Raw genomic sequence first — 57,671 nt, 5'->3', positions numbered from 1 at the left:
CGGTGAACGGTGCACGAGCACCGCCCCCCCTTCGATGCCGGCACGCGCCGTGCGTGCCGCTGTGGTGCTTACAGCAGCGATTTCGCCTGCGTCAGTACCTTGTCGCAGATCTGCCTGGTCACCTGCTGCTTCAGGCCGCCGCCGCTCAGGTCGAGCTTGCCGCCGTTGCCGGCGTCGAGGATCCCGCTCGCGCCGCTCGTATAACCGCTGTCCGACGACGCATTGCCGCCGAGCTTGCTCAGCAGCGCGTCCTTCACCGACGACGCGCCACTGCCGGACGCGCCGCCGAGATAGTTGTTCTGGATGCAGAACTGCAGCAGGCCCGCGACGTTGCCGGTGCTGCCCGGCGTCAGCGACGCCCCGCCGCCGCCCGTCAGCGCGCCGCCGAGGCCGCCGAGGTTGCCGAACGCACCACCCGCGCTGCCGCCCGAATCGCCGCCGCCGACCTGTTTCAGGACATCGCCCAGCTGCGCATGGGCCACCGGAAACGGCGCGAGCAAACCGATCAGCGCGCCGGCAATGGTCGCGCGGTATAGACGTGCATTCATGTGAAGCCTCCCGGTTGTCACGGCGTGAGTACCGCGAATCGAATCCAAGCATACTCAATCCCCCCCTGCATGACAGCCTTCATGCCGGGTCCGAAACGTCAGGCATCGTGATATCGCGGCGATTTGACAATGCTTGACGGCGTGCCGGCCGGCACTGCAAGCTCGACATGCGGCCGAAGGCACGTACCGACGATCGCATTCCGTCTCGCCGGCGCGCATGAAGCGTCATGGAATCGTCGCCGCCGGCCGGCCTTCAACCTCGAACCTGAAGGATGCTCGCGTGGCGCTCGCCCATCGAATGCTGCTGCTCGCCGGCACAGCGGCTGCGCTGATCACCGGTTCAGGCACTGCCCGTGCGGCGCCCGCGGCGGCATGCCCGTCACCGTCGTTCGACCGCTATCCGGCACCGGCCGCGCGCGCGCCGCGCCAGCCGGCCGCATCGCCCCGATTGACCAGCAAGGAAGCACGCCTGTACCGCACCGTGATCCGCGACGCATTCACGCAACCGGCCAATTTTGCCGGTCACTATCGCGTCGCGATCTGGGGTTGCGGCACGGATTGCCGGAATTTCGCGATCGTCGACAAGTACTCGGGTGCGACATACACGATGCCGGGCGTCACCGCCATTTCGGGCGTGATGGGCAACGACGACGAGCGCGTCGACTTCCGTGCCGGCAGTACGCTGCTGATCATCGCCGGCTGCTTCAACGGCGATTGCGACGACAACCACGCGAAGGCCGCCCGGTTCTTCTATACGTGGACCGGCAAGCGCTTGCGCCCGATCGGCACCTGTCCGCTGCACGTCGAGCCGATTCAGTAGCCGGCGCGAATTGCGCTATCGTTCGTCCGGTACACCCTAGACGGCACGCCCGCCCGCGATGTCCATTCACCTCAGCTTCGACGACGGCCCCGGTCCGTCGACCCCTTCGCTGCTCGACGTCCTGCGCGACGCATCGTGCAAGGCGACCTTCTTCCTGCTCGGTAAACATCTGGCGGGCGCACTCGACGTCGCCGCGAGAATGGCGCGCGAAGGCCATCGCCTCGGCAATCACACCCATTCGCATGCCAGACCGGGCGCGCTGGCGGACGACGCGCTGATCGGCGAGATCGAGGCGACCGACGCACTGATCCGCGACGCCTATTGCCGGGCCGGTATTGCCGCGCCGGACGCGATCCCGTTGCGTCTGCCGTACGGGCTGATGCCGCGGGACGATCGCGCCGGCGTGCTGGCGCGCCTGCGGCGCGAACACACGGGCTGGACCGCGATACTGGACGACTGGCAGCGGCCGGCGCCGTCGCCGCAGGCGCTGTTCGACGCGATGTGCGCGCATGCCGACGCCCGCGCGACGCAGCGTCGCGACGTGCTGTTCTGCATGCACGACGGCTCGCGACATGGCGACGCGCGGCCCAACACGGTCGAAGCCGTCCGCCTGTTCCTGAATCGGCGAAGCTGAAGCAACGGCCGGTCAGTTTCCCGGCGCTGCACTGTCCAGCAACTGCCGCCAGCCGCCGAGAAAGCCGATGCCGGGCCCCGGCATCCACAAGCCGCGCTGTGCCGCCTCCAGATGGATCAGCGTCTGGTCCACGCAGAACAGCGTCATCAACGCATCGCGCTCGGCACGCATCCAGCCCGGTACACCGTCGCGCCGCGTCGCCGCATAGGCGTGCAAGCCGGCCTCCCAGCGCTGCGCATCGAACACGAAACGATCGTCCCTGCCCGCGTCGCGCGACAGCGCGAACAGTGCGAAGGCCGCCTCAAGCCACTGCGCGCCCTGCCCGGCATCGTCGAAATCCAGCACGCCGTTCACCGTGTGGCCGACATACAGCAGGTTGCCCGCGTGATAGTCGCCGTGCAGCCAATGCACCGGCCCCGCCAGCCAGTGCGCGGCGGCGTCGAGATGCGCGCCGATCCGCCGGATCACCGCATCGTAATCGCCGCTCAAACCGGCCGGCAGCGACGGCATCGCGTGCGCCGACACGCGCGCATGACGGGCCGACAACCACGCCAGCGGCGTCGATTCGCTCACGGGTATCGTGGCCAGTGCCGCATGCAGATGCGCGAGCGCGCGCATCGCATCGATCGCCCCCGCTTGCGCGTCATGCGGCAGGCCGGGATCGCCGTCGACAGGTTCGAACAGGTGCAGCCAGCTTCCATCGTCGATGAGCACGCCGGATTGCGCATCGACGGTCGGCCTCAGCCGCGGCAGCGCGGGTAATGCCGGCACCGTGCGCGTCTCGCCGAGATGACCGAGTATCGACGCCTCGCGACGCACCTGCTCGGCCGGCTTGCCGGGCCACGACACGCGCAGCACCGCGCGCCCCGCGTCATACTCGACGAGATACGTTTTGTTAGTATGGCCCGATGCCATCGCCTGCCCGCGTGCCGGCACGATGTTCCAGTACCGGCGCAGCCACGGTTCCAGCGTTTTCACGTCACTCCTACTCGTTGCATTGACCATGTCAGAGCGTCCTTCGGCCCGCATACGGGACCTCAATATCGAATGGCTGACGCGCGCCGCCGAATTCGACCATCTGTTCCAGACGCGCTGGCTCGGCGAGCGCTTCTTCCATCTGCCCGGCGACATGCTTGCGCTCCAGGAACTGATCTGGCGCGAACGCCCCGACTGTATCGTGCAGACCGGCATCGCGGCGGGCGGCGGTGTCGTGTTCTCCGCGTCGATGCTGGAACTGGCCGGCGGGCACGGCCGCGTCGTCGCGGTCGAACCGCGGCTGCGCGACGAGGTCAGGCAACGCCTGCAATCGCACCGGCTGGCCCATCGCATGGTGCTGATCGAAGGCGAATCGTGCGCGGCCGACACGCTCGCGGCGGTGCACGCGCAGCTCCGCGACGGCGCGCGCGTGATGGCGATCCTCGATCTCACGCATACCCATGCGCACGTGCTGCGCGAACTCGAATGCTATGCGCCGCTCGTGACGCCCGGCAGCTATGCGATCGTGATGGATACCATCATGGAGTATCTGCCCGCATCGATGTTCGACGGCAAGCCGTACGGCCGCGGCAACAACCCGGCCACGGCCGCGCGTGAATTTCTCGCCCGCGACGACCGTTTCGAGGCCGACCACGACATCGAGGACCGCGTGCTCATGACGCTGTCGCCAGGCGGTTTCCTGAAGCGAGTGCGCTGATCAGGCGAGCGGCTTGCGCGGAGCCGTCGCGCGCGGCGTAGCTGTCGCGAATCCGTGCCGCATGCTCGCGCAGCGGGCCCGGACGCAACAGGCGCTCGAGCGCAGCGGCAATCTCCGCGACGCCGGCACGCTGCAGATCGAGCACGCACGCCGCGCCGGCCCGCTCGACGAAGTGCGCCGAATGAAACTGGTCGTTGCAGAACGGCGACAGCAGCATCGGCACACCGCACGCGAGCGATTCCATCACCGAATTGGCGCCGCCATGGCTGACGAACGCATGCGTGCGCCGCAGCAGCGCCAGTTGCGGCGCATAGCGCACCGCGATCACGCGCTCGTCACCGGCCGGCAGCAGATCCGAATCGACCAGTTCGCCTACCGACAGCACCAGTTGCGCCGACGTCGCGCGCGTCGCGTCGATCACCTTCGAGAACAGGTCCGGATGGTAGTAAAGCTGGCTGCCGAGCGACATGTAGACGAGCGGGCGACCGGCGTCGATACGCGCCCACGGAAACGCCGTCTCGTCGCCGCGCGGCCCCGACGGCATCGCGGGGCCGACCAGCTCGACACCCGGCGGCGGCGCACCGACCAGCGCGTCGGTCGTGAACGCGAGCGTCAGGTGCGGCGACAGGACATCGCACCCGCGAAAACGCGCATCGAGCCCGTAGCGCGCAAACAGCCCGGCACGTTCCGGCGCGAGCCATCGCACCGTGCGCAGCAGTTCCGAATCGAGATCGTCCGGCAGCACCGGATTCAGCGAATTCGACATCGACACCCACGGCAGCCCTTCCAGCTCGGCGGCGATCGCGGCCGCGTAAAGCAGCGGATCGATCACGACCACATCGGGCCGCCAGTCGCGCAGCACCGCACGGATGCCGTCCACCTGCGACGGCGCCAGGTCGATCAGCAGCGTGCGGATCCAGTGCCGCAGCCAGTCGGCGTCGCGGATGTTCGCGGCGAAGCTCGCGCCGCGCGACAGGTCGTGGCGCTCGGGCGTCTCGCGCGGCCCGACGAACGCGAAGTCGCCGGCGCCGTCGAGCTGTTCGCTGATATCGGCCGGCGCGTAGAACGCGACGTCGCAGCCGGCCGCGCGCAGATGCTGGGCCGGGCCGATGCACGGATTGACGTGGCCCTTCTCGGGCACGACGCAGAACAGGATGCGTGTCATGAGCGGTTCAGGTTGGACGATGCGCGGCATCGCGGTAAAGGTGCTCGAGATGATCGAGGATCAGGGTCAGCGTCGCCCACAGCACGCGCTCGGTATCGGCCCGCAGTGCGGGCGCGGCAAGGCCGAGCGTACCGGCCAGCGCATGCGTGCGCTCGCGATCGAGCAGCGCGCCGAGGTCCATCGCCGGCGCGAGTCGTCCGCGCTTGGGGCCGTGCACCAGACGGTCCGGCAGGTTCAGGCGCGCACCGAGATCGCGCAGGCATTGCTTGTTCGGGTCCGGCGCGATGCTCGTCAGATGCGCGACGACCTCCGCATCGACGAACGGCGGATGCAGGTCAACCGCCGCCGCATCGAACAACGCGTGGCACAGCGGCAGGTAATTGGCCGACCGGTCGCGGCGCAACACCTGATCCGCGCCGTCGCCGGTAATTGCAACCTCGATGCCGTCCGCCGCCATGGCCTCGGCCAGCAACCGCTTCGCGACCGGATGCAGATTGAACATCGGCTCCTCGACCGCATGGGTCGTTCTCGGCAGCGCCGCGACGAAATCGGCTTCATTCGCCCGCACGATCTTCACGTTCGCCTGCATCTGCGTCGCGAGTTCAAGCGCCGCGTCGAGCTCGCAATAGTCGGGCATCTCGGTCGCGAGCACGTAGGCCGTCACGTGCGGCAGCGCGCCGAGTTCGCGCAACAACGCGAGCAGCAGCGCCGAATCGAGGCCGCCGCTCAGCGCCAGTGCAACGCGCTTGCCGCTGTCGAGCGCGCGTTGCAGCGACGCGCGCAGCACGGTGTCCAGATCGGCATGCCGCGGCCGCTCGGGCGACGGCTGCACCGTCAATCCTTGCGGCGAACGGATCAGCGCATGCCCCGGCGGCACCGCGAGCACGTCGCGCAGCACGGTGCGGCCGACGAGCCGCTCGCCGCTCAGGTAACCCGCGATGGCGGCCGTGTCCGGCGCACCGGCCGGCTGCGCCGACGCGTGCAGGACGGCGCGGATGCCGGATGCCGACACGCCGCTGCGCGGATGGTAGTGAAGACGATCGAACCCGAACGGGTCGCGCGTGCCGACGATCATGGATAACGAGCCTTCAGGAGGTCCACTTCAACGCGTTTCAGGATGCGATGCGGCGCCACCGGCGCGCTGCCGCCCTGGCAATGCAGGCACGCTTCGAGCGGCGCGTCGCGCTGCAGATAGGCGAGCATTGCGTCGAGCATGTCCGCATCGTCGCGCAACGGCAGGCCGTCGGCCTGGAAATCCTTCTCGCCCCGGTAAAGCGTATGGAAATGCGCGGGACGCGTGCACGTGTAGAACATGCCGTCGCGAATCATGTGGCAGCGCTCGCGAATCCAGCAATCGTGATAGAGACGCTGCGCTTCGTCGCGGTCCGTGCCGGGCTGGGCGCGATTCATCGTCGTGAACACGTCCTGCACCTTCCAGTTCAGGCGTACGCCGAAACGCGCGGCCTGGCGCTCGACGTGCGCGATCAGTTCGGGCGAAAGCGCCGGCCTCGGATAGCGCGAGATCGTCAGCGCATCGACCGCTTGCCAGAACGCGTCCGGCATCTCGCCGAGTTTCAGGCCGTTGGTCGTGACCGAAATCACGGGCGCGATACCCGTGCCGCGCACGCGTTCGACGATTTCGACGAGCGCCGGATGCAACAGCGGCTCGCCGCCGACCAGCTTGAACATGCGCGGGCTCAATACCTTCGCGGCCATGCGCAGATCGGCCTCGATCGAATCGGGGCTCGCGTGCCACGCCGGCAGGAGCGGCGACAGCGAGCAGCATTCCGCGCAGGTCAGGTTGCAGTGATCGACGATATGCGCTTCCAGCGAGCGCGTCCGGATGCGGCCGTTTTCGACCCGGTAATCGCGATCCAGCGGCGGCGGAAACACATGCTGGCGCTCGCCGGACGGCGGCGGATTCGGGATCTCGTTCGGATTCACACTCACGTCAGCTTCCTGCTTCCACGCAACGGGAAAAGAAATCGACCAGATGGCCGCGTGCGTCCACCATCGCGGATGCCATCGTCACCGCGCCGCTCAGGTGCGACGCGAAGCGCGACGGATCGTCCAGCCAGCCTTGCACGATCCACAGCTTGAGTGCGTGCTGCAGGCACGCCGCATCGACCGCCCAGGCGATACGCGCCGGATTCACCGGCCGCACCCGCTGGTAGGCACGCACGAACGCTTCCGCCCGTTGCGGCGCTTCCAGCGGCAGATGATTCAGGCAGCGTACCAGTTCGTATTCGCGCGGCGCGCCGATCGACGCTTCCCAGTCGAGGATCAGCGGCGGCAGCCGGCCCGTGAACAGATAGTTGAACTGGTTGTAGTCGTTGTGGATCGGGTGCTGCGGGTCGTCGGCGGGAAACGCGTCGAGGCTGCCGGGATAGTAGCGATCGAGCATGCGCAGCGCGAGATCGACGTAACGGCGCAAGTTCGCGGCGTTGTCGTTCGAGCGCGAGCGATTCAATGCATCCAGCAGGCTGCGGCGCACCGCATCCACGTCGATTGCAGCCAAGCGCGCGCGAATCGTATCAAGTGATGGCAGATGAAACTGTTCGAGGCCCAGGTGCAACGCGGCCAGACTGGCGCCGAGCGCATCCCATTCGGCCGGTGAAAACGTGTCGTAGGTCCTGAACTGCCCGGCCTCCCAGCGCGTCAGCAGCGCGTGCGAGTGTTGCCCCGTCCACAGCGGATCGCCGTCCGTCGTGCGCTTCAGCGTCTGTACATGGAACCGGGTATCGCCGTGAGTTTCGAGGTGCGCGAGGATGGCAGCCTCCTTTGCCGCGCGTGCATGGTGCTCGGACGCGTAAAGCTTGACGGCCATATCGCCGCCGTCGGCCGGCAGATGCCACACGCGTTCACTGACCCGGCGCGGCGCGGGACCGCGGCCGAGCGCGTAGGCCTCTCGAATCTCGTCGAAGGTGGCGGCGAGCGGCCCCATTCAGATATGCTCGGCCGGCCCGTGCCGATACGGATGACCGGTCAGGAACGTGTTGTGCCCGACGTAGCGCAGCTTGTACATCGCCGGCCGGAACAGCACCGAAGGATCGTTGTTCGCGATGCCCAGCAGCGGATACAGGTCCTGCCGCACGAAGAACGCGTTGTTGCCCATGTCGTCGCAGCAGACGAGTTCATAGCCCTTTTGCCTGCCGAGATGGACGAGCGATTCGAGGCTTGCGCCGTAATAGGTCGAGCCGTCCCATTCGTGATCCGGGTTGAAGCACATGACCCAGCGCTCGGGCGGCGTGTAGTACGGGTTGTACTCGATCACGACGATGCGCGGCTTGAACGCTTGCAGCCCACGCCAGACCCAGTAGTCGTTGCCGTCGATGTCGATCGATAGCAGGTCGAAGTCCTCAGGCGTGTCCGCATCGGCGAGCAGGTGGTCGACCGTGTCGGGCTGGACGCGGTCGTGATGCAGCCGGACGCGCTCTGCACCCGCGTAGTGAGCGGCAAGCTTGCCGAACCGGTATGCGCTGCCTTCCACCAGTACGCCGGCCCAATCTTCCTCACGCAGCAGCCGCGCGGTGTTGCTGTTGCGCAGGCCGTCGCTCGCGCCGATATCGACGCAGAAGCGATTGACTGGCGCGATTCGCTCCATCATGCGCGACAGGATGCCCTCCTCGGTGCCCTGCGCGTACAGGCTTGGCGCAAGGCCGGACAGGTCGAGCGGGAGAGAATGGTCCTGCATCGAGAAACGGGCTCCGGGTCGGAATGGGGAATGGCGACGTGCGTTTGGAGTGTAATTTACCCGAAGTCGATTGAGCAGAGGAAACCGGAATGGGCGACGCCAGCGGGCGTCGCAACCGGCGGAAACAAAAAGGGCCGCCAAGTACAACTCGGCGGCCCTCTTGGGTGCAACGGATCAGGTACGACTCAGGATACTTACTCCTGCCCCAGACTCGTCAGGAATTCCTCGTAATTCCCACCGGAGTCGAACAGCGTGCCATCCGTGCGCACTTCGATGATCCGGTTCGCCGGACATACCTTGTAAGTCTTCTATCCACGGGCTGCTCGAAGTTCAACCGCCAACTGTTCCAGTAATCCCGTAACTTGGGTCATTGGCGCAGCCATATACGAAACTCGGGTTACAGCGCTCAACAAGCGTATGCGCAACACGATTTGCGGCGATGCTCGCATCCAAATCGTTCGCTTCCCCCGTCCCGATCGGCTTGTTTCTTCCTACCCGGTAAAGGTTCAGGTCGTAGGCGACAATCGTAAGCGGCCGTTGTCCTGATGATTGAAGAATCGATTTGAAGATCGGCTTTCCAACGTAGAGCGCATACGTTGCCCCCAAGGCGACGGCATCCCGGTCGCGAACTTCCTGCGTCGGCGGCTCTTCGGTCGTCACGGACACGATCCTTGCATTGATGCCTTCCGCAGAGATCGCCGACGCAATCGACGCGTTGAATTTGTTGCACATATTGAGCAACTGATTCATCCTCCGACGACGGTTCTCATACTTGATTTCAACCGTATCCCAAACGTATTTCGATAGCGCGCCGTCAAGCTGGTAATTGCCGCACGACTCGACGTACACAACAACCGGTGCGAGTTTTTGCTCGCGCGGGATGTCCGCCATGTTCGAAGCACAGCCGGCAAGTGTCGCCGATGCTGCCATGAGAATCAGCGCAGAATTTTGTTTTATCGATTTCAAGGTTTTGTCCCCTTTTGTACTGCACTGAAAATCTGCACGCTAGACTTCTTGTCATCGCGGTCGGGAAAAATGGTCAGAATTGAGCCGTCACTTGAAACCCGAGCGTGACGCGCGCGGTCGGAAATCCAGACGGCTTGTAGACCGGCGTACCGGCGAACAGGTCGTAACCGTAGCCGCCGAAGCGCGTCGCGACGCTGCCCTTGATGCCGATTACGGCACCGGCCAACTGCGTACCGACCAACGCAACCGGTTGCGGCCCCCAAACGCGACCGTAATCCAGTCCTGCATAGATCGCCTGTCCGGTCTGTCCGATCGGCATCTGCAGTTCGTTGCGCCAGTAGAAGCCGCGCGCCGCCGCCAGCATCGTTTCGCCGTCGAAACCGCGAACTGTGTAGCGACTGCCGATCGTCAAGTCATCGATGTAGTACAGCGAGTTCCCGGTATATTGGCTGTGAATGCTCGTCAAGTATCGGAACGGCTGCTTCGCGATCGCGAACGGCACCGACAGGTTCGCGTCGAGTACCGCCATCTTGAAACGGTAAGTCGGACCACCACCGGCAGCAAGAATGTCGTCCTGCGCACCCAAGCCTCCGACGCCCTGCCGGTACGCCAGCGTGCCGTCGAACTGCGCCCCGTCGAAGTAGTGACGATCGGTCAGGCCGAATTCAACGAACGTGTTGTTGCGGCGCTGCTGCGAGATTTCCGTATCTTCGATGAAACTCTGACCGAAGCGACGCAGCAAACGGACGTAGCCGCCCAACACGTCGTTCTGACTGCGTGCAAGCACGCGCGCCAGTTTGAAATCAATCGTCTTGGAATTCCCGCTCGCCACGAACGTTTGATTCACGCCCGCGATTTGCTGGTAGTACGTGTTCGTGTAGGCCGATAACGTTGCGGTCCAGTAGCCCCACGGGATCGAATAAAAACCGTTCCAGCCGTGGGAACCAAGGCGCTTGTCACCGAGTTCAAGGTCTTGGCTCACGCCGACGTTGAAGATGTCGTTCAGGCCGAGCGGATTGTCGATGCCGATCGACAGATTGCCCTGTAGCTTGCCAGTCGCGCGTGTGCCCGAATTGTCGATCGAGGCGACGACCGTCCACGGTTTGCCGCGCTTCACATCGAGCACTACGTCGCTCGCCCCCGGCACGTCGGCCGGCACGATCTGCATCGACACGTCCTGGCTCGTCACGCGCTTCATCTGCTCGAGACCCTGTTCGAGGTCGCGCAGGTTCAACAGTTCACCGTCTCCGGTCGGGAACGCGGTCTTCCAGGTGCCGCGCAGCTTCTCGTCCGCAAGCCGCACATGCCGGATTACGCCGGGCACCAGCGCCAGCTTCAGCGTCCCCGTCGACAGGTCCTGTTCCGACAGTAGGACACGCGTCGTGATGTAGCCGCGCGCCAGGATCGCGCGCGACAGTCCCTTGACGATCGTATCTATGCCTTGCTTCCCGACGCACTGGCCGGAATAGTGAGCGAGCCATTCGCGCGCGAAGGCGAATCGATCCATCGGCAATGCGGATGCCCCTTGCGACTTTGCGGCGTCGGGCAATGAATCCGGTACATCGAGCGCGAAGCGGTCGATACGGAAACACGGTTGCTCGGTCGGCAACGACGGATACGTTTCGACTTGGGGTACTTCCGATCGAACAGCAGGGGCACTCACAGTGGCTTCCCGCTGCTGCGCGTCACGTTGCTGCTTCGCCTGTCGGTCTTGTTCGGCGTTTGCACGCGCGGCAGCGGCACGATCGGCCGGTGTAGGCGCTTGCTGTGCCTGTACCATGAGCGATACCAATGCCGTGAGAGGCAACACCGCTAATCGTTTCGTTGATTTTATCTTCACCTAACCCTCGATCCTGCTATCTCATCGGCAATCGTTTTCAACGAAAAAATATCAATACCCCTCAATTAACGCTCGCCTCTTATTTGCTTAAGGAAGTCAGGATCAATCCAGACCTCACCAACATCATTTGGATCAAGCTCAACGTCGCCCACAGAGAATGGGCGAAGTACGTCAAGAAATTTGGATAAAGAGGGGGCGATCTTTGTAAGAGCCTTCACTCCCGGCACTTCATGGTCAAAGAAATACACCACCCCAAATTCGCGTTCCTTGATCGACAAGCAAACATAATTCCCTCCAGACGCGTAAGCAAATGGTAGAAATTTCTTCGGCCCGGTTTGTTCAATGAGCGATTTGCAATAGATGATTTTATCAAAAGGAATAAATTGACTTACCCCCGCGTTGTTGCCCCCAGGAATATCAAATATATTCTCTTGGATGTAAGCACCATTCATTGTCCCAAGCAGGTCAATATATTCTTGAGGTAAACTCACCTTTATGGTTGCCTCAAGATTTTTGATTGCATCCGACGATGGCGCCGGCAATGCTTTGCGAGCCTCAATTTTCACGTCAATCTCCCGGCGGTTGAAGGACAGCGGACCCACCTGTGTGGCGCACCGCATTATGAAGGTCTTGCGGTATCAAAAGCATAGTCTGACCATTTTCGACGTGGTGCCAAACATAGCCTTCGGGAGTTTCCGATAGTCCGACCTTCTTATTGGCAAGAGCTTCATCAGTTCGATAGTTGCCAGTCAAGTTGCTGATGTCTGTTTTAGCCTTCGCGTAGGGCAAGAAATCAGGGAACCCCTGCGAATTAAATTTAATTCCTTGGGGATACTTCTGCTGAATCTCAGGCGACAGCTTGTCCATCGGAAACTGCTGATCGGCGTATTTGCTGTTAATTGGGTAGCGCCCGTTAACCAGGGGTAACCCATTGCGTCCAACGCCAGTAATGGCCGCCGCCACGCCGAAGCCGGCACCCGGTGATGCTCCGATTCCAAGCTCCGCAATCAGCTCCGACCCCTGCAACGACTTGAGCGCATCCATGCCAGCATAGCGCGTGTAGCTCTGAAGCGCTGCTGTACGGAGCGACATTAAATTCGTGTCGGACGACTTGAGATTCAGCAGCTCGTCCATCTCGGCGGCAGACAGGCTCCCGGTATTCCGAAGCTTCTGTTGCAGTTCGTTTTCGCGAGCACCGTATTCGACTTGCTGCTGCCGAAGATCGGTAAGCACGGCCTTACATGCATCGGCACTGGCGCAGTCCTTTACCTTGGCTTCGTTCGCTTCCCAGAGCTTGCCATACTGCTGCTTGACCTTCTGGTTACACACCGACGGATCGGCTGCCGTCGAACAACTGATTTTCGCCAACGAGCGTGCGGTCTGCTCAGGCTGCGTGAGGAAGTTGTTTTCGACTTCCGTTTGACCCGCCGTCGTTGCTGTCGCTGCGTTCAGTCCGCCGGCGGTGGCAACGCCCGCGACAATGCTGGAAATCAGGCTCCCCTTGGCCTGCTTCTCCGTCGCGGTTTCGTTCGGACTATCGGTGAACAGATTGCTCAACAGGCTCGACGTCGCTGCCCCTATCGCACCAGCGCCGCAATTCTGACTACTTGCAGCCGCGCCAGCACAGGCCACGATCGCATGCATTGCTGCGTGCAGCGGACTGCCTTCCGTGACCGCGCCCGTCTTGACAAGATCACCGATGTACGACGCGCCCTGTTGTTGCAAGTAGTTCACGACGCCAGCTTGAACAAACTGTCCGCTGCTACCCGTGACGTTGCCGCCTGCTGCTGCCGTCAACGCCGACAGTACCTGCCGGTAGGTCCCACCCGGCCCCCAATCTGCCATCAACTGATCGGCTTTCTGCTGCGCTGCTGCCCGTTGTTCGGGCGTCAGGTCGAGATTCTTCGATGCCGCTTTTGCTGCATCCGCTTCCTTTAGCCGATTATCGACAAACGTGCCAGCCTGATTGATGAACTGACTGGTGATATCAAACCCGGCCTGCACCTTGTCCTTGTCGAAAATAGGCGCGAGCGTGCCGCCCGTATTCGACGTATCGCGATTGACGCTCGCGACTGTCTCGTCGGCAGACTTGCCAGTCATCTGCTGTTGCTTGGCGTTGTCGGTGATCTTGAGCGAACCGCCACTGATCCCGCTACGCGTGGTTGAACTCGCATTGTCCGATGCGCTCAACGCAATCGGGGGAGTAGCGGAAAATCCGCCGCGATCCGGGAGGTTCGTGCCGGCAACCGGATTTACGTTATCGGCCGTTCCCTTTTGGTTCTTACCGATGCCGCCGCCGTAACCGCCAGAAATCCCGACCGACGACGCGTCGTAAGACGCATGATTCAGGATATCGCTCGTCGTCAGCGTCGCCGTCGTCAGGCTGTTCTTGCCGTCCTGTACAGCCTTGTCGTTACTCGCGATCACGCCACCTTTCAGGTCCGTATTGCCCTTTACATCGACCTGATAACCGCCGTCGCCAGCCTTAATGCCCGACTGTTCGGCGACGGACGCGTAGTCGCTGTTCATCTTCTGCTGACTGATGTTGCCCGATACACTCGACGGGCCGGCACACAACGGCGGCACGCACACGCTGACCGATACGCCTGCGCCTTGTTGCTTCGAATTGTAATGGTCGGTGTCCTGCAAGCTCTCGACGTTCAGGTTGCCGCCCACGTCCGCGACGACTTGCTTGCCGGACGCGACCGCACCTTTGATGTTCGTATCGCTGCCGGATTGAATCGTCAGCGTATCGCCTGCCGTGACGTGCGTATTCGTCCAAGCGGTTGAATTGCCATCGGTGTTTCCTCGATTGCCCGCGACGCCAGCCGTGAATGCAATTCCATTCTGCTTACCGCCCCCAATCGACACTCCGACGCCGAAGCTTCCGCCACTATTCTTCGATGACTGGCTGCTGGTACTTTCAGCCGCTTCCAGATTCACCTTGCCGTCTGCGGCAAGCTTAGCGTTGCCACCGGCCGAAATCGTACTACCGATTACGTCGATATTGCTATCGGCACCAGCGCCCGTTGCCTTTATCGATACGTTGCGGCCAGCCGACACCGCACTACCGACTGCCGTACTCGCTTGCGATTGCGACTGGTTGTCGCTCTTGCTCGCGCCGACGGAAATATTGATACCGACGGTCTTGCCGAGTGCCGACGGATCGCCGCCGCCCGTTGCATCATAGGCGTTCTTCGCAGCAAGGCCCGTCGTTGCGGCCGCCAGCGCGGTCAGACGTGGATCGCCCTTGGTTTTTCCAGCCGCTTCGACCATCTGCCTGCCGGTCTGTGCCAAGGCGATGACGGGGCTGGTCACGCCAACCGTCACGCCAGCCTGTCGGTATTGCTGCTGTTCCGCCTGACTCATCGTGTCGTAAGCCGAATCGATCTTGACAGTCTTGCCTTCGAGCGACACGTCATTACCTGCGTGCAACGTGCTACCGGTAGCGTGCAGGTTGCTTCCGGCGGTCACATTCAGATTGCCGTTCAAGGAACCGACCATGCTGCCGGTGTTCGTGACTTCCGTCGAATGCTGCTGATCCGTCATCGAGCGCGTGCCGATCGAAACCGACATGCCTCCGTTCGACATGAGGCCCGATTCCTTTTTCTCGAAGCTGTTCGCCGACTTCACCGTATCTTGCGAAGTCGTGATCCTGACGTCACGCGCCGCGTACAGATCGACATCGTTTGTGCCGACTACGTTGCTGCCCTGAACCGTGATGTCCTGGCCGGACTGAATCCTGACGGTATCGCCCGATACGGTGCTCGCGACACCGATGTTAGCTTGCGTGTCGTGCGATTCCTTGGTGGTCGAACCCGATACGAAACTGCCGCGCTTCGTCTGGACGTTCTTGTAGCTGTCGTGTTCCTCACGGCCTTCGTTGATCGTCACGTTACCGCTGCCGGCAATCGTCACACCGCCCGGCGTCACGCTGTTGGTACCCGACGTAACCGACGAGCCCGTCAACGTGACATTGCCTTTCGACGCATCAGCGATGTCGATGGCCGACAATGCTGCATTGCGACCAGCCGAGAAGGTGGTGCCGACTGCGGTTTCGTCGTAGGTATGGTCTACTTCCTTGCGCGCGCGCCCATCGGTCGCGACGTTATCGAGCTTCGCTGTGTCGGTGACCGTCGTTGCCGTGAGGTTGCCGCCAGCCAGTACCGACAAATCCTTGCCGGCCGATACATTCGCGCCCTTAAGCGTCGTATCGTTACCGCTTTGCATCCCCACGCTGCCGCCTGCGGTAATGCCGCTCGTTACGTTCTTCGTCGTGGATTCTTCCCAATGATGCTGATCACTCAGATACATCGATTGGTTCGTCGTAGACTGAACCGTATCGACGTTGATATCGCGGCCCGCCGTGACCAGCGCATCGCCGCCGGCCGACAGACTTGCACCGTGAAGCGTCAGGTCGCGACCAGCCTGCACGGAAAGGTCGCCCGTTGCTGCGATCGTGCCTTGCTGGCCGATCAAGCTTGTATTGGCCTTACTTGCGCCCGATGCACCGGTCGCACCCACCGCATCAACCAGCGTCGTGTTGACGATATCCCGGCCAGCGCTGACTGCAACCCGGTTGCCAGTGATCATCCCCGACGAGTTCACCACGTCGTTGCTGGCCGATACGACCGTCGTGCCGTTCGCGCTGCTGCTCGAAATCGTGCCGCCGCGATTCAGGATATCGGTCGCGGTGAGAATCGTCTTCGTGCCGCCCTTGATGACGCCCGTGTTGGTCGTGCTGCCCGTCGTGTGAATCTCAACGTCGTCCGCCGCAATCAGGGCACCGGTCGGTTGCAGATCGTTCGCATGCGTTTGCGCCATGTAGACGACCGGAGCCAACACGTGCGTCGTGCTGCCGTCGGGCAGCGTCACGGTCTGGTCAACGAGCCACACGATATCGCTCGTCAGCGCGTCCATTTGCGCAGCGGTCAGCGCCATGCCGGGCACCAATCCGAAGTTCTTCGCGTAGTTCGCACCGTTCGTCATCAGCGCACGATACTCATCTTCGGCGCTCGCGTAACCCGGCAAGAAAGTGCGCCCCGTCAGTTGCGTAATCTGATTGCGCACCATCTGCTGCTCATACATCCCGTCGCCCAAGCGCTTTTCGATGCTCGCCGGGTTCAGGTTCAACTGGCCGAGCATGTAGTCGCTCGAAATGAAATTCGTATAGCTCGTCAACCGCGGATCGGTGACGATCAGATACGGCTGGCCAGGTGCGTCGTGAATCGAATAAAGACCGCTCGTCGGTAACGTGATCGGCAATGCGCCGGACGCATTCGCCACCGATTGCTGCGCACCAACAGGCGTCGATGCCCCGCCTGCGGCACCGACCGGCGTCAACTTTCCACCGGACACGCCCTCATTGGCCGAATTATTTCCAAGCGTGCCGCCAGTTGCGCCCGTCGAAGAATTCTGCGCCGCGACGTTCTGGTTGTTGACATCCTTCGCGTCGATGATCACCGACTGGTTGGCGACAATCGTGCCCCCCGTGCCGCCGATGGCAACGGGTGTATAGACCTTCGAAGGCTGAACGATCGTTCCGCGATCCCGCGTCGTATCCTCGTTCCACGCGTACATCGATACGATACTGTCGGTCTGATACTGATACAGCGTCCGCCCGACGTTGTTCACGACCGTGCCACCGTAGCTGCCTGAACCTGCACTGCCGGACACATCCGAGTCGCCTATTTTGATCGACCCGCCCGCCGCAAGTGAGCTGTATTCGTTGTTGATCGTCCCGACGTTCTTCATCACGATGTTGTTGCCAGCCACGAGTTGCGCCTGTTGCGCCTGGCTCGTTACCTTGTCCTGCTGGACCGTGGTTGTCGTGTCGCGCCAGATTTCGACACGCTGATAGCCGTTGTGGCCATCGCTGCGCGTCGTGTATTCCGTATCCGGAACGTAGTTGACGTGCGGATCGTATGCATCCCAATAGTTGACCGTAACCGTACCGTCCGCGTTGGTCGTCAGCGTGTTGTAATAAATCGTCTGCTGCTTGCCGTTCACGTTCACGACCAATACCTTGTCAGTCGCGTTTGGTCCGGACGTTTCCGATACAACCTGCGAAGGACTATAGGTTGAAGTGAGCGGCGTCTTGTAACCGTTGACCCACATCGCCTGCGAACACCCGCCGTTCGGGTCTGCATTCATCGTCGCGCACACGATGTACTTCTGACGTTTGGTTTCGTGCTTGCTCGTCGTGCTCGTGGTTTCAGTAGTCACTACGGGAGCCGGACGTGTGTTCGTGAACGTACCAGCCGCGAGTTCGACGCTGCCTTGCGCTTCGATCGTGGACTGATCGTTCAAGACATTTTGCGTACGGTTCGCGAGAAACCCGTTCGCGTCGCGCTGACCGTTCGCGGCGATATTGATATCGCCCGCGCTGAAGATATTCGCGCCGCCCGTGTTCGACAACTGGTTGGACGCGAACAAATTCACCCGTTCGGCCGCCGCAATCACGGCCGCCGCACCGGTATTGTTGATCGTGTTCGCAGTGGTGCTGACTTCGCGGCCGATGATCGTCGCGGTGTTGTTCAGCGTCGCGCTGTTGGTCGCAACCGTATCGCCTTCGATGCGACCTGCGTTATCGATCGCGCCGCCGTTCGCGTTGACCGTCGTCTTACTGGAATTCAGATCGGCGCCTGCTTGGTTCTCCACGTTCGCAGCGTTCACGGTCAGCGCGCCGTTGGCATCCAGCACGCCTCGGTTCGTCAGTTTTCCCGACGTGGAAAACGTGAGGTCCCCATTTGCGTGCAACTTGTTCGCCGTGGTCTGCGTGTAATCGCTACCGAGTGCCACCGCACCGTTTCGGCCCGCCACAATCGAACCATCACCGCTCAACGTGCTCGCGGTTAGCGTCAGATCCTGATCGCTGCCGATCACGCCATTCTGGTTGGTAAGCGTGCCGGTCTGAATTGAGACACTGCCGCCGGTGCCAGTGTCGTTGCCGATTTTGCCGAACGCGTTGTCGATAGATGCAGTGTTGAGCGACAGCGCGCCATTTGCACGAATCGATCCAGCCTGATTCGCCAGTGCTGCGTTTACCGCGCTCAACTTGAGGTTGTTCGCGGCTGACAGCACGCCACTCGCATTCCTTACGTCGTTTGCAATATTCAGCGTCAAATCTCGCCCGGACAGCGTCTGACCACCTTGTGCGTTCGTGAGCGTTTGCGCGGTCAGCGTAACATCGCCGTTTCCGCCAATCGTGCCTGCCCCCGCTTTTCCGGAGGCGTTCGTGTTTGTGATCGATGTACCGCCATCGATCGTTGTCGCTCCGCTACCGATATTGACGATGCGCCCGTCGCTGTTGTCGACGCTGCTCCCCGACAGCGCGAGCGCCGCATTCGTACCGTTCGCTTCGATTTGCCCTGCGCTGTTGTTGATCGCGCCTTGTGCTCGCAGCGACAGATTCCCATTCGCCTGGACAAGACCGGCAGCATTCGTGATCGCGCTGTTCGACTGTACTGAAAGCGCCTGTCCCGCGAGCAGCGAGCCGCTGGAATTATCGATGCTGCCCGCTGATACCGAAACGTCTCCGTTGCCGCCGATGGTGCCGCCCGCCGTATTCGTCAGTGCGTTTACTGTCATGACTGACAGCGCGCCTGCACCCACGTTTTTAAGTGAGCCTCCATCATTCGCGAGACTGTCGGCCGTCACTGAAACGCCGTTGTTAGCTTCGAGCGTGCCAGTACGGTTATCGACACCGCCTTGAGCTTTCAGCGTCATGCTGTCCGCACCGACATAGCCGCCCGCACGGTTATCGAACGACTGCACGTCAAGCGCCGCGTGACGCTGCGCGGCCAGCGTACCTGCGCTATTCGATACGGCTGAGGCTTTCAGGCTCAATGCCCCGTTGGTCGCGATCGTGCCGCCTTGATTCGACAATGCACCGGTGAAAATCGACAGCGCACCGCTCCCGGCATGAGCAATTTTTCCGTGATCGTTGATCAGTGTCGCGGGCGTGAGGTTCAGGTCCGTGCTGTTGGTCTGAATCACGCCGTTGCTTGAGTTATCGAGCATGTTCGAGACGGCAACATTCATTGTGCCCGTCCCGGTTTGTGTAATCGTGCCGCCATGGTTCGACAAATTCGTCGCCACGAGCGACAACTGTGCCGCCTGTACCGAACCCGCATCATTATTCAGCGACGCGGCATCCACTGTCGCGGATTGTCCGGCGGTGATACTGCCCGAACCATTCGTCAACCGCGCACCTGCATCGATCACCGCGTTTTGCGCAGCTGACAACGCACCGCTGCCATTGTCGAGTGATTGCGTGCCGACGTTCAAATTCGTTTGTGCACTGACCGTGCCGTGGTTCACGACGCTGCCCGATTGAATCGCCACACTGCCGTTACCGCCAATCACACCGCCTTGTGCGCCAAGTGCGGTCGTACCGGCGTCATTCGTCAGTTGCCCCGTCGTCGTAATGGACAAACCATCCGAATTCAGCGACGTAACGCGACCCGCACTGTTGTCCAACGAGCTTCCCGAAATGTTCATTCCGGCCGCGCTCTGGATCGTACCTTGGTTGTTTGCGATCGCACCGCCGCGCACCTGTACCGAATTTTCCGAAACCAGCGTACCGCCCTGATTCGCGATCGCACCGTTCGATTGCACGTTCAACGAACCTTGCGCCGATATCTTGCCGCTTTGATTTGAAATGCTGTCCGCGGTCAACGTTGCGTTGCCTTGGCTCGACAGCGCGCCTTGATCGTTGATCAACGCACCCGCTGCCTTCGCATTGAGTGCCCCCTGCGCACTCGTCGTCGCGTTCGCAAGGTTCAGGTCGCCCGCGTTCGCGTTCAGCGACACATTGCCGTTCGCGGCCGTCTGGCTGCCTGCGAGATTGACGCCGCTGCCGGAAATCGACGCGCTCCCGCCCGCGACGTTCTGCCCGGTCGCCGTCAGTTGTCCCGTGCTCGACAGATTCAGGTCGCCGCCTTTTCCGACTGAGCCATCGTTATTTACGCCCGCACCGAGCGTTCCGGTCGAGTTGATGCTACCTGCGTCGACCGTCGTATTTTGCTGCGCAGCGAGCGTCCCGCTGTTCGACAACACACCGGCTGCTGAAACGTTTGCGCTCTGTTGCGCATACGTCGTTCCGGTGTTTTGAATACTGCTCGCCATTGCGGAAAGATTACCGCTTGCAGTCGCCTTGCCCGTTAGTACAAGCTGGCCGTTGGATTGCAGCGTCAGGTCGCCTGCTTGTGCCGCGATCGTCCCGGCGTTCGCGACACCGACACCAAACTCGTTCGATACGAGAAAGACCCTGTTCGCGTACATGCCGCCGAGTTGGCTCACGTCGATTGCGATCGCCGGTGCCGCACCATCGCCAGCGATCGGTGTCGCCGCGAGCGTGTCGTGGTTGACTTGGTTCGAACCTGCGACGACGTTCAGATTCTTGGCGTAAATCGCTGCGTTGGCCTGCACCGCGCGCGAAATCAAGTCAACCTGATCGACGTTCGATGCGTTCAGGCCAGCACCGCTCACGGAAATCAGGCCGCGCGATACGTTGAATCCACCGAGTGATCCGTCGGTGCCGTAGTAAGGCGTACCGGTGGTGAGGACGGCTCGCGACGTATTGATAAACCCGCCGCCGTCGACCTGAATACCCGCACTGTTTGACAAGATCACTTCGGCACGGTTGCCCGCCACCTCAACGTAACCTCTGAGTTGCGAAGGCGCATTGCTGTTGACCTGGTTGACGATGATCCGCGCGGACTGGCCGACACCGAAATTCGGGTTGCCGTTGATCATCCCCGCCTGCTGCGTGTTCGCGATCGTCGGCGAGTTGTTCAGTATCGCGCCTGGTTTTTGAACATCGAACTGGTTGTACGTGTTCACCGAGACGCCTGCGCCAGACGGCGCGGCGATATTCACTTGCGGAATGCCGCTCTGCGTCTGGATCACGTGTGTGCTCGTGCCAGGAGTCGGCGCGATTTGCGCGAAGCTGAATAACGGCACACCGAACAACAATGCGGCCGCCATCGCAATCGGCTGCCATACGATTCGCAACCCCGGCAAGCCCGATGGTGCGCGCGCTCCTTGTGAATTCCCTACTGCGCGCGCCGAACTGCCATTTTCCTGAACGACCATCATCGCGCCCCGTGCGCGATTGAACACAACCCGATAGCGTTTCTTGTTCATTCTTCGTTGACGCAAACTGCGTCCCTGCTTGCGATCTTGTTTGAATTCAGCGCCGATAGGACCAAACGCAATTCGTCGTCTAGTCTTGAACGCGCTTGCAACGGATAGTCAGCGCGACAACGTCTCTCATGCTGTCACGATTGCGAGCCAGCGCTCGCAATTGGTCCCCTCTTATCCACTGCGCGATCCTAGCAGAAGCAACCACCGCTGAATGTCAGGAATGATTAATGCGATGCACGGGGGCATCGATTACATCCGCTCTAAAAACTTGGGTATTCTGTAAAAACACGCTCGATTTAATATTTTTAATAATTCTTTCAGATTGTCAATTCGAGGCAAGATCCGAATTTATTGGGATAGGTGAGATGTTGTTTTGGACGCCGTGCCGGCGCCCTTTTTCTGACGTCGATGGCGCCCACCCTCTTTTTCCTCATTTTTGCAGTGGCAACTAAAAGCGCGATGCCAGCACTGTCGATTTCGAGCGAAGGCATCGCTCTCCTACCCTCGTCACACCCATCACGATTCGAATCATGAATATCCCAAGCTGATTGGTGGGTTGAGTACAACAAGGTCGGCTTCTACGTACCGCAACAACGGCGAGTGCCTCGCCCAAAATGGAAAAGCCCATACAGGCATGCCGCCAGTACGGGCTTCAGGCTTTACAAGACTTCCCTGAGATGCTGCTTTAGCGTTCGCTCGCCAAGAAGGGGCACCAGGAAGCCGGCCGTCCCAACGGGACAATTCCGCGGGACAAGCCGAGACGCATGAAAGGTGGTCTTGGGACAACCCGGCAGAATTACTCCTGCCCCTGACTCGTCAGGAATTCCTCGTAATTCCCGCCGAAGTCGAACAGCGTGCCGTCCGTACGCACTTCGATGATCCGGTTCGCCAGCCCGCTCACGAACTCGCGGTCGTGCGACACGAAGATCAGCGTGCCTTCGAACTGCTCGAGCGCGATCTGCAGCGACTCGATCGACTCCATGTCCATGTGGTTGGTCGGCTCGTCCATCAGCAGCACGTTGTGGCGGCCGAGCATCAGCTTGCCCCAGATCATGCGACCCTTCTCGCCGCCCGACAGCACCTTCACCGACTTCTTGATGTCGTCCGACGAGAACAGCAGGCGGCCCAGCGTGCCGCGCACCATCGTTTCGTCGTCGCCGTCCTTGCGGTACTGGTCGATCCAGTCCATCAGCGTGATGTCGTTCGGGAATTCCTCATACGTGTCCTGCGGCATGTAGCCGACATTCGCGTTCTCGGACCACTTCACCGTGCCGTGATCGAGTTCGAGCGCGCCGAGCAGCGAGCGCAGCAGCGTCGTCTTGCCCGCGCCGTTCTCGCCGATGATCGCGATGCGTTCGCCCGGCTGCACCGACAGGTTGAAGTTCTGGAAGATCGTGCGCTCGTACTTCTTCGTGATGTCTTCCGCGACCACCGCGACGTTATGCAGCTTCTTCTCGAACTCGAAGCGGATGAACGGGTTCTGGCGCGACGACGGCTTGAATTCCTCGATCTTGATCTTGTCGATCTGCTTCGCACGGCTCGTTGCCTGGCGGGCCTTCGACTTGTTCGCCGAGAAGCGGCGCACGAAGTCCTGCAGTTCGGCCACGCGCTCCTTCGCACGTGCGTTCGCCGCGGCCTGGCGCTCGCGCGCCTGTGCCGATGCGAGCATGTAGTCGTCGTAGTTGCCCGGCCAGACCTTCAGCGTGCCGAAGTCCATGTCGGCCATGTGCGTGCACACCGAGTTCAGGAAGTGACGATCGTGCGAGATGATGATCATCGTCGAGTTGTACTCGTTGAGCGTGTGCTCGAGCCAACGGATCGAGTTGATGTCGAGGTTGTTGGTCGGTTCGTCGAGCAGCAGCACGTCCGGCTTCGAGAACAGCGCCTGCGCGAGCAGCACGCGCAGCTTCCAGCCCGGCGCGACGTCGGCCATGGTGCCGTTGTGGAATTTCTCCTCGATGCCGATGCCCAGCAGCAGCGCACCCGCGCGCGCCTCGGCGTCGTAACCGCCGTATTCGGCGAACTTGCCTTCGAGTTCGGCCGCGTGCATGTAGTCGTCGTCGGTGGCTTCCGGGTTCGCGTAGATCGCGTCACGCTCGGTCATGGCGGCCCACATTTCGGTGTGGCCCATCATCACGACGTCGAGCACGCGCACGTCTTCGTACGCGAACTGGTCCTGGCGCAGCTTGCCCAGGCGGACGTTCGGCTCCAGCGCGACGTTGCCGGCGCTCGGCTCGAGGTCGCCGCCGAGGATCTTCATGAACGTCGACTTGCCACAGCCGTTCGCGCCGATCAGACCATAGCGGTTGCCCTCGCCGAATTTGACCGAGATATTCTCGAACAGGGGCTTTGGCCCGAATTGCATCGTGATGTTGGCAGTAGAAAGCACGGCAGGTCCCGTTAAGAGAGAAATCGACGGAAAACCGTGTATTTTAGCAGGAGTCGGAGAAACTGCCGACCATACTGCCCGGGCAGCGCATTCGAGGCCATCTGGCCCTCCGCCCGACGGCCCGCCAACACGGCGGCACGCGCCCCAACGCCGCCCGACCGGAATCCAGCATGCTTGCCAGCCAGCTTCGCGCACAACTCGTCGGCGCATGGCGCCTCGTGTCCTACGAAGTCCGCCCGCGCGACGGTAGCGCGACCGCCTATCCGCTCGGCCGCGACGCGCGCGGCTGGATTCTCTATACGCCGGACGGCTACATGTCCGCCCAAATGATGGCTACCGGCCGGCCGCCCTACGCGAACGGCGACCTGCACCACGGCACCGACGCCGAATACGCGGCCGCCGCCCGCGGCTACATCGCCTATTCCGGCCCCTTCCAAGTGACCGACGACGGCACGCTGACCCATGAAATGGACGTCAGCCTGTTCCCGAACTGGCTCGGCAACGTCCAGCAGCGCGCCGTCATGCTCGACGGCGACCGCCTTCAGCTCGGCACCGCCGCGCCGGTGCGGATCGACGGCCGCGAAGTGGACGCCGTGCTGCTGTGGGTGCGCGCGGGCCGTTGACGCGCGTCACTTGCCGGCCTTCGCGGCCGCCTTCTGCGCGGCCTTCGCCTTCATCTGCCCGAACAGCTCGGAGCACGGCACGTCGCGGTTGTTGCTCGGCGCGATCAGCGGGATCAGCGCCGCGAACGGGTTGATCAGCCCGAGCCCGACCATCGCGCCGGCGCGCAGCGCGAGCGCGGTCGCATCGACGCCGACCTTCGGGTCCTTGAACGTCCCCTTCGCATACAGCGGCGAGCGCAGCGAGAAGATCCGGAACCCCTTCGTATGCGGGTGGATCTTCAGGTCGAGCGATTCGTCGCGCAGGCTGATCGGGCCGTCGACGTTGATCAGCGCATCGTCGGTATCGAGCGCGAACACTTTCGGGTCGAGCATGCCGTTGGTCGCGACGAAATCGATCGCCGCGCAGTTGATCTTCACGTCGTTGTTGCCGAACAGCTTCTCGTAGACGACGTTGGCCACGTTCAGCCCCGCCGCTTCCATCAGCAGGCGACTGATGCGGCCGTCCGTCACGAGCGCCTTCACTTCGCCGTTCGACGTCGCGGCGAGCGCTGCCGGCGAGTTGCCGGTCGCCGACAGCGACGCGTCGCCGTTGATTTCGCCGAGCGCCGACTGCATGACCTTCTGCGTCGGGAACAGTTGCTTGAGCTTCAGGTGCCGCGCGGCCACCGTGAAACGGCCCTTCAGCGGCGTGCCGCTGCCGTCGAGATGCGCGGTCGTCGCGAGCGTGCCGCCCGCGACGCCGAACTGCAGCGGCTCGAGCGACAGCACGCCGTCCTGCATCAGGATGTGCGTATACAGGTTCGTGATCGGCAGGTTCGAACTCTTGACCAGCTTGCGGCCCGTGAACTTGACGTCCGCGTCGAGCGCCCGCCAGCGGTCGGTCCGGAACGTCTCGACCGGCAGCACGCGGCCCGGCGGCTGATGCGTCGTGTCGCCGCGCTTGGCCTTGCTCGCGGCCGTATCGGCACCGATCACCGGCGCGAGATCGGAGAACTGCAGCAGGTTCGACACGAGTTCGCCCGACAGCTTCGGTCGCGGCTCGCGCTGCGCATACGTGAGCGTGCCGCCGAGATCGCTGCCGCCGACGCGGCCGTTGAAGTTCTCGTAGCGGAACGTGCTCGCGTGCCGCTTGAAGTTGCCGATCAACCGCCCTTCGGTCGCGTAAGGCGGCGTATCGGGCAGCGTGATGCCGGTGAGCGGGTAAAGGTGCGACATCGACGTGCCCTGCAGCCACAGCCGCAGGTCGATCGCCGCGAGATGCATCGGATCGGTCAGCGTACCGACGATCGCGAGCCGCGTATCGCCGGCCTTCACGTCGGCCTGCAGCGGGAACGGCCGCGATGCGTCCTGGATCGCGAGCACGCCGCCGAGCTTGCCGGTCCCGTTGATCGGCACGTTCTTGTAGCGGCCGTCGACCTTCAGCCCGAACGCATAGGTCGGGCCGGACGGCTTCGCGGGCGCCGCGGCGCCGGATGCGCCGGATGCCACGGCAACCGTCGATGCGGAAGAAGCAGAAGAAGCGGACGCCGCCGAAGCGACGGAAGCCGCAGCCGACGCGCCCGTCGCCGATGCCGCACTCGCCGCCTGCGCGCCGGAAGCGCTCGATGCGGCTTCCGCATTGGCCTTCGCGCTCAACTGCGCGGCGCCATGCTTGCCGACACGCTGCGCGGACGCCGCGCGCGACGTCTGCTCCTGCTCCTTGAGCACGTCGCCGAGCGGGATCGGCTGGCCGAGCGTATCGATCGCGACGGTCAGGTCGGCCTTCGTGATCGCATCGCGATACGTGACGGTGCCCTTCGCGAAGCCGAAGCTGTCGAGCCGCACCTTCCACGGCGACGGCTGCGACGATTGCTTGAACTGGAAGGTCCACGTGTTGCGGCCGTCGGCAAGCCGCTCGAGGTCGACAGCCGGATTCACGACGTCGATCGACGGAATGACGATTTCATGCGCGAGCAGCGGCAGGATCGCGAGATCGAAGTGCGCGGCATCGAGCGTGACGAACTTGGGCGACTTCGCCCAGTCGGGGTTGCCGATCTCGAGCTGCGTGGCCGAAAAGCTCGGCCAGGGCACCCATGCGCGCCAGCCGGTCTCGCCGTCGGGGCGACGCCAGCCGACCTTGAGATCGCCGTTGATCGCGAACGGGCGGCCGAGTGCGGCGCTCACCTGTTCGTTGACCCACGGTTTCGCGCGGTTCCAGTCGAACGTGAAGAGAAAGACGCCGGCCGCCGCGATGAGCACCGCGACGATACCGACGACCCATGCAGCCGATTTGCCGATGGCTCGGGTTAGCGTCATGGCGGTTCCGTTGTTGTTCTGAAGTGTTGCCGCGCCATGCCGGACCGCTTGCGTGAACGAACGGCGCACGACACCCGCGGCTTTTCAATCGGTATTATGACGCACGCAGTACCGCCTCTTCGGCGCCATTAACGCTTTTTTTCATTTGTGACATGACAGCCCCCACCGGTCTCATCGATGCGCGGCACATCGCGCGGCGCGACGCCAGCAGCGGCAAGACGCTGCTGGCGCCGACCGATTTCAGCCTCGCCGCGGGATCGCGAATTGCTATCACGGGACCGTCCGGCTCCGGCAAGAGCGTGCTGCTGCGCGCGCTCGCGCTGCTCGATCCGCTCGACGGCGGGCAGATCCTGTGGCGCGGCCGCCGGATCCGGCGCGGCGCGATTCCGCGCTACCGGCGCAGCGTCGCGTACGTGCGCCAGCGCCCCGCGCAAATGGACGGCACCGTCGAATCGCAATTGCGCTATCCGTATTCGCTCGCGATCTATCGCGACGTCGCATTCGATCGCGCACGTGCCGAAGCGCTCGCCGCGCAGGCCGGCCGCGGCCCGGACTTTCTCGACAAGCGCGCGAGCGACCTGTCCGGCGGCGAAGCGCAGATCGCCGCGCTGCTGCGCGTGCTGCAGCTCGACCCCGACGTGCTGCTGCTCGACGAGCCGACGTCCGCACTCGATCCCGACTCGGCGCGCGCGATCGAGGCGCTGGTCGGCGCGTGGTTCGACGCGGCACCCGACACGCGCGCCTACATGTGGATCTCGCACGATCCGGCCCAGGCCGCCCGGATCGGCACGATGCGGCTCGTGATGCAGGCAGGCGTCATGCATGTCGCGAACCCGGCGGAGGCGGCGCAATGAGCCCGGCCCTGCAGGACCTGAGCCTCGTCGACGTCGGCATCGCCGCCGCGCTCGTCGCCGTCAACGGCGCGATTTCGGCGGCCTTGTCGCTCGGCCTCGGCCGCAAGCTCGCGCTCGCGGCGGTGCGCACCGTCGTGCAGCTGCTCGCGATCGGCTACGTGCTCGGCTGGGTGTTCGGCCATCCGCACTGGTACGTCGTGCTGCCGCTCACCGCGCTGATGACGCTGATCGCCGGTTTCGCCGGCGCCGGCCGCGGCAAGCGCACATATCGCGGCCAGCGCATCGACAGCATTGCGTCGATCTGGTTCAGCAGCTGGTTCGTCGCGGCGGTCGGGTTGTTCGTCGTGATCCGCATTCATCCATGGTATGCGCCGCAATACGCGATTCCGATCCTGGGGATGATTCTCGGCAATACGCTCACGGGCGTGTCGCTCGGCGTCGAGCGGATGATGGAAGAACTCACCGCGCGGCGCGATCGGGTCGAGACCGCACTCGCGCTCGGCGCGACGCGCTGGGAAGCCGCGCAGGATGCCGCGCGCCAGGCCGTACGCGCGGGCATGCTGCCGACGCTGAACCAGATGGCCGTCGTCGGCGTCGTCAGCCTGCCGGGGATGATGACGGGCCAGGTGCTGGCCGGCCAGTCGCCGCTGCAGGCCGTGCGCTACCAGATCGTGATCATGTTCCTGATCGCCGCCGCGTCCGCGCTCGGCACCGTCGGCGCGGTACTGATGACCTATCGCCGGCTGTTCTCGGCCGATCACCGCTTTCTCGCGTCGCGGCTCGAAGAGCGCGCGCACTGACCGGCCCGGGTACCGCGCGATGCGTTCGCGCGCCGGACGGTCAGCGCGCGACGCGGCGCTTGCCGATCGCCTGCCGCAACGCGGCCGCGACGTCCGCCTCGGGTGCGAGCCCGTCGACCGACGCAACGAGCCGCACCGCGCGCGGCGTCGTCACATAAGCCTGCGCGCCGACATAACCGCCGCTGCCGGCCGAACGCGTCGTCACGACGAGCGCCTGCGGTGCGCGTGCGCCGAGGTCGGCCGTGAACGCATCGGTGACCGTACCGTCGCGCGCATGCAGCGTGCCCGTCACGTAATCGTCGGTATCGAAGCCCGGGGCGGTGTGCGCGGTCGAGTACACGCGTACCGCGTAGCTGCCGGTCGAGCACGGTTCGAGTGCGCCGCTCGACACGACGGCTACCTGCTGCCGCGACGGCAGCCCGACCTTCTTCACGAAACTGCAGTCGTCGGCCGCGTGCGCATGCACGGCGACGAACGCAATGGCAGACAGCAGCACGCGCATTCGAGGTTTCATCGGAATCGTTACGGGGAGGAAAGGAAGCGGGTGAATGTCACGCGACAGCTGCAGGACGTCACGCACGGCCGCCGCACGGCAGCGGCACCGTCCCGCGAAGAAGATGACGGGAAAACATCGCGACGCCTGCACGCAGCGCTCATGCGCCGCCCCGCCCACGCCACCCGTCGAATCCGTTGCGCGCGCACCGGGCGAAACGCCGGCCCGCGCGCGCCGTTCAGCGCTTGATCGACACCGTCACCTTGGTGCCGTCGCTCATCGTCACGGATTTCGATCCGCCGTTGGTCGGAATCGACACCCACTTCACCTGGCTGACCGACACGACGTCCGGGCATTGCAGCGACTTGCCGCCGGCCGTCACGCTGCGCGTGCCCTTCGGCGCGGCCGCCTGGAAGCTCAGCTGCACGTTGGCGACGCCCTTCGCGTCGACCGACGGCGCGAGCCGTACCTGGGTCTGGCGCACCATCGCGCCGTTCGCGTCGCGCGGCAGGGTGTCGGCGTTCGGGCAGCCGTCCGGCATCGCGACCGCGCCGCTCGGCGGCACCGACTTCCAGTTGAAATCGTCCGTCTCGCCCGAGCGGATCTTGCGGGTCTCCTGCGTATTGCCGAAGGTCTTCGAATCGACCTTGACGGTGTATTCGAGCTGTCCGGTACCGCCGCCCTTCAGGCTGCCCTTGACCGGCGGCGCCGCGAATACGCTCGCGCTGACGCACGCCGCCGCGAACACGACCGACCACGATGCGGCGACTGACAAGCTGCGTTGGCTCATGCTGACCTCCTTGTAATGCGGCGGCACGCGCGTGCCGCGCGGTTTTCGATGCATGATGCGCTGCCAGTCTACCGCCAAGCTCGATGCAATGCGCCGCAAACGCATCGGGTGTTACCCCGCTTGCGTTCGCGGCGCCGCAACCTTATGCGCGCGACGGAATCAGAAACCGCTCAGCACGAGCTTGCCGATCGCGCGGCCGCCCTCGAGCAACTGGTGCGCGCGCCGCACGTTCGCCGCGTTGATCGTGCCGAGCTGTTCGCCGAGCGTCGTGCGCAGCGTGCCGCCGTCGACGAGCCGCGCGACTTCGCCGAGGATCCGGTGCTGCTCGATCATGTCCGGCGTCTCGAACATCGCGCGCGTGAACATGAACTCCCAGTGAAACGCGGCGCTCTTCGCCTTCAGCAGTTCGACCGGCACCGGCTTGTCGTTCTCGACGATCGTGCAAATGCCGCCCTGCGGCCGGATGACTTCCGCGGCGGCAGGGAAATGACGATCCGTGTCGTTGAAGATCAGCACGTAGTCGACGTTCGGATGGCCGGCCTCGCGCAACTGCGCCGGCAGGTCGCCGAAATGGTCGACCACCGCGTCGGCGCCGAGCGCGCGCACCCAGTCGGCCGACGCCGGCCGCGACGCGGTCGCGATCACGTGCAGCTTGCCGAGCGTCTTCGCGAGCTGGATCGCGATCGACCCCACGCCGCCCGCGCCGCCGATGATCAGCACCGACTTGCCGGCGTCCGCGCCCTGCGGCGACACGCGCAGCCGGTCGAACAGCGCTTCCCACGCGGTCAACGCGGTCAGCGGCAGCGCGGCCGACGCGGCGAAGTCGAGCGTGCGCGGCTTCAGCGCGGCGATCCGTTCGTCGACCGTATGGAATTCGCTGTTCGCGCCGGGCCGCGTGATGCTGCCCGCGTAGAACACCTCGTCGCCGGGGCGAAACAGCGTGACGTCGGCGCCGACCGCGACGACCGTGCCGGCCGCATCCCAGCCGAGCACGCGCGGCGTCTCCTCGACCTGCGGCTTCGGCGCGCGCACCTTGGTGTCCACCGGGTTCACGGAAATCGCCTCGACCTTCACGAGCAGGTCACGCGGGCCCGGCACGGGCTGCGGCAGTTCCACGTCAAGCAAGGCTTGCGGGTCGTCGATCGGCAGATAGCGGGTCAGTCCAACGGCTTTCATCTCGATACTCCTTTCAGGGAATCCGGGCGGGCCGCGGCGCGGCCCCATGAACATCATCGTAGGCAACCCGATCCTTCGAGAAAACCGCTATATTTCCTGAAACATTTTCAGGAATTTCAGAATAATGGCGTCCGATCCGATTCCGGCACCCGACAAGCCGCTCGACCTGCTCGACGTCGCGCTGTTCGTGCGCGCGGCGCTGCTCGCGAACGTCACGGCGGCCGGCCGCGAGTTCGGCGTGTCGGCCGCCGTTGCCAGCGCGCGCATCGCGCAGCTCGAACGCCAGCTCGGCGCACGGTTGCTGCACCGCACCACGCGCCGCATCAGCCTCACGCAGGACGGCGAAATCTTCATGGCGCGCGCCGACGCGCTGCTGTCGGCCGCCGACGCCGCGCGCGCCTCGGTCGGCCATGGCCGCAGCGAGCCGTACGGGCGGCTGAAGGTGTCGATGTCGTCGTCGTTCGGCCGCCAGCACGTCGCGCCGGTGATTCCCGCGTTCCTGCGCCGCTATCCGTCGGTATCGCTCGACCTGCGGCTGTCCGACGAGATCGTCGATCTCGTCGACGACGGCTACGACGTCGCGATCCGCCTCGGCGCGCTGAAGGACTCGACGCTCGTCGCGCGCAAGCTCGCTACCAACCGCCGCGTGCTGTGCTGCTCGCCCGCGTATCTCGCCGAGCGCGGCACGCCGCGCCATCCGGCCGACCTGACGCAGCACGAATGCGTGATCCTCGGCGACCAGCGCGACTGGTCGTTCGCGACACCGCAAGGCCCGCTGACCGTGCGGGTCGCCGGCCGGCTCGTCGCGAGCAACGGCGAGGCGATCCGCGAAGCGCTCGTCGACGGCTTCGGAATCGCGATCAAGTCGACCTGGGACGTCGGCCCGCTGCTCGCGAGCGGCACGCTCGTCACGGTGCTCGACGACTATCCGTTCGCGGACGAGGTGGCGATCTGGGCCGTCTATCCGAGCCGCGCGCACGTGCCGTTGAAAACGCTCGCGTTTATCGCGTTCCTCGCCGAGCATTTCGGCGATCCGCCGTACTGGGATCGAGCGGACGGGCGATAGGCATCGATGTCCGCGCGCGTGCCGCGGCGTTGCCGCTTCGATTCCGGCCCCCGGAACCGAAACGGCCGCGTCCGCCCCGCCCCCGCCAACCGGCTACAATGGCGCGTTCGCCACGCAAGGGCCCGACGCCGGACGGGGCCCGCATCGGCAGGCGGCCGCCCGTTGGCCGCACACGCATTTCATTTGCTTTCCAACCACTCGTCATGACCCACAATCTCGTCATCCAGAGTCTTGCGCCGCTGTCGGACACCCATCACAAACCGCTGCTCGCGCTGTCGCGCGGCACCCGCATCGTGCAGACCGACGATCACGCGCTGCGCATCGAAAACGCGAACCCGGCGCAGCGCCTCGACATCGACGCGTATTGCGGCACGCACGCGCTCGATTTCGGGTTCGTCGAGGCCGGCCGCACGCTCGGCGACTTCGGGCTCGCCGTGATGGACATGGACTCGACGCTGATCACGATCGAATGCATCGACGAGATCGCCGATTTCTGCGGGCTGAAGACGCAGGTCGCCGAGATCACCGAAGCGTCGATGCGCGGCGAGATCCGCGACTTCAACGAAAGCCTCACGCGCCGCGTCGCGCTGCTGGCCGGGCTCGACGCGCGGGCGCTCGAACGCGTGTACGAGGAACGGCTGCAACTGTCGCCGGGCGCCGAGACGATGCTGGCCGGCGTGAAGGCCGCCGGCATGAAGACGCTGCTCGTGTCGGGCGGCTTCACGTTCTTCACCGAGCGGCTGAAGGCACGTCTCGGCCTCGACTACGCGTACGCGAACACGCTCGAGATCGTCGACGGCAAGCTGACCGGCAAGGTGCTCGGCGAGATCGTCAACGCCGACGTGAAGGCGCGCCTGCTGCGCGACACGTGCGCGTCGCTCGGCCTCGAGCCGAGCCGCGCGATCGCGATGGGCGACGGGTCGAACGACCTGAAGATGATGGCCGAAGCGGGGCTCTCGGTCGCGTTTCACGCGAAGCCGGTCGTGCGCGACGCGGCGACGGTCGCGTTCGACCATGTCGGCCTCGACGGGCTGCTGCGGCTGTTCTGATCGCGCCGCCCCCCCATGAAAAACGCCGGCGCGATCGTGCAGCGCGCCGGCGTTTCGTTTTTCCGCGGGTCGTCGCGACCGGCGATCAGCCGAGTACGTCCTGCAGCGCGCGCTCGATGTCCGCGCGCAAGTCGGCTTCGTCCTCCAGACCGACGTAGAAACGCACCAGCGTGCCGCGATGCGGCCAGTCCGGGCGCATCGACGCGACGTCGTAAGGCATCGCGAGGCTGCATGCGCCGCCCCAGCTCCAGCCGATCGCGAACAGGTCGAGCGACTCGACGAAGCGATCGATCTGCTCCGCGCTATAGCGTTCGTCGAACACCACCGAGAACAGCCCGCCCGCGCCCGTGAAATCGCGCACGAACGACGCGTGCCCCGGGCAGTCGGCGATCTGCGGATGCAGCACCGCCGCGATCTCCCGCCGCGCCTTCAGCCATTGCGCGAGCGCGAGCGCGCTCTTGCTGTGCGCATCGAAGCGCACCTGCATGCTCGGCAGGCTGCGCAGCACGAGCGAACAATCGTCGACCGACACGCCGATCCCGCAGCGCATCCGCGCGAGCTTCAGTTGCGCGTGCAACGCCGCGTCCGCGGTGATCGTCGCGCCCATCAGCACATCGCTGCCGCCCGACTGGTACTTGGTCAGCGCCTGCACCGAAATGTCGACGCCGTGCTCGAACGGCTTGAACGCGAGCCCGGCCGAGAAGGTGTTGTCGATCGCGGTGACGATGCCGCGCGCCTTCGCGGCCGCGGTGATCGCCTGCACGTCGGGCACTTCCATCGTCACCGAGCCCGGCGCCTCGATCCAGATCAGCCGCGTGTTCGGCTGGATCAGGTCGGCGATGCCGGCGCCGATCAGCGGATCGTAGAAGCGCGCGGTGATGCCGAAATCCTTCGCGAGCCAGTTGCCGAAATCGGCGTTCGGGCCGTACACGTTGTGCGGAATCAGCACGTCGTCGCCCGCTTTCACGATCCCGAAGTAGACGTTCATGATCGCCGCGAGCCCCGACGGCTGCAGCAGCGCATGCGCGCCGCCCTCGATCTCGGCGAGCCGCTGCGCGAGCGCGAGCGACGTCGGCGTGGCATGCAGCCCGTAGCGCCACTGGTTGTCGTTGTGCCAGACGAGCGCGCGCATCGTCGCGAGATCGGGGAACACGACCGTCGACGCGCGCGCGACCGGCGGCACGAACGACCGGAAGCCTTCCGGAATGACGTCGTCGGGTTGAACGATGCGGGTTTGCAGCGCGCGCTTGGGGGTGGATGCAGTCATGTCGGGAAGCCGGGCACGAGGCCGTTCGGTTGCGGAATATGCCGCTAGATTAGCCAAAATCGGCGCGCTTGGCCCGGTACAATGCGCGCCGCGCCCGCCGAGCCAGCGCGCGCTCAGTCGTCGGTGCGCAGGTTCACGACGCCGCCCACCGTCTCGATTTCCCGCACGCGGCCGTCGCGCACCTGCAGCGCCGCGCGCTTGCCCGGTGCGAGACGCAGCACGACCGGCTGCGGGTCCGACTCGTCCGAGTTCATCCGGTCGGCCTTCAGGTCGCCCGTCGCGTCGAAGCGGCCGATCCACACGCCGGTGATGTTCGTGCCGTCGTTCGACTCCTCGATCTCGAGTGTGTCGCCGTCGCGATCGCCCGCCAGCAGCACGACCTCGCCGGTATCGGCGAACTGGTACTCGCCGTGCACGCCCTCCTCGTCCGTCTTCGGGCCGAGATGCACGACAATCGGCCGGTCGCCGAGCGTGCCTTCGTAGCGCGGCAGGCGGGCAAACTCGGGATTCGGCTTCAGCGGCCGCGCCGGTGCCGGTTCATCCTGCTGCACGCCCGGCGCGACGGCCTGCGCCGCGACCACGCGCGGCATCGCGAGGCCCGCGGCCAGCGCGCCTGCGACGACAAGCACCCGTTGCCATTCCGAATATCGACCCACCTTGTGTTGCTCCTTGCTTCAGATTCGCTCGAAAATCGCGGCGACGCGCCGCCCGTCGTACGAAACCACGGCCGGCGCGCGTATTTCGCGTCAGCCCTGCATCAGGCGCGCGACCGCATCACGGTGCGGAATCGGCGCGACCGCGCCGTAACCCGTCGTCGACAGCGCCGCCGCCGCGTTCGCGTAACGTGCGGCCGCGAACGGATCGTCGCCCGCGACGATCCGCGCGACGAAGGCGCCGCCGAAACAATCGCCCGCGCCCGTCGCATCGACGGCCTCGACGGTGAAGCCCGGCACGACGCGCCGCTCGCTCGGCGTCGCGACATACGCGCCTTCCTTGCCGAGTTTCAGCGCGACGACCTGCGGCCCGTGTTCGAGCATCGCATCGACGATCGCATCGCGATCGTTCGCGCCCGTCAGTGCGGTGACGTCGTCCCAGCTCGGCAGGCAGATGTCCGTCTGGCGCAGCGCCTCGCGCATCACCGCGCGGGCCCGCGGCAGCGGCCACAGCTTCAGGCGCAGGTTCGTGTCGAAGCTGACCTTCGCGCCGTGGCGGCGCGCATGGTCGATCGCCGCGAACGCCGCGTCGCACGCGGCCGTGCTGATCGCCAGGCTGATGCCCGACAGGTGCACGGCCTTCGCGGCCGCGAGCGCGTCGAGCGGCAGGTCGGCCGCCGCATAGCGGCTCGCCGCGGAACCCGCGCGCAGATAGTCGAACTGGTGACCGTCCGCGCCATGCGTGACGAAATACACGCCGGTCGGTGCCGTGCGGTCGATCCGCACGTACGTCGTGTCGACCTGTTCCGCCTGCCACATGCCGGCCAGCAGCCGGCCGAACGGATCGTCGCCGATCGCCGACACGAAGCCCGTCGACGCGCCCTGGCGCGCCGCCGCGATGCAGAAGTTCGACGTGTCGCCGCCGAAGCCCTGCAGGAATTCGGGACGGCCCGGCTGCGACTGGTTGAATTCGATCATCGCCTCACCGAGCGCGAGGATCTCCGGAAAGGCGGCGGCCATCGCTTACACCTCGCCCCACAGATCGTGACCGTCCGCGCCCGTGATCTTCACGGACACGAAATCGCCGACCTTGTAGCGCTTCGATGCCTTCGCCGCCGGTTCGACATAGACGACGCCGTCGATCTCCGGCGCGTCGGCCGCGGTGCGGCCGATGCCGCCTTCCTCGCTGACTTCGTCGATCAGCACCTTGAGCGTCTTGCCGACCTTGCGCTGGATGCGATTCGCCGACACTTCCTCGGCGACTTCCATGAAGCGCGCGCGGCGTGCCTCGCGGACGTCGTCCGGCAGCGCGCCGTCGAGTTCGTTCGCGGTCGCGCCTTCGACCGGCGAATACGCGAAACAGCCGACGCGGTCGAGTTCCGCCTCGCGGATGAAGTCCAGCAGCGTTTCGAACTGCTCTTCCGTCTCGCCGGGGAAGCCCGCGATGAACGTGCTGCGGATCGTCAGGTCCGGGCAGATCTCGCGCCACTTCTGCACGCGCTCGAGCACCTTCTCGGCGTTCGCCGGGCGCTTCATGCGCTTCAGCACCTCGGGGTGCGCGTGCTGGAACGGCACGTCGAGGTACGGCAGCACGTGGCCCTTGAACGGACCTTCGGCCATCAGCGGAATCACTTCGTCGACGCTCGGATACGGGTACACGTAGTGCAGGCGCACCCACGCGCCGTACTGCGCGGCGAGTTCGCCGAGCGCGGCGACCAGGTCGGTCATGCGCGTCTTGATCGGCTTGCCGTTCCAGAAGCCCGTGCGGTACTTCACGTCGACGCCGTAGGCGCTCGTGTCCTGCGAGATCACGAGCAGTTCCTTCACGCCCGACTTGAACAGGTTCTCGGCTTCCAGCATCACTTCGGCGACCGGACGCGACACGAGGTCGCCGCGCATCGACGGGATGATGCAGAACGTGCAGCGGTGGTTGCAGCCTTCGGAAATCTTCAGGTATGCGTAGTGACGCGGCGTGAGCTTGATGCCGGCGGCGGGCACGAGATCGGTGAACGGGTCGTGCGGCTTCGGCAGGTGCGAATGCACGGCCTGCATCACTTCGCCCACCGCGTGCGGGCCGGTGACGGCGAGCACCTTCGGATGGACTTCCTCGATCAGGTTCGAGCCGCTCGCGCTCGACTTCGCGCCGAGGCAGCCGGTGACGATCACCTTGCCGTTCTCGGTCAGCGCTTCGCCGATCGCGTCGAGGCTTTCCTGCACGGCTTCGTCGATGAAGCCGCAGGTGTTCACGACGACGAGGTCGGCGCCGTCGTAGGTGCCGGAGATTTCATAACCTTCGGCGCGCAATTGCGTGATGATCTGTTCGGAGTCGACGAGCGCCTTGGGGCACCCGAGGGATACGAACCCTACTTTGGGGGATTGGGACATCTGGAATGTGGGGGCGTGGCAGCAAAAGCGTGAGTTTACAGCGATTTAGGGGTGGCGAGGCAAAACAGGCGGTCGGCGACGGCGTCGACCGTCAAATCGGCGGCACGGCGCGTCAACGGCCTGTCATGCGAGGCGACTTGATGCGTCCCTTTTCATTCTGAAACAATCGCCTGCCCACCGTTGCTCGCCGGCAGACCTCGGCGCGATGCGCCATCGAAGACATCCGGGCCCGACAATCGCGTTCGGGTGACCTACACGTTCAACGGGTGCATCCCGGCGGCGATGCCCTCGCCACGCACCATCGCTCAACGCGCATCGGAAAATATGAAAAACTTCACGTTCGCCGCGCTGGACGCAGGTCAACCGACCGTCGAGCCGGCGCCCGATCTTCCGCGTTCATCCCGCCCACACGAAAGGACGTTTCATGTCAGTACGACGTTTGATATGCGCCGGGCTCTCGTTGTGCCTGTTGATTGCAGGCACCGCGATGGCCCAACCCGTCGAGGTCGCGGGCTTTACCCACGTGCGCTCCCTGGGCGGCATCGACGAATACCGCCTGGATGCCAACGGCCTCACCGTGCTGGCCCTGCCCGATCCCGCAGCGACGGTGGTCAGTTTCCAGGTGCTGTACCAGGTGGGTTCACGCAACGAGGCCGCCGGCACGACCGGCGACACCCACCTGCTCGAGCACCTGATGTTCAAGGGCAGCCAGCATTACAACAAGGCGCTCGGCAATTCGCTGAACAGCTACATGGAGCGCGTGGGCGCGACCTTCAACGCAACCACCTCGATGGACCGCACCAACTACTTCGGCACGCTCGGGCGTGACGCGCTGGAAGGCTACATCGCCATCGAGGCCGACCGCATGCGCAACCTCCTGCTGCGCCCGGAAGACCTGGCCAGCGAGATGACGGTGGTACGCAACGAGTACGAGCGGGGCGAGAACAGTCCTGTCACCGCGTTGTTCCAGCAGGTCATGGCCACGGCTTACCAGGCACACCCCTACCACCATCCCACCATCGGCTGGCGTAGCGACATCGAGCATGCGAGCGTGGACAAGCTGCGCCGCTTCTACGACACCTTCTACTGGCCGGACAATGCCGTCGTCATCCTGGTCGGCAATTTCCGGCCGGACCAGGCATTGGGCTGGATCAAGCAGTATTACGGCGGCATTCCGCGCGCGCCCCAGCCCATCCCGGTGGTCACGACCGAGGAACCTCCGCAGCAGGGGCCACGACGGCTGGTGCTCAAGCGCGCCGGCGCGACAGGCAATCTGATCATCGCCTTCAAGGCGCCGCGCGCGCTCGACCCCGATGCGGCGGCCCTGACCGTCCTGGGCCTGGTATTGAGCCAGGGCAAGAGCAGCCGGCTGTATCGCGCGCTGGTCGACACCGCGGTTGCCACGCATGCCGGCGCCAGCTTCCATGCGCTGCGTGATCCCGGCCCGTTCGTGGTGACGGTCAGCCTGCCGCCCGACGCGAAACACGAGCAGGCCGAGAAAGTCGTCTGGACCGAACTGGAGCGCGTCAAGACCGAGGGCGTCACGCGCGACGATATCCAGCGGGTGCTGGGCCCTTACCGGGCCGATCAGATCTACCAGCGTGACGGCGTCGGCTTGACGTCCGCCCGATTGGGCCACGCGGTCTCGCTGGGCGACTGGACACGGTTCGTCACCGAGCTCGAAGAACTGGAGAAGGTGACGCCCGCCGATGTGCGGCGCGTCGCCCGAAAGTACCTCGTTGAAAACCAGAGCACCACCGGCTGGTTCGTTCCGGAGAAATCGTCATGATGCAGGCTCGTTTCAACCATCTGCGGACGTGGTTCGTGTGGTTCGCCGTACTGTGGCTGCCTGTTGCCGCTCAGGCGGGCATCGCCGATCGCATCGTGCGCACCCAGGCCGGCAGCATCGCGCTGCTGACCTATTCGATGTCGCCGCGGGAAATGGTGTCCGTTGCCGGCGTGATGCCGCTGGGCGATGCCGACACGGCCAGCAAGGCAGCCAATCCCGCCGTGCCGTTGCTGACGGGCATGTTGCTGCAGGAGGGCAGCACCCGTCGCGACAAGGTGGCGATCTCCGCGCTGCTGGAGAGCCTGGGCGCCCAGTTGTCGTTCCGGACCGACGGAGGCTATGTCGGCATCTACGGCCAAAGCCTGACCAAGGATTTGCCGACGCTGATCGACCTGATGGCCGAGCAGTTGCGCCGGCCGGCCTTCAAGCCGGAGGAACTGGCCAAGGCCAAGACGCGGCTGGAGGCCGCGGTCCGCAACGCCGCGGAAAACCCGTCGGTCCGGGCCACCGAGGCGCTGAACCGGTCGATCTACCCCGCCGCGCACCTCAACGCTCCGGTGCCGCGCGAGCGGATGCTCGAGGCCATCGCCGCCGCGACGGTGGACGACATCAAGGCCTTTCATCAAGCCTATTACGGGCCTGCACACATGACGCTGGTCGTGGTCGGCGGCGCGGACCCTCGCCGCCTGCAGTCCCTCGTGACCGAAGCGTTCGCGGGCTGGAGCGGCGGCCAGGCGCTCGTGCGGCGGGGGCCGCCGCGCAAGGCAAGTCAGCCCGACATACAGCGCATCGCCATGGGGGACAAGGAATCCATCAGCGTGATGCTGGGTCAGGCCATCGACCTGCGCGCCAACGATGCCGACTACCTGCCCCTCAGCGCGGCCGTCAACATCCTGGGCAACGGCTTCACCGGCCGGCTGATGGCAGGGGTGCGCGATCAGGAGGGCCTGACCTACGGCATTCGTGCCGGCCTGTCCGGGCTCTCGCTGATGGACGGCGGATTCGTCATCACCAGCAGTTTCGCCCCGCCTCTGCTGGACAAGGGCGTCGCCAGCACGCGCCGCATTCTGGACACCTGGTGGAAACAGGGCGTGACGCAGGCGGAACTGGATGCCCGCAAGGACGGCATGATCGGCCGCCATCAAGTCGCCATGGAAACGACCGGGCAGATGGCCGCCATGATCGCCCAGACGGTGCTCCAGGACCGCCCGCTGAGCGACCTGGACACCTATCCCGAGCGCGTGCGCGCGTTGACCGTCGAGCAGGTCAACACCGCCATCCGCACGTACGTGGACCCCGGCAAGATGACGTTGGTGGAAGCGGGCACGTTTGCGGAGAAATAACCGCAACCTCGCTTCGTTCCGCGCCGCGCCCGGCTTCGGCCGGGCCGCCGCCATCGCACTGCCACGGCTCTCCAACGGGAGGTTCGCTGCAGCGCTCGTGGAACATCCTCGACGCGTGCGGACTCGAGTGCGCCGGAGCCCGGCGCACGACAATCGCCCCGGACGCGAGGCGCCGTTATGCGAGAATCGGAACCTCCAACCGCTTCACACCACCCATGACGGGGCTCGCATGACCACCCACATCACGATCGAATTCACCGAACACGCAGCGGAAGCCGTCGGCGAGCAAACCAGCACCAGTTTCTCCTACGACCAGGGCGCGCATGTGCCGCAACCGGGCGACTTCGTCGAGCTCGAGCATTCTCGACAGACGTTCCTCGTGATCGGCCGCGTGTTTTCGCTCAAGGCGAACTACTGCGCCGTCAAGCTCGTGCTCGACCTTCCTCCGCCGGACGACGATCAGGACTTCGGTCCCGCGCACTGAGCACCGCTGCAACGCATGCCATCGGCCTGAACCGATGACCACGCAGCGCACGCGTGCGCGACATCGCAGTCGATGATCGATCGACATCGGCTGCGCACGAAACCCCTGCCGACGAAAAACGACCCGGCCCGCGATCGCGGGCCGTGCAGGAACATGAAGCGTTGCGCGTCACCGCGCATCCGGAAACACCGGCGCAGTCAGACACCGCTCGAACCACACTGCATCGTCGCCGTCGCCGATCGGCCACATTTCCGCATCCAGTTGCGGCATGCCCGCGGCCGGCGCAGGCGCGCGGCCATCCACGCCGGACGCACCGGCCCGTACCCATCCTGACTGCGCGCCGCCGTCATCGCACGATTGCGCATGCGCCTGCGCCTCGCAGAACGCCACCGGATGCACCTTCCCGCCGACGGTCGCACTCACCGAGCGGTATTGATAGACCGCGCCGGTCGCCCAGTCCTCGCTCTGGCTGCAGATCCGCGCACGATGCTGCACGTGGACCGCGCCGAAGCACGCGTAGGACACGTGCGTGCCGCTCGCGTCGTCCGGAATGAAATCGCAGTTGCCATCGAAACCGGTCAACGGGCCGCCCGTATATTTCGCGAGCCACTGCCGCTCGGCCAGCGCCCGCGCGATCAGCCCTTTGGCCGACCGATCGGCCAGCATCGCCGTGCGCCGATCGATGGCCTTGCGCACTTCGTCGACCGCCATCGGATGGCCATCGTAATCGGCGTCGAGTCGGTTGTTGCGTGCGCCGATCCAGCGCCGCTGGCTGCGCACGAGCATGTCGCGGATCGCGGCGTCCGGCGCGGCCTTCAGCGCGCCCGCATAGGCCGTATTCATCCTCGCGTCGGCTGCCCGCAGCGCGGGGCTCGCGCAGATGCGCTTCTCGACCGGTTGCACGGCCTTCGCGCAATCGATCGCCAGGGCCGGCAAGGCCAGGCCCATGCCACACATGAACATCGAAGCAAGACCGGCGAGCCGGCCGGCCGATGCCATTCGAATCCCTCGCATGCGCTCTCTCAATCGGTTTGTTGTTCTTGGTCGCGCCGGGTCGACGCGGCATCGCCTGTATCGTCGCAACCGGTACCGGTACCGTGCGTCACCGTGCAGCGCCGCTTCGGGTGCGACAGGCACACACCCCGCGCCGCGGTGCGAACGCACGCGCTCCGGCGCAGCGCACCCCGGCTTTCATTCGTTGATGACGGGATCTCGATCGACTGGACGACGGTCATGCACGCCGTTGCCCGGCACGCGCATCGGTGCCGACGATCATGAACGACCGTCGGCGGCATCTCACGGCAGGCAGCGGCCGCGCATCGTCATGCCCGAACACACGATCGGCTGCGCTGCGCGCGCTGCTTCGCGGCCCCGTCGCCCGACGGCTCGCGCCGCCGCGGCCGGCGTGCCGCGCCACGATTAATTACTTCTTTTCCGGCTCCGACGCACCCGGCTGCTTGAACGGGAACGTACTGAACATCGACTTCGCCTGGTTCTGCATCTGCTCCTGCATCTGCACGAACATGTTCTTCGACTGCTCGATGTAGCTGGTCATCATCCCCTGCATCATCGGCGCCTGCATGTTCATGAACTGCGACCAGACTTCCGGATTCATCGCGTTGGTGTCGTACAGGTTCTTCGACTGATCCGCGAGCTTGTTCTGGATGTCGATGAACGCCTGGATGTTCTTTTCCAGGTACGTGCCCATCATGCCCTGCATCGCATGGCCGTAGAAACGGATGATTTGCGACAGCATCGACGACGAGAACATCGGCACGCCGCCGCTTTCCTCTTCGAGGATGATCTGCAGGAGGATGCTGCGCGTCAGGTCTTCGTTGGATTTCGCATCGACGACCTTGAAGTCCTCCTGCTCCAGCACGAGCTGCTTGACGTCCGTGAGCGTAATGTACGTGCTTGTCTCGGTATCGTAGAGCCGGCGGTTCGGGTACTTCTTGATGAGCCGTTCGGCAGTCTTCTTTGTAGTAGTCATGTAACGCCTTTCAGTGCAGCGTAGCGCAAGCGCAAGTGACGAATCCCCGCCGCCCGAATCCGGGAGGCGGGGGCCTTCGGAACCCACCCGGCTGCGCGGCCACCCGGCCCGCGCAGCCCGGGCGTCAGCCCATGTGCAGGCCGCCGTTCAGCGAGAAGTCGGCGCCCGTCGCGAAGCCGGAATCGTTCGACGCGAGCCACGCGACGATCGAGCCGATTTCCTCCGGGCCGCCCAGACGCCGCACCGGGATCGTCGCGACGATCTTCTCGAGCACGTCGGGACGGATCGCCTTCACCATGTCGGTGCCGATGTAGCCCGGCGACACGGTGTTGACCGTCACGCCCTTCGTCGCGACTTCCTGCGCGAGCGACATCGTGAAGCCGTGAATGCCGGCCTTCGCGGTCGAGTAGTTGGTCTGGCCGAACTGCCCCTTCTGGCCGTTCACCGACGAAATGTTGATGATGCGGCCCCAGCCACGCTCGACCATCCCGTCGATCACCTGCTTCGTCACGTTGAAGAGGCTCGTCAGGTTGGTGTCGATCACGGCCGTCCAGTCTTCATGCGTCATCTTGCGGAACACGACGTCGCGCGTGATGCCCGCGTTGTTGACCAGCACGTCGATCTCGCCGACTTCGGCCTTGACCTTGTCGAATGCTTCCTTGGTCGAGTCCCAGTCGCCGACGTTGCCTTCCGACGCGATGAAGTCGTAGCCGAGCGCCTTCTGGTCCTCGAGCCACTTCACGCGGCGCGGCGAGTTCGGGCCGCAACCCGCGACGACCTTGAAGCCGTCCTTCGACAGACGCTGGCAGATGCTGGTGCCGATGCCGCCCATCCCGCCCGTTACGTACGCAATTCGCTGAGACATGAATCTCACTCCATTTTTTGGTTTCGAGAGCTATCGAGGCTCCCTCTGACTTCACGTGGCGCCGGCCGAAGCCGCAATCGGCCGGCGCCCGGATTCGGTTCGACGGTGACGAACAGCCGGTTACGGGCGCTCGACCGCGAGCGCGACACCCATCCCGCCGCCGATGCACAGCGACGCCAGCCCGCGCTTCGCGTCGCGCTTGGCCATCTCGTGCAGCAGCGTCACCAGAATCCGGCAGCCCGACGCGCCGATCGGATGGCCGATCGCGATCGCCCCGCCGTTCACGTTCACCTTCGACGTGTCCCAGCCCATCTGCTTGTGCACCGCCAGCGCCTGCGCCGCGAACGCCTCGTTGATTTCCATCAGGTCCAGGTCGCCCGGCGTCCAGCCCGCGCGCTCCAGGCACCGGCGCGACGCCGGTACCGGGCCCATGCCCATCACGCTCGGATCCACGCCCGCGTTCGCGTACGCCTTGATCCGCGCCAGCGGCGTCAGGCCGAGCGCCGCCGCCTTCTGCGCCGACATCACCAGCACCGCCGCCGCCCCGTCGTTCAGCCCCGACGCGTTCGCCGCCGTCACCGAGCCGTCCTTCGAGAACGCCGGCTTCAGACCGGCCAGCGATTCCGCCGTCACGCCGTGACGCACGAATTCGTCGGTGGCGAACTGCAGCGGCTCGCCCTTGCGTTGCGGAATCGACACCGGCACGATTTCGTCGTCGAAACGGCCGGCCTTCTGCGCGGCTTCCGCCTTGTTCTGCGACAGCGCCGCGAACGCGTCCTGCTCCTCGCGCGTGATCCCGTATTCCTTCGCGACGTTCTCCGCCGTGATGCCCATGTGGTACTGGTTGTACACGTCCCACAGGCCGTCGACGATCATCGTGTCGACCAGCTTCGCGTCGCCCATCCGGAACCCGTCGCGCGAGCCCGGCAGCACGTGCGGCGACGCGCTCATGTTCTCCTGGCCGCCCGCGATCACGATGTCCGCGTCACCCGCGACGATCGCGTTCGCCGCCAGCATCACGGCCTTCAGGCCCGAGCCGCACACCTTGTTGATCGTCATCCCCGGCACCGCGTTCGGCAGCCCGGCCTTGATCAGCGACTGCCGCGCCGGGTTCTGCCCCGATCCGGCCGTCAGCACCTGGCCCATGATCACTTCGCTGACCTGATCGGGCTTCACGCCCGCACGCTCCAGCACCGCGCGGATCACCGTCGCGCCCAGCTCCGGCGCTGCAATCTTCGCAAGCGAGCCGCCGAATTTGCCGACCGCGGTTCGCGCGGCCGATACGATCACTACGTCCGTCATTTCCCTTTCCTCCAGGCCCGCACGACACGGCGCATCGTTACCGGCCCTGTTAAAAAAACTGCGGTGCTCCGGACAGCGTGCGCCGCTGTCCGGTTTTCGTCAATCGCGCTGCAATACGTAGCGCCCGGGTGCCGGCTCGATCACCGGAAACTGCGCGGAACCCGCCTCGGCCGGCGGCGCCACCTTGCGGCCGCCGTACGCATCGAGCCATTCGACCCACGTCGGCCACCAGCTGCCCGGCTGCTCGGCCGCACCGGCGAACCAGTCGTCCGCGGATTCGGGCAGGTCGTCGTTGACCCAGTAGCTGCGTTTCTTCTTCGCCGGCGGATTGATCACGCCCGCGATATGCCCCGACGCGCCGAGCACGAATTTCAACGGGCCCGACAGGATCGACGTCGACGCGTAGGCCGTCTGCCACGGCACGATGTGATCCTCGCGCGAACCGTAGATGAAGGTCGGCACGTCGATCAGCGACAGGTCGACGGATTCGCCGCATACGGTCAGCGCGCCCGGCTCGCGCAGCTTGTTCTCGAGATAGGTATTGCGCAGGTACCACGCGTACATCGGGCCCGGCAGGCTGGTCGAATCGCTGTTCCAGTACAGCAGGTCGAACGGCGCGGGCGTGCGGCCCTTCAGGTAGTTGTCGACGACGTAGTTCCACACGAGGTCGTTCGGACGCAGGAACGAGAACGTGTTCGCGAACTCGACGCCGCGCATCAGCCCCGGTTGCGTGCCGTTCTTGCCGCCGATGGTCTGCTCGCGCATCTGCACGTGCGCCTCGTCGACGAACACGTCGAGGATGCCGGTATCGCTGAAGTCGAGCATCGCGGTGAGCAGCGTCATCGACGCGGCCGGATGTTCGCCACGCGCGGCAAGCACCGCGAGCGCGGTCGCGAGCATCGTGCCGCCGACGCAGAAGCCGAGCGTGTTGATCTGCTCGCGGCCGCTGACCTGCTGCACGGCGTCGATCGCCGCGAGCAGCCCTTCGTTCATGTAGTCGTCCCACGTCTTGTGCGCGACCGATGCGTCCGCATTGCGCCACGACACCAGGAACACCTGATGACCGTTCGACAGCGCATGCGCGACGAGCGAATTCTCGGGCTGCAGGTCGAGGATGTAGAACTTGTTGATGCACGGCGGGACGATCAGCAACGGCCGCTCGAACACCTTGTCCGTCTTCGGCGTGTACTGGATCAGCTGGATCAGGTCGTTCTCGTAGACGACCGCACCTTCAGTACACCCGAGGTTCTTGCCGACCACGAACTGCGATTCGTCGGTCTGCGAAATCTTGCCGCGCTGCAGGTCGCCGAGCAGGTTCATCATCCCCTGCCGCAGGCTCTCGCCCTGCGTGTCGAGAATCGATTTCTGCGCGTCGGGATTAAGTGCGAGGAAGTTGCTCGGCGCGGCGGCGGCCGTCCATTGCTGGACCGTGAAGCGGATGCGCTCGCGCGTCTTCGGATCGGTCTGAAGCGAGTCGGCGAGTTCCTGCAGGTAACGCGCGTTGAGCAGATACCACGCAGCCGCGAACGCATGCGCGGGCGACGACTTCCATGCGTCGCCGCTGAAGCGGCGATCCTTCAGTTCGGGGGCCTCGAGCTTCGCGGCGGCAGCCTGCTGCATCAGCGTCATGCAATCGCGCGCGTAGTCGGCCTGCAGCGCCTGGAGCCGTTCCGGCGGAATCGCGGCAACCGGCAGCTTCAGCCCCGCGAACGGCGACGCCATGCCGCCAAGCCCCGCGAGGCCACCGAGATCGGGCATCGACGGCATCTGGAACGGAAACGAAGCCGGAAACTGGAAAGTCGCGAACGGATTGACGGTGGCCGATGCAGTCGCGGCGCGCGCCGGATCTGCAAAACCGCGCCACGCGTTCAGCCACGACTCGAACATCTGCTGCATCGGCTGGGCGGCCGGATCAAAACCGGTGCTGCCTGCGGAAGTGCCCGCCTGAGCGGACGTCGACGAATTTTTCGATGCTGTCATTACCTGCCTTACCGGTGATTCGTGAGCGTCAATCGTGAAATCCTGCTCGCGCGCGGCGTGCCGGCTGCGAGCCGGGCCGTCATGCTCTGGAGAGGCGTCTCCAGATTCTGCCGCAGTGCGGTATTTTTATCATTATCGTTTTCCCCATGTGAAGCGCCAAGTCAAACCACTGAACATTTCTGCACGGAGATAATCCGCGTGCAACAGGCGGGACAAGGGTTCCGGCGAAACATAAACCATTTTGTCCGGCTTGACTTCGGGATTTTCCATTCAGTTGCGCATGCGATGCCGCAGTGCCGTCTAAATATCGAGATAACCCGATTTCGCGACGCGGCAAATCCCGCACGCATGCGCATGCCGTCAATCGGCCAGCCAGATCGCCGCTGCCATGCGGCCCGTCACGCGATCGCGGCGGTACGAATAGAAGCGTGCCTGTTCGGTGACCGTGCAAGCCGCCCCGCCGCTCACGTGCGCGACGCCCGCACGGGCGAGACGCAAGCGCGCGAGCGCGTACAGATCGGCGAGAAACTTGCCGGGCGCGCCCTCGATCGCAACGAACGCGAGCCCGGTTTCATCATGCTCCGACTGCGGAGCCGTGTCGAGAAACGCGTCGCGCACGTCCGCGCCGACCTCGAACGCCTGCGGGCCGATCGCCGGCCCCAGGTACGCATGCAGCGTGTCCGTCGCGCCGCCGGCACGCGCCGCGACGCGAGCCGCGGTCTGCTCGACGATGCCGGCCGCGAGCCCGCGCCAGCCCGCGTGCGCGGCGCCGACCGCGCGGCCTTGCGCATCGCACAACAGCACGGGCAGGCAATCCGCGACCATCACGACGCAGACGGCGCCGGCCCGGTCCGTGACGCTCGCGTCGGCCCGCACCGGCGCAGCCGCCGCGGGCGCCGCCGCGATCACCTCGTCGGCGCGGACGATGTCCGCACCGTGAACCTGCTCGAGCCACGCGGCGCTCGACTGGCCCGCGAGGGCGAGCAAACGCGCGCGATTCGCGGCGACACGGGCCGGATCGTCACCGGTATGCAGGCCGAGATTCATCCCGCCCGGCCGCGCCTCTCCCTCCTGCCAGCGCCCGTAAGGGCCTTCGCTCACACCGCCGTCGCGCGTCGTGATCAGCGCGCGCACGCGCGGCGACACCTGCCAGTCGGGCTGCACGCAGTCCTGCCACGTCAACGGCGCCAGGTTCGTCATCGGCACTCACGCCTCCTCGTCGTCTTCCAGGTACGGCTCGTCATCGTGATACTCGCCGCCGAAATCGTCATCGTCGTAGACACCATCGTCGTCGTCGAATTCCTCGTCGCCCTGCCCGAAACCGAGCGCCGCGACGAGCGTGTTCAGGTCGTCCGGCAACGGACAGCGCCATTGCATCGCCTTGCCCGTGACCGGATGCACGAGGCCGAGCCGCCACGCATGCAGCGCCTGTCGCGCGAAGCCGTCCGGCAGCGGCGTGACCGAACGCTTGCCGCGCGCGCGCCCGTAGACGGGATCGCCGAGCAGCGGGTGCCCGATGTGCGCGCAGTGCACGCGGATCTGGTGCGTGCGGCCGGTTTCGAGATCGCACTGGATCGCCGACACCGGCTGACGTTGCCACAGACATGTGTCAACCGTACGGAAATGCGTGCGGGCCGGCTTGCCCGACGCGCCGGTGACGACGGCCATGCGCGTGCGCTCGCGCGGATCGCGGCCGATCGGCGCGTCGATCGTGCCTTCCTCGGGCATCGTGCCCCACACGAGCGCGAAGTAGCGGCGCTTCACCGTGCGGGCCTGCAACTGCCGCACGAGGTCCGTCTGCGCGGCCAGCGTGCGCGCCACCACCATCAGGCCGGAGGTTTCCTTGTCGAGCCGGTGGACGATTCCCGCGCGCGGCAGGCCGGCCGCCGCGTCGCCGTAGCGATGCAGCAGCCCGTTGAGCATCGTGCCGCTCCAGTTGCCGGCGGCCGGATGCACGACGAGGCCGGCCGGCTTGTTGATCACGACGAGCGCGTCGTCCTCGTAGATCACGTCGAGCGGCACCGGCTCCGGCGTGAACGCGAGCTGCTCGGGCAGCAGGTCGGGCACGAGCGCGATCTTGGCACCGAGCGGCACCGGCTGGCGGATCTTCGCCGGCGCGCCGTCGACGAGCACGCGCTGCGCCTCGATCCAGCTCTGCAGGCGGCTGCGGGAGAATTCGGGGAACAGCTGGGCAAGCGCCTTGTCGAGGCGCTCGCCCGCGAGCGACAGCGGCACTTCGACGACGCGCGGCGCCTCGTCGACCGCCGCGGACGGTACGACGGGCGGCTGCATGACGTCGCCGGCCAGATCGTCATCGAGGGAATCCCCCGACGCAGCGTCGGCGGGCCGATCGCTTGGGCTATAATCTTCGCGATTTGGTGTGCCCGGCTGGGCATTCTGCGAACTTGAACGGGTCATTTAGACTGGGTCACCGAGACTTGAAGCTAGGACATGCGAGCATGATGAATTCGACCAAACGCACGGCCAGAACCGCCGCCGCCCGGGCTGCGGCGGTAGCGGCCGCGGCCCTCATCGCCGGCTGCCACGGCTTGCCGCAGAAGCAGGACGAGACGGCTACCTGGTCGAATAACAAATTATACTCAGAGGCCCAGGACGCACTGTCCGGCGGCGACTGGGGCAAGTGCGCGAAATATTTCGAATCGCTGCAAGGCCGCGATCCGTTCGGTCATTTCGCGCAGCAGGCACAGATCAACGTTGCATACTGCAACTGGAAGGACAACGAAGCGGCCGCCGCCGACCAGGCCGTCGACCGCTTCATCCAGCTCCACCCCGATCACCCGGATATCCCGTACGCGTACTACCTGAAGGGGATGATCCACTTCAACGACGATCTCGGCCTGTTCGGGCGCTTCTCCGGCCAGGACATGAGCGAACGCGATCCGCAGGCGCTGCGCGAGTCGTACGATGCGTTCAAGGTCGTCGTCGACCGCTTCCCGAAGAGCAAGTACGCGCCCGATGCAGCGGCACGGATGCGCTACATCGTCAACGCGCTCGCGTCGCACGAAGTGCACGCGGCCGACTACTACTACCGTCGTGGCGCCTACGTGGCGGCAATCAATCGCGCCCAGCTCGCGATCAAGGATTACAAGGGTGCGCCGGCGATCGAAGATGCGCTGCACATCATGATCCTGTCGTACAACAAGCTGAACCAGCCGCAGCTCGCCGAGGACACGAAGCGCGTGCTCGCGGGCACGTTCCCCGACAGCCCGTACGTCACGGGCCATTCGCGCCCCGGCGCGAAGAAGTCGTGGTGGCAGTTCTGACGAACCGCGCGGCGCAACGCCCGTTGCACGAACAAAAAACCCGGCCATCGAGCCGGGTTTTTTATTGGCGCCGCAATCCGGCGCCGCGGGGGCGATCGCGCGGCGCCGGCCGCGCGGATCGTCACATGCGTTTGTCCGAGCGATGCTCGTCGAAGAAATCCTGCACGACCGCGATCTCGCGCGTGCGCTTGAACGGCGGCAGGCTCTGCCAGATCCGGCGCCCGTAGGGCTTGTCGACGAGCCGCGTGTCGCAGATCATCAGCACGCCGCGATCCGTCTCCGCGCGAATCAGCCGGCCTGCGCCCTGCTTCAGCGTGATCACGGCCTGCGGCAGCTGATGCACGGCGAACGGGCTCAGGCCCTTCTTCGTCAGGGCATCGAGACGCGCGGCCAGCACCGGATCGTCCGGCGGGGCGAACGGCAGCTTGTCGATCACGACGAGCGACAGCGCGTCGCCGCGCACGTCGACGCCCTCCCAGAAACTCTGGCTGCCGACCAGGATCGCATTGCCGTATGCGCGGAAACGGTCAAGCAGCTCAGTGCGGCTCGCATCGCCCTGCACGAGCAGCGGCGTGTTCCAGCCGCGCGATTCGATGACATCGCGCAACTTCGACGCGATCCGGTCGACCGCGCGCAGCGTCGTGCACAGCATGAACACGCCGCCGCCGGACGCCTCGATCGCCGGCAGCGCGGCATCGAAGACGGCATCGGTAAACGCCGGCGAAGACGGCTGAGGCAGGTTGCGCGGCACGTACAGCAGCCCTTGCGACTGGTAGTCGAACGGGCTCGCGAGCGTCATCGAGCGGCGCGAGCTGAGGCCCATCTGCGCCGCGTAGTGCGTGAAATCGCCGCGCACCGACAGCGTGGCCGACGTGAACACCCATGCCCGCGGGACACCTGCACGCTGCTTCGCGAAGATCGGCGCGACCGACAGCGGCGTTTCGTGCAGCTGCACGGTATGCGCGAACACCTCGACCCAGCGCACCTTCTCGTTCGGATCGCCGTCGGAGGTCGCCTTGTCGCCGGCCGCTGCCGCGTCGGCCTGCGCGGCCGCCTCCGCCGCGCCGGGCGCGACCCAGCCGGCCAGCAGATCCTGCAGCTCGCGCGCGCGCCGCAGGCACGCGCCGAGCGACTCCGCCCGCTCGGCCTGGCTCGCGAGCGCCGACGCGAGCGCGTCGAGCGCCACGTCGAGCGCGTCGAGCGCGCCGAACATCGGATGATCGTCGCCGAGCTGCGCCAGCGACATGCGCACGATCTGGTCGTTCGCGAACGCGAGGCGCAAGTCGCGCGCCGCACGTTCGAGATCGCCGCCGAGCTTCACCCACTCGACCGCGTCGCGCGCGTGGCCCAGGCCCTCGGCCACCGTGTCGCGCGCGAGTTCGAGGATCTGCGTGGTCGACAGCGTCTCGCCGAAGAACAGCGTCGCCGTCTCCGGCAACTGGTGCGCTTCGTCGAAGATGACCGTGTTCGCGTTCGGCAGCAATTCGGCCATCCCGGTGTCGCGCAGCATGATGTCCGCGAAGAACAGGTGATGGTTGACGACCACCACGTCGGCCTGCTGCGCCTCGCGCCGCGCCTGCATCACGAAGCATTCCTTGTAATGCGGGCACTCCTGGCCGAGGCAGTTGTCGCGCGTCGACGTGACCATCGACCACACGGGCGCCGTTTCCGGCACGCTCGCGAGCTCGGCCTTGTCGCCGCTCTTCGTGATCTTCGCGAAGCGGACGATCTCCTGCAGATACGCGGTGTCCTGCCGCGACGGCAGGCGGCCGTTGTCGGCCGTGCGTTGCAGGTAGTAATGGCACAGGTAGTTGGCGCGCCCCTTGAGCATCGCCACCGACACCGGCACCGCGAGCGCGTTGCGCACGGTCGGGATGTCGCGCTGGAACAGCTGGTCCTGCAGGTGTTTCGTGCCGGTCGACACGATCACCTTGCCGCCCCACAGCATCGCGGGCACGAGATACGCGTAGGTCTTGCCGGTACCCGTACCGGCTTCGACGATCAGCGTGTTGTCGGCCGCATCGGTGTCGGATTCGGCTGATGCGGCGCCGTCCGCGCCCGGCTCGGCTGCCTTGCCGCCGTCGCCGAGGCGGCGCGCCGGCCGCTTGCGTGTTTCGAAGATCTCGGGCTCGGGCATCCGGCGCGCGGACGCTTCCATCGCCGACGCGACCGCGCGCGCCATCTCGATCTGCGAGGTACGCGGCCGGTAGCCGTCGAGCGCGCGCGCCAGCAACCCGCCCTCGCCGAAAATCGTGTCGAGTTCGTCGACGCGCTTGCGGCTCAGCTCGAAGGTGCCTTCGGGCGCACGAACGCGTCCGGCGGACGTCGCTTCACGCCGGGCATCGGGGGTGGCTTCAAGCGGTGAATTCAAGGCAAGCGTTCCTGTGTCCAGCGCCCGGGCGGCGCCGGCGCTTGCCAGGCCGCGCTCAGGCGCGCTTATCCGGTTCGAGCTGCGATTGCAGCAGAATGATTTTGTCCTTGGCTGCCAGCTTTTCCTTCTTCAGCCGGTGCAGCGTGATGTCGTCGATGTCGGAGTGCCCTTCCTTCAGCTCGATCTCCCGAGCGAGCTGCTGGTGCTGCTCCTGCAATGCAGCCAAACGGTTGTGCAATTCCTGCTGCTGTTCCGTGTGACGGTTTTGCATAGTTGCCTCCTCATCGAAGCAGCGCGGCGGCTGGCATGCCGACGCGCCCGAGACTGATCCCGATCAATCCAACACGTTACTGCCCCTGCTGTTGCTGCTTGGCCTTCTCGGCCGCTTCCTGCTGACGTCGCTCGACATCGGCCTTGTGCTGCGCGGCTTCCTTCTGCTTCTGCTCGTAGCGCGCGGCGTTGTCCGCCCGCTCCTGCGCCTTCTGCGCCGCCTGCTGGTGCGCCTGGTCGAGCTTGCGCTGGAAGTCGCCCTGCTTCTGGTCGTATGCCTGCTTGCTCGCCGCGCGCTGCGGCCCTTCCGCGCCGCGCTGCGCCTGCTTCAGTGCATTCTGCTCCTGCTTGTCGCGGAACGCAGCCGCGTTCGCCGCATCGTTCGCCGCCCGCTGCGGCGCTTCCGCCGCGTTCTGCGCCTGCTTCAGTGCCTGCTGCTGGTCGCGCTGCTGCGCGCGCACCGCGCGCTGCTCGTCGTTGAGCGCGAGTTGCTCCTGACGGATGCTCGCGCGCTCGTCGCGCATCTGGTCGCGCGCCTTGCCGAGACAGTGATTGACGAAAAAGGTGCTGTAGCAATTATGCTCGGCCACCGCATAACGATAATCGTTTTCCGCGGTGCGTTGATTGAGCACTTTTTGACGGGCGTCGAAATCCGGTGCGGCGGAGGCCGCAACGGGCGCGGCCGCGACGGCGTCCGGCGCGGTTGCGCCCGAGGCCTGCGCGAACGCGCCGGAAGGCCCGGCGGACAAAGCCGCGGCGAGCGCTGCGCCGAGCGCGACGAGAGAAATTCGGGAAGTTGGCAACGTCGTAGGAAAGCTGCGGGACATGTGTCAAATTCTATCACCCCCGGCTGGACGCTCCGCCATTTATGGCAAAATGCCCCGCTTCACTCACCCGCGGCATCAGGCTCGTCGGGCCCGCCATGCAGCCCGCCGCGTCGGGCCTGCCGGCCCGCGCCGCGATTTCAGCAGGCAGATCATCCACGACATGACGGAAACCGTAGCACTCAAGATCGTACAGCGCATCGCCACCGAACTGTCCGTCCAGCCGCGCCAGGTCGCGGCGGCCGTGCAACTCCTCGACGAAGGCTCGACCGTTCCGTTCATTGCCCGGTACCGCAAGGAAGTGACCGGCAACCTGGACGACACGCAGCTGCGCCAGCTCGAGGAACGTCTCCTGTATCTGCGCGAACTCGAGGATCGCCGCGCGGCGATCCTGTCGAGCATCGACGAACAGGGCAAGCTGACGGACGAACTGCGCGCCGCGATCGACGCGGCCGACAGCAAGCAGGTGCTCGAAGACCTTTATCTGCCGTACAAGCCGAAGCGCCGCACGCGTGCGCAGATCGCCCGCGAAGCCGGCCTCGAGCCGCTCGCGCAGGCCCTGCTCGCGAACCCGCTGCTCGACCCGCAGGCCGAGGCGGCCGCGTATGTCGACGCCGACAAGGGTGTCGCCGACGTGAAGGCCGCGCTCGACGGCGCGCGCGACATCCTGTCCGAACAGTTCGGCGAAACGGCCGAGCTGCTCGGCAAGCTGCGCGACTACCTGCACAACCAGGGCGTCGTGTCGTCGGCGGTCGTCGAGGGCAAGGAAAACGAGGAAGGCGAGAAATTCCGCGACTATTACGACTACGCGGAAACGATCAAGACCGTGCCGTCGCACCGCGCCCTCGCGCTGTTCCGCGGCCGCAACGCGGGCGTCCTGACGGTCAAGCTCGGCCTCGGCGAAGAGCTCGACGCGCAGGTGCCGCATCCCGGCGAGGCGATGATCGCGCGCCATTTCGGCATCGCGAACCAGAACCGCCCGGCCGACAAATGGCTGTCCGACGTCTGCCGCTGGTGCTGGCGCGTGAAGGTGCAGCCGCATATCGAGAACGAACTGCTCACGCAACTGCGCGAAACGGCCGAAACCGAGGCGATCCGCGTGTTCGCGCGCAACCTGAACGACCTGCTGCTGGCCGCGCCGGCCGGCCCGAAGGCCGTGATCGGTCTCGACCCCGGCCTGCGCACGGGCGTGAAGGTCGCGGTCGTCGACCGCACCGGCAAGGTGCTCGCGACCGACACGATCTACCCGCACGAGCCGCGCCGCGACTGGGACGGCTCGATCGCGAAACTCGCCCGCATCGCCGCGCAGACGCAGGCCGAACTCATCAGCATCGGCAACGGCACCGCGTCGCGCGAAACCGACAAGCTCGCGAGCGAACTGATCGCGAAGCACCCGGAGCTGCGCCTGCAGAAGATCGTCGTGTCCGAAGCCGGCGCGTCGGTCTATTCGGCGTCCGAGCTCGCCGCGAAGGAATTCCCGGAGCTCGACGTATCGCTGCGCGGCGCCGTGTCGATCGCACGCCGCCTGCAGGACCCGCTCGCGGAGCTCGTGAAGATCGAGCCGAAGGCGATCGGCGTCGGCCAGTACCAGCACGACGTGAACCAGCGCGAACTCGCGCGTTCGCTCGACGCGGTCGTCGAGGATTGCGTGAACGCGGTCGGCGTCGACGCGAACACCGCATCGGTCCCGCTGCTGGCACGCGTGTCGGGCCTGAACGCGACGCTCGCCCGCAACATCGTCGACTACCGCGATGCGAACGGCCCGTTCCCGTCGCGCGAGCACCTGCGCAAGGTGCCGCGCCTCGGCGACAAGACCTTCGAGCAGGCCGCCGGCTTCCTGCGCATCAACGGCGGCGAGAACCCGCTCGACCGCTCGTCGGTGCACCCCGAAGCCTATCCGGTCGTCGAACGGATGCTCGCGAAGATCAACAAGCGCATCGACGACGTGCTCGGCAACCGCGAAGCGCTGTCGGGCCTGTCCCCGACGGAATTCGTTGACGAACGTTTCGGCCTGCCGACCGTGCGCGACATCCTGTCCGAACTGGAGAAACCGGGCCGCGATCCGCGGCCGGAATTCAAGACGGCGACGTTCCGCGAAGGTGTCGAGAAGGTGTCGGACCTCGTGCCGGGCATGACGCTCGAAGGCGTCGTGACGAACGTCGCCGCGTTCGGTGCGTTCGTGGATATCGGCGTCCATCAGGACGGCCTCGTCCATGTGTCCGCGATGTCGACGAAGTTCATCAAGGACCCGCACGAAGTCGTGAAGGCCGGCCAGGTCGTCAAGGTGAAGGTGCTCGACGTCGACGTGAAGCGCCAGCGCATTGCGCTGACGATGCGCCTCGACGACGACGCGGCAGCGCCCGGCATGTCGTCGCGCGGCGGCCAGGATCGCGGCAACGCGGCGCGCGGCGCGGCTCGCCCGCAGCGCTCGCGCGAGCCGGAACCGGCCGGCGCGATGGCCGCGGCATTCGCGAAGCTGAAGCGCTGAACACGCGAAAGCCGCCGCCAGAAGAAAGCCCGCCGAAAGGCGGGCTTTTTTATGCGCCGGCAGCCGTGGCGCGCGGCTGAACGGCCCGCGCGCCGCGTCCGGTCAGATCTCGATCTTCGTGCCGAGCTCGACGACGCGGTTCGCCGGAATCGAGAAGAAGTCGGTCGGCTTCGCGGCGTTCTGGTGCATCCACGCGAACACGCGCTCGCGCCAGATCGACATCCCGGGCAGGTGGGTCGGCACGACCGTTTCGCGTGCGAGGAAGAACGACGTGTCCATCAGCTCGAACGTCATGTCGTGCGCGCGGCCGAATTCCTCGAGGACGGCCTTCACGTCCGGCGTCTCGTTGAAGCCGTACTCGGCCTTGACGATGTACAGCCCGCCGCCCGCATCGCGCGAGGTCTGGCGCTTGTCGTCGCGCACATAGGGAAAGTCGCGCGTGACGAACGTCAGGAAAATGGTCCGCTCGTGCAGCACCTTGTTGTGCTTCAGGTTGTGCAGCAGGCTGACGGGCACGAGCTTGTCGTTGCCGGTCAGGTAGATCGCGGTGCCCGATACGCGATGCGGCGGATGCGCGAGCAAGCCCTGCAGGAACGGCTCGAGCGGAATACCGTCGGCCGCCGTGCGTTCCTTGACGATGTGACGCCCCTTGTACCAGGTCATCAGCAGGAAGAACAGCAGCGCGCCGATGCCGAGCGGCAGCCAGCCGCCCTGCGCGACCTTCAGCAGGTTCGCGCCGAAGAAGCCGAGGTCGATCGCGAGGAACACGGTGATGATTGCGCCGACCAGCAACCGGTTCCAGTTCCACACCTTCACCATCACGACGCACGCGAGCACCGTGGTGATCACCATCGTCGCCGTCACCGCGATGCCGTACGCGGCCGCGAGATTGTCGGAGCTCTTGAAGCCGACCACGATGCAGAGGATCACGAACAGCAGCAGCCAGTTCACGACCGGCACGTAGATCTGGCCGATCGCGAGCTCGGACGTGTGCAGCACCTTCATGCGCGGCACGTAGCCGAGCTGGATCGCCTGCGACGTCAGCGAATAGGCGCCCGAGATCACGGCCTGCGACGCGATCACGGTCGCGACCGTCGACAGCACGACGAGCGGCAGCAGCCCCCATTCGGGCGCCAGCAGGAAGAACGGGTTTTCGATCGCTTTCGGATTCTGGATCAGCAGCGCGCCCTGGCCGAAGTAGTTCAGCACGAGCGACGGCATCACGAGCCCGTACGCGGCGATCCGGATCGGCTTCGCCCCGAAGTGGCCCATGTCCGCGTAGAGCGCTTCCGCGCCGGTCAGCACCAGCACGACCGAGCCGAGCACGACGTA

The 57,671-nt window shown here is 65.2% G+C and carries 46 protein-coding genes and 1 pseudogene (1 of these 47 only partly in view); 13 read left to right on the top strand and 34 right to left on the bottom strand.

Annotation, left to right across the window (positions count from 1 at the left end; translation table 11 throughout):
* Nucleotides 1-68 precede the first annotated feature (68 nt).
* Complete coding sequence (locus HWX00_RS02360; protein WP_175028094.1) at nt 69-548, bottom strand: YjjA family protein; 480 nt, start codon at nt 546-548, stop codon at nt 69-71.
* A gap of 280 nt (nt 549-828) precedes the next feature.
* Here HWX00_RS02360 and HWX00_RS02355 point away from each other — a divergent pair, with 280 nt between their 5' ends.
* Together HWX00_RS02355 and HWX00_RS02350 are read left to right on the top strand one after the other, a co-directional pair.
* Nucleotides 829-1,368, top strand: coding sequence for a hypothetical protein (locus tag HWX00_RS02355; protein ID WP_175028095.1), 540 nt, complete (start codon nt 829-831; stop codon nt 1,366-1,368).
* A 58-nt stretch (nt 1,369-1,426) separates the two neighbouring features.
* Nucleotides 1,427-2,002 carry a polysaccharide deacetylase family protein gene (locus HWX00_RS02350; protein ID WP_175028096.1) on the top strand — a complete coding sequence of 192 codons (576 nt, stop codon included), beginning with the start codon at nt 1,427-1,429 and terminating at the stop codon, nt 2,000-2,002.
* Between the two features lie 12 nt (nt 2,003-2,014).
* Here HWX00_RS02350 and HWX00_RS02345 read toward each other — a convergent pair whose 3' ends face one another.
* Nucleotides 2,015-3,007, bottom strand: a complete 993-nt coding sequence (locus HWX00_RS02345) for a phosphotransferase (protein WP_175028097.1) — start codon at nt 3,005-3,007, stop codon at nt 2,015-2,017.
* On the opposite strand from HWX00_RS02345, the gene HWX00_RS02340 reads away from it, so the two are divergent.
* Nucleotides 3,006-3,695 (top strand): cephalosporin hydroxylase family protein, encoded by a 690-nt coding sequence (locus HWX00_RS02340; protein ID WP_175028098.1) that lies wholly within the window; start codon nt 3,006-3,008, stop codon nt 3,693-3,695. The two genes, HWX00_RS02345 and HWX00_RS02340, sit on opposite strands and share 2 nt — an antisense overlap.
* On the opposite strand, the gene HWX00_RS02335 is transcribed toward HWX00_RS02340, so the two are convergent.
* The 12 genes and pseudogenes from HWX00_RS02335 to HWX00_RS02285 form a co-directional block, all read right to left on the bottom strand.
* Nucleotides 3,652-4,860 carry a glycosyltransferase gene (locus tag HWX00_RS02335; RefSeq protein ID WP_034186799.1) on the bottom strand — a complete coding sequence of 403 codons (1,209 nt, stop codon included), beginning with the start codon at nt 4,858-4,860 and terminating at the stop codon, nt 3,652-3,654. The genes HWX00_RS02340 and HWX00_RS02335 overlap by 44 nt on opposite strands.
* A gap of 7 nt (nt 4,861-4,867) precedes the next feature.
* A complete protein-coding gene (locus HWX00_RS02330; RefSeq protein WP_034186798.1) occupies nt 4,868-5,935 on the bottom strand; it encodes an asparagine synthase-related protein in 1,068 nt (355 codons plus the stop codon).
* Nucleotides 5,932-6,810 carry a GTP 3',8-cyclase MoaA family protein gene (locus HWX00_RS02325; RefSeq protein ID WP_034186797.1) on the bottom strand — a complete coding sequence of 293 codons (879 nt, stop codon included), beginning with the start codon at nt 6,808-6,810 and terminating at the stop codon, nt 5,932-5,934. The genes HWX00_RS02330 and HWX00_RS02325 overlap by 4 nt, the downstream gene beginning before the upstream one ends.
* 1 nt (nt 6,811) lies before the next feature.
* A complete protein-coding gene (locus HWX00_RS02320) occupies nt 6,812-7,804 on the bottom strand; it encodes a phosphotransferase enzyme family protein (protein ID WP_175028099.1) in 993 nt (330 codons plus the stop codon).
* The gene (locus HWX00_RS02315; RefSeq protein ID WP_175028100.1) at nt 7,805-8,554 is read right to left on the bottom strand and encodes an FkbM family methyltransferase; all 750 of its coding nucleotides are present in this window, start codon (nt 8,552-8,554) and stop codon (nt 7,805-7,807) included.
* A gap of 194 nt (nt 8,555-8,748) precedes the next feature.
* Nucleotides 8,749-8,841 (bottom strand): annotated as a pseudogene (locus HWX00_RS37350) (ABC transporter ATPase); the annotation flags it as partial.
* Between the two features lie 43 nt (nt 8,842-8,884).
* Nucleotides 8,885-9,520, bottom strand: a complete 636-nt coding sequence (locus HWX00_RS02310; protein ID WP_175028101.1) for a hypothetical protein — start codon at nt 9,518-9,520, stop codon at nt 8,885-8,887.
* A gap of 73 nt (nt 9,521-9,593) precedes the next feature.
* Entirely contained in the window at nt 9,594-11,300 is a 1,707-nt protein-coding gene (locus HWX00_RS02305) for a ShlB/FhaC/HecB family hemolysin secretion/activation protein (RefSeq protein ID WP_226193742.1), read from the bottom strand.
* 125 nt (nt 11,301-11,425) lie between these two features.
* A complete protein-coding gene (locus tag HWX00_RS02300; RefSeq protein WP_175028102.1) occupies nt 11,426-11,926 on the bottom strand; it encodes an SMI1/KNR4 family protein in 501 nt (166 codons plus the stop codon).
* 1 nt (nt 11,927) lies between these two features.
* Nucleotides 11,928-21,509, bottom strand: a complete 9,582-nt coding sequence (locus HWX00_RS02295; protein ID WP_175028103.1) for a hemagglutinin repeat-containing protein — start codon at nt 21,507-21,509, stop codon at nt 11,928-11,930.
* A 317-nt stretch (nt 21,510-21,826) separates the two neighbouring features.
* Nucleotides 21,827-22,000, bottom strand: a complete 174-nt coding sequence (locus HWX00_RS02290) for a hypothetical protein (RefSeq protein WP_175028104.1) — start codon at nt 21,998-22,000, stop codon at nt 21,827-21,829.
* Between the two features lie 305 nt (nt 22,001-22,305).
* Nucleotides 22,306-23,898, bottom strand: coding sequence for an ABC-F family ATPase (locus tag HWX00_RS02285; RefSeq protein ID WP_034186793.1), 1,593 nt, complete (start codon nt 23,896-23,898; stop codon nt 22,306-22,308).
* Between the two features lie 170 nt (nt 23,899-24,068).
* On the opposite strand from HWX00_RS02285, the gene HWX00_RS02280 reads away from it, so the two are divergent.
* On the top strand, nt 24,069-24,521 hold the full coding sequence (locus HWX00_RS02280) for a lipocalin-like domain-containing protein (RefSeq protein WP_175028105.1): 453 nt from the start codon (nt 24,069-24,071) through the stop codon (nt 24,519-24,521).
* Nucleotides 24,522-24,527: 6 nt separating this feature from the next.
* Here HWX00_RS02280 and HWX00_RS02275 read toward each other — a convergent pair whose 3' ends face one another.
* Nucleotides 24,528-26,816: an AsmA family protein gene (locus HWX00_RS02275; protein WP_175028106.1), complete on the bottom strand. Its 2,289-nt coding sequence runs from the start codon at nt 26,814-26,816 to the stop codon at nt 24,528-24,530.
* Between the two features lie 152 nt (nt 26,817-26,968).
* Between HWX00_RS02275 and HWX00_RS02270 the strand changes: the two genes are divergently transcribed.
* Together HWX00_RS02270 and HWX00_RS02265 are read left to right on the top strand one after the other, a co-directional pair.
* The gene (locus HWX00_RS02270; protein WP_034186790.1) at nt 26,969-27,670 is read left to right on the top strand and encodes an ABC transporter ATP-binding protein; all 702 of its coding nucleotides are present in this window, start codon (nt 26,969-26,971) and stop codon (nt 27,668-27,670) included.
* On the top strand, nt 27,667-28,470 hold the full coding sequence (locus HWX00_RS02265; RefSeq protein ID WP_049030407.1) for an ABC transporter permease: 804 nt from the start codon (nt 27,667-27,669) through the stop codon (nt 28,468-28,470). Before HWX00_RS02270 ends, HWX00_RS02265 begins: the two co-directional genes overlap by 4 nt.
* Before the next feature lie 40 nt (nt 28,471-28,510).
* On the opposite strand, the gene HWX00_RS02260 is transcribed toward HWX00_RS02265, so the two are convergent.
* From HWX00_RS02260 to HWX00_RS02250, 3 genes are all read right to left on the bottom strand, one after another.
* Nucleotides 28,511-28,984: a PliI family lysozyme inhibitor of I-type lysozyme gene (locus HWX00_RS02260; RefSeq protein ID WP_175028107.1), complete on the bottom strand. Its 474-nt coding sequence runs from the start codon at nt 28,982-28,984 to the stop codon at nt 28,511-28,513.
* Between the two features lie 217 nt (nt 28,985-29,201).
* Nucleotides 29,202-29,753, bottom strand: coding sequence for a DUF6013 family protein (locus tag HWX00_RS02255; protein WP_034187004.1), 552 nt, complete (start codon nt 29,751-29,753; stop codon nt 29,202-29,204).
* 159 nt (nt 29,754-29,912) lie between these two features.
* Nucleotides 29,913-30,929: a zinc-binding alcohol dehydrogenase family protein gene (locus tag HWX00_RS02250; RefSeq protein WP_034186787.1), complete on the bottom strand. Its 1,017-nt coding sequence runs from the start codon at nt 30,927-30,929 to the stop codon at nt 29,913-29,915.
* A gap of 124 nt (nt 30,930-31,053) precedes the next feature.
* Between HWX00_RS02250 and HWX00_RS02245 the strand changes: the two genes are divergently transcribed.
* Complete coding sequence (locus tag HWX00_RS02245; RefSeq protein WP_034186786.1) at nt 31,054-31,995, top strand: LysR family transcriptional regulator; 942 nt, start codon at nt 31,054-31,056, stop codon at nt 31,993-31,995.
* 203 nt (nt 31,996-32,198) lie between these two features.
* Entirely contained in the window at nt 32,199-33,044 is an 846-nt protein-coding gene (gene serB / locus HWX00_RS02240) for a phosphoserine phosphatase SerB (protein ID WP_034186785.1), read from the top strand.
* A gap of 85 nt (nt 33,045-33,129) precedes the next feature.
* On the opposite strand, the gene HWX00_RS02235 is transcribed toward serB, so the two are convergent.
* From HWX00_RS02235 to rimO, 4 genes are all read right to left on the bottom strand, one after another.
* Nucleotides 33,130-34,311: a cystathionine beta-lyase gene (locus tag HWX00_RS02235; RefSeq protein WP_175028108.1), complete on the bottom strand. Its 1,182-nt coding sequence runs from the start codon at nt 34,309-34,311 to the stop codon at nt 33,130-33,132.
* 113 nt (nt 34,312-34,424) lie between these two features.
* Nucleotides 34,425-34,967, bottom strand: coding sequence for a hypothetical protein (locus tag HWX00_RS02230; protein WP_124671292.1), 543 nt, complete (start codon nt 34,965-34,967; stop codon nt 34,425-34,427).
* A gap of 90 nt (nt 34,968-35,057) precedes the next feature.
* The gene (locus tag HWX00_RS02225; protein ID WP_069706227.1) at nt 35,058-35,984 is read right to left on the bottom strand and encodes a sugar kinase; all 927 of its coding nucleotides are present in this window, start codon (nt 35,982-35,984) and stop codon (nt 35,058-35,060) included.
* A gap of 3 nt (nt 35,985-35,987) precedes the next feature.
* On the bottom strand, nt 35,988-37,349 hold the full coding sequence (rimO, locus tag HWX00_RS02220; RefSeq protein ID WP_034186781.1) for a 30S ribosomal protein S12 methylthiotransferase RimO: 1,362 nt from the start codon (nt 37,347-37,349) through the stop codon (nt 35,988-35,990).
* A 487-nt stretch (nt 37,350-37,836) separates the two neighbouring features.
* On the opposite strand from rimO, the gene HWX00_RS02215 reads away from it, so the two are divergent.
* The 3 genes from HWX00_RS02215 (at nt 37,837) to HWX00_RS02205 (ending at nt 40,965) form a co-directional block, all read left to right on the top strand.
* On the top strand, nt 37,837-39,138 hold the full coding sequence (locus HWX00_RS02215; RefSeq protein ID WP_226193740.1) for a M16 family metallopeptidase: 1,302 nt from the start codon (nt 37,837-37,839) through the stop codon (nt 39,136-39,138).
* On the top strand, nt 39,135-40,481 hold the full coding sequence (locus HWX00_RS02210; protein WP_175028110.1) for a M16 family metallopeptidase: 1,347 nt from the start codon (nt 39,135-39,137) through the stop codon (nt 40,479-40,481). Before HWX00_RS02215 ends, HWX00_RS02210 begins: the two co-directional genes overlap by 4 nt.
* A 229-nt stretch (nt 40,482-40,710) precedes the next feature.
* On the top strand, nt 40,711-40,965 hold the full coding sequence (locus HWX00_RS02205) for a hypothetical protein (RefSeq protein WP_034186779.1): 255 nt from the start codon (nt 40,711-40,713) through the stop codon (nt 40,963-40,965).
* Nucleotides 40,966-41,133: 168 nt separating this feature from the next.
* Here HWX00_RS02205 and HWX00_RS02200 read toward each other — a convergent pair whose 3' ends face one another.
* From HWX00_RS02200 to HWX00_RS02165, 8 genes are all read right to left on the bottom strand, one after another.
* Entirely contained in the window at nt 41,134-41,979 is an 846-nt protein-coding gene (locus HWX00_RS02200; protein ID WP_175028111.1) for a lysozyme inhibitor LprI family protein, read from the bottom strand.
* 8 nt (nt 41,980-41,987) lie between these two features.
* On the bottom strand, nt 41,988-42,200 hold the full coding sequence (locus HWX00_RS02195; protein ID WP_124607885.1) for a hypothetical protein: 213 nt from the start codon (nt 42,198-42,200) through the stop codon (nt 41,988-41,990).
* Between the two features lie 188 nt (nt 42,201-42,388).
* Entirely contained in the window at nt 42,389-42,955 is a 567-nt protein-coding gene (phaR, locus tag HWX00_RS02190) for a polyhydroxyalkanoate synthesis repressor PhaR (RefSeq protein WP_034186777.1), read from the bottom strand.
* A 124-nt stretch (nt 42,956-43,079) separates the two neighbouring features.
* A complete protein-coding gene (locus tag HWX00_RS02185) occupies nt 43,080-43,820 on the bottom strand; it encodes a 3-ketoacyl-ACP reductase (RefSeq protein WP_006491801.1) in 741 nt (246 codons plus the stop codon).
* A gap of 120 nt (nt 43,821-43,940) precedes the next feature.
* Entirely contained in the window at nt 43,941-45,122 is a 1,182-nt protein-coding gene (locus tag HWX00_RS02180) for an acetyl-CoA C-acetyltransferase (protein ID WP_069706224.1), read from the bottom strand.
* Between the two features lie 99 nt (nt 45,123-45,221).
* Nucleotides 45,222-47,102 (bottom strand): class I poly(R)-hydroxyalkanoic acid synthase, encoded by a 1,881-nt coding sequence (phaC, locus tag HWX00_RS02175; RefSeq protein ID WP_034188623.1) that lies wholly within the window; start codon nt 47,100-47,102, stop codon nt 45,222-45,224.
* Nucleotides 47,103-47,462: 360 nt separating this feature from the next.
* Nucleotides 47,463-48,302, bottom strand: coding sequence for a peptidoglycan editing factor PgeF (gene pgeF / locus HWX00_RS02170; RefSeq protein ID WP_175029015.1), 840 nt, complete (start codon nt 48,300-48,302; stop codon nt 47,463-47,465).
* 6 nt (nt 48,303-48,308) lie between these two features.
* Nucleotides 48,309-49,520, bottom strand: coding sequence for an RluA family pseudouridine synthase (locus tag HWX00_RS02165; protein WP_034188624.1), 1,212 nt, complete (start codon nt 49,518-49,520; stop codon nt 48,309-48,311).
* 41 nt (nt 49,521-49,561) lie between these two features.
* Here HWX00_RS02165 and HWX00_RS02160 point away from each other — a divergent pair, with 41 nt between their 5' ends.
* Nucleotides 49,562-50,386 (top strand): outer membrane protein assembly factor BamD, encoded by an 825-nt coding sequence (locus tag HWX00_RS02160; RefSeq protein WP_034188625.1) that lies wholly within the window; start codon nt 49,562-49,564, stop codon nt 50,384-50,386.
* A 121-nt stretch (nt 50,387-50,507) separates the two neighbouring features.
* On the opposite strand, the gene yoaA is transcribed toward HWX00_RS02160, so the two are convergent.
* The 3 genes from yoaA to HWX00_RS02145 all read right to left on the bottom strand — a co-directional run bounded on the left by yoaA (nt 50,508) and on the right by HWX00_RS02145 (nt 53,854).
* On the bottom strand, nt 50,508-52,757 hold the full coding sequence (gene yoaA, locus HWX00_RS02155; RefSeq protein WP_175029010.1) for a DNA repair helicase YoaA: 2,250 nt from the start codon (nt 52,755-52,757) through the stop codon (nt 50,508-50,510).
* Between the two features lie 55 nt (nt 52,758-52,812).
* Nucleotides 52,813-53,028, bottom strand: coding sequence for an HP1242/YdcH family protein (locus tag HWX00_RS02150; RefSeq protein ID WP_006478692.1), 216 nt, complete (start codon nt 53,026-53,028; stop codon nt 52,813-52,815).
* A gap of 76 nt (nt 53,029-53,104) precedes the next feature.
* Nucleotides 53,105-53,854, bottom strand: a complete 750-nt coding sequence (locus HWX00_RS02145) for a hypothetical protein (protein ID WP_049028415.1) — start codon at nt 53,852-53,854, stop codon at nt 53,105-53,107.
* A 160-nt stretch (nt 53,855-54,014) separates the two neighbouring features.
* Between HWX00_RS02145 and HWX00_RS02140 the strand changes: the two genes are divergently transcribed.
* Nucleotides 54,015-56,339: a Tex family protein gene (locus HWX00_RS02140; protein WP_034188628.1), complete on the top strand. Its 2,325-nt coding sequence runs from the start codon at nt 54,015-54,017 to the stop codon at nt 56,337-56,339.
* 102 nt (nt 56,340-56,441) lie between these two features.
* Here HWX00_RS02140 and HWX00_RS02135 read toward each other — a convergent pair whose 3' ends face one another.
* A protein-coding gene (locus HWX00_RS02135; protein WP_049036608.1) for a potassium transporter Kup crosses the window boundary here: on the bottom strand, nt 56,442-57,671 show its 3' portion. Its footprint extends 687 nt past the window's final position; 1,230 of the gene's 1,917 nt are visible here — the last part of the coding sequence; the start codon falls outside the window, past its right edge — the gene reads right to left on this strand; it ends in the stop codon at nt 56,442-56,444.

It is taken from the genome of Burkholderia seminalis DSM 23518 (assembly GCF_902832885.1).
Classification (GTDB): domain Bacteria; phylum Pseudomonadota; class Gammaproteobacteria; order Burkholderiales; family Burkholderiaceae; genus Burkholderia; species Burkholderia seminalis.
This window is presented reverse-complemented; position numbering and strand designations above follow the sequence as displayed.

Bases quoted from the DNA above. Each gene is read 5' to 3' on its own strand.
- HWX00_RS02360 (WP_175028094.1), bottom strand. From the start codon at position 548: ATGAATGCACGTCTATACCGCGCGACCATTGCCGGCGCGCTGATCGGT.
- HWX00_RS02350 (WP_175028096.1), top strand. From the start codon at position 1,427: ATGTCCATTCACCTCAGCTTCGACGACGGCCCCGGTCCGTCGACCCCT.
- HWX00_RS02340 (WP_175028098.1), top strand. From the start codon at position 3,006: ATGTCAGAGCGTCCTTCGGCCCGCATACGGGACCTCAATATCGAATGG.
- HWX00_RS02345 (WP_175028097.1), bottom strand. From the start codon at position 3,007: ATGGTCAATGCAACGAGTAGGAGTGACGTGAAAACGCTGGAACCGTGG.
- HWX00_RS02335 (WP_034186799.1), bottom strand. From the start codon at position 4,860: ATGACACGCATCCTGTTCTGCGTCGTGCCCGAGAAGGGCCACGTCAAT.
- HWX00_RS02330 (WP_034186798.1), bottom strand. From the start codon at position 5,935: ATGATCGTCGGCACGCGCGACCCGTTCGGGTTCGATCGTCTTCACTAC.
- HWX00_RS02320 (WP_175028099.1), bottom strand. From the start codon at position 7,804: ATGGGGCCGCTCGCCGCCACCTTCGACGAGATTCGAGAGGCCTACGCG.
- HWX00_RS02315 (WP_175028100.1), bottom strand. From the start codon at position 8,554: ATGCAGGACCATTCTCTCCCGCTCGACCTGTCCGGCCTTGCGCCAAGC.
- HWX00_RS02305 (WP_226193742.1), bottom strand. From the start codon at position 11,300: ATGGTACAGGCACAGCAAGCGCCTACACCGGCCGATCGTGCCGCTGCC.
- HWX00_RS02295 (WP_175028103.1), bottom strand. From the start codon at position 21,509: ATGAACAAGAAACGCTATCGGGTTGTGTTCAATCGCGCACGGGGCGCG.
- HWX00_RS02290 (WP_175028104.1), bottom strand. From the start codon at position 22,000: ATGCCTTCGCTCGAAATCGACAGTGCTGGCATCGCGCTTTTAGTTGCC.
- HWX00_RS02280 (WP_175028105.1), top strand. From the start codon at position 24,069: ATGCTTGCCAGCCAGCTTCGCGCACAACTCGTCGGCGCATGGCGCCTC.
- HWX00_RS02275 (WP_175028106.1), bottom strand. From the start codon at position 26,816: ATGACGCTAACCCGAGCCATCGGCAAATCGGCTGCATGGGTCGTCGGT.
- HWX00_RS02270 (WP_034186790.1), top strand. From the start codon at position 26,969: ATGACAGCCCCCACCGGTCTCATCGATGCGCGGCACATCGCGCGGCGC.
- HWX00_RS02265 (WP_049030407.1), top strand. From the start codon at position 27,667: ATGAGCCCGGCCCTGCAGGACCTGAGCCTCGTCGACGTCGGCATCGCC.
- HWX00_RS02260 (WP_175028107.1), bottom strand. From the start codon at position 28,984: ATGAAACCTCGAATGCGCGTGCTGCTGTCTGCCATTGCGTTCGTCGCC.
- HWX00_RS02255 (WP_034187004.1), bottom strand. From the start codon at position 29,753: ATGAGCCAACGCAGCTTGTCAGTCGCCGCATCGTGGTCGGTCGTGTTC.
- HWX00_RS02250 (WP_034186787.1), bottom strand. From the start codon at position 30,929: ATGAAAGCCGTTGGACTGACCCGCTATCTGCCGATCGACGACCCGCAA.
- HWX00_RS02245 (WP_034186786.1), top strand. From the start codon at position 31,054: ATGGCGTCCGATCCGATTCCGGCACCCGACAAGCCGCTCGACCTGCTC.
- serB (WP_034186785.1), top strand. From the start codon at position 32,199: ATGACCCACAATCTCGTCATCCAGAGTCTTGCGCCGCTGTCGGACACC.
- HWX00_RS02235 (WP_175028108.1), bottom strand. From the start codon at position 34,311: ATGACTGCATCCACCCCCAAGCGCGCGCTGCAAACCCGCATCGTTCAA.
- HWX00_RS02225 (WP_069706227.1), bottom strand. From the start codon at position 35,984: ATGGCCGCCGCCTTTCCGGAGATCCTCGCGCTCGGTGAGGCGATGATC.
- rimO (WP_034186781.1), bottom strand. From the start codon at position 37,349: ATGTCCCAATCCCCCAAAGTAGGGTTCGTATCCCTCGGGTGCCCCAAG.
- HWX00_RS02215 (WP_226193740.1), top strand. From the start codon at position 37,837: ATGGCCCAACCCGTCGAGGTCGCGGGCTTTACCCACGTGCGCTCCCTG.
- HWX00_RS02210 (WP_175028110.1), top strand. From the start codon at position 39,135: ATGATGCAGGCTCGTTTCAACCATCTGCGGACGTGGTTCGTGTGGTTC.
- HWX00_RS02205 (WP_034186779.1), top strand. From the start codon at position 40,711: ATGACCACCCACATCACGATCGAATTCACCGAACACGCAGCGGAAGCC.
- HWX00_RS02200 (WP_175028111.1), bottom strand. From the start codon at position 41,979: ATGCGAGGGATTCGAATGGCATCGGCCGGCCGGCTCGCCGGTCTTGCT.
- HWX00_RS02195 (WP_124607885.1), bottom strand. From the start codon at position 42,200: ATGACCGTCGTCCAGTCGATCGAGATCCCGTCATCAACGAATGAAAGC.
- phaR (WP_034186777.1), bottom strand. From the start codon at position 42,955: ATGACTACTACAAAGAAGACTGCCGAACGGCTCATCAAGAAGTACCCG.
- HWX00_RS02185 (WP_006491801.1), bottom strand. From the start codon at position 43,820: ATGTCTCAGCGAATTGCGTACGTAACGGGCGGGATGGGCGGCATCGGC.
- HWX00_RS02180 (WP_069706224.1), bottom strand. From the start codon at position 45,122: ATGACGGACGTAGTGATCGTATCGGCCGCGCGAACCGCGGTCGGCAAA.
- phaC (WP_034188623.1), bottom strand. From the start codon at position 47,102: ATGACAGCATCGAAAAATTCGTCGACGTCCGCTCAGGCGGGCACTTCC.
- pgeF (WP_175029015.1), bottom strand. From the start codon at position 48,302: ATGACGAACCTGGCGCCGTTGACGTGGCAGGACTGCGTGCAGCCCGAC.
- HWX00_RS02165 (WP_034188624.1), bottom strand. From the start codon at position 49,520: ATGACCCGTTCAAGTTCGCAGAATGCCCAGCCGGGCACACCAAATCGC.
- HWX00_RS02160 (WP_034188625.1), top strand. From the start codon at position 49,562: ATGATGAATTCGACCAAACGCACGGCCAGAACCGCCGCCGCCCGGGCT.
- HWX00_RS02150 (WP_006478692.1), bottom strand. From the start codon at position 53,028: ATGCAAAACCGTCACACGGAACAGCAGCAGGAATTGCACAACCGTTTG.
- HWX00_RS02145 (WP_049028415.1), bottom strand. From the start codon at position 53,854: ATGTCCCGCAGCTTTCCTACGACGTTGCCAACTTCCCGAATTTCTCTC.
- HWX00_RS02140 (WP_034188628.1), top strand. From the start codon at position 54,015: ATGACGGAAACCGTAGCACTCAAGATCGTACAGCGCATCGCCACCGAA.